The organism is Prevotella sp. P4-119, assembly GCF_002251345.1.
Taxonomy (GTDB): Bacteria; Bacteroidota; Bacteroidia; order Bacteroidales; family Bacteroidaceae; genus Prevotella.
The window spans coordinates 1-41,758 of sequence record NZ_NPJB01000076.1; the positions used below are offsets into that span (position 1 = coordinate 1).

At 46.1% G+C, this 41,758-nt stretch carries 35 protein-coding genes; 18 read left to right on the forward strand and 17 right to left on the reverse strand.

Features of this window, described 5'->3' with window-relative positions; genetic code table 11:
• Positions 1-634: 634 nt before the first annotated feature.
• Positions 635-1,549 (reverse strand): FimB/Mfa2 family fimbrial subunit, encoded by a 915-nt coding sequence (locus CIK89_RS08230; RefSeq protein ID WP_094390905.1) that lies wholly within the window; start codon positions 1,547-1,549, stop codon positions 635-637.
• A 337-nt stretch (positions 1,550-1,886) separates the two neighbouring features.
• A complete protein-coding gene (gene pelA / locus CIK89_RS08235; protein ID WP_094390906.1) occupies positions 1,887-3,731 on the reverse strand; it encodes a pectate lyase in 1,845 nt (614 codons plus the stop codon).
• Between the two features lie 142 nt (positions 3,732-3,873).
• Here pelA and uvrA point away from each other — a divergent pair, with 142 nt between their 5' ends.
• Positions 3,874-6,690 carry an excinuclease ABC subunit UvrA gene (gene uvrA, locus CIK89_RS08240; RefSeq protein ID WP_094390907.1) on the forward strand — a complete coding sequence of 939 codons (2,817 nt, stop codon included), beginning with the start codon at positions 3,874-3,876 and terminating at the stop codon, positions 6,688-6,690.
• Here the strand turns inward: uvrA and CIK89_RS08245 are convergent.
• Both CIK89_RS08245 and CIK89_RS08250 read right to left on the reverse strand, forming a co-directional pair.
• Positions 6,687-7,484: an RNA methyltransferase gene (locus CIK89_RS08245; RefSeq protein WP_094390908.1), complete on the reverse strand. Its 798-nt coding sequence runs from the start codon at positions 7,482-7,484 to the stop codon at positions 6,687-6,689. The two genes, uvrA and CIK89_RS08245, sit on opposite strands and share 4 nt — an antisense overlap.
• A 220-nt stretch (positions 7,485-7,704) precedes the next feature.
• The gene (locus tag CIK89_RS08250) at positions 7,705-10,413 is read right to left on the reverse strand and encodes a valine--tRNA ligase (protein ID WP_094390909.1); all 2,709 of its coding nucleotides are present in this window, start codon (positions 10,411-10,413) and stop codon (positions 7,705-7,707) included.
• A 124-nt stretch (positions 10,414-10,537) separates the two neighbouring features.
• Between CIK89_RS08250 and mazG the strand changes: the two genes are divergently transcribed.
• From mazG to CIK89_RS08290, 8 genes are all read left to right on the forward strand, one after another.
• On the forward strand, positions 10,538-11,386 hold the full coding sequence (gene mazG, locus CIK89_RS08255; RefSeq protein ID WP_094390910.1) for a nucleoside triphosphate pyrophosphohydrolase: 849 nt from the start codon (positions 10,538-10,540) through the stop codon (positions 11,384-11,386).
• A gap of 21 nt (positions 11,387-11,407) precedes the next feature.
• Positions 11,408-12,082, forward strand: coding sequence for a lipocalin family protein (locus CIK89_RS08260; protein WP_094390911.1), 675 nt, complete (start codon positions 11,408-11,410; stop codon positions 12,080-12,082).
• 33 nt (positions 12,083-12,115) lie between these two features.
• Positions 12,116-13,033 carry a ribonuclease Z gene (locus CIK89_RS08265; RefSeq protein ID WP_094390912.1) on the forward strand — a complete coding sequence of 306 codons (918 nt, stop codon included), beginning with the start codon at positions 12,116-12,118 and terminating at the stop codon, positions 13,031-13,033.
• A gap of 85 nt (positions 13,034-13,118) precedes the next feature.
• Positions 13,119-13,427, forward strand: a complete 309-nt coding sequence (locus CIK89_RS08270; protein ID WP_094390913.1) for a T9SS type A sorting domain-containing protein — start codon at positions 13,119-13,121, stop codon at positions 13,425-13,427.
• A gap of 95 nt (positions 13,428-13,522) precedes the next feature.
• Positions 13,523-14,959 carry a L,D-transpeptidase family protein gene (locus CIK89_RS08275; protein WP_094390914.1) on the forward strand — a complete coding sequence of 479 codons (1,437 nt, stop codon included), beginning with the start codon at positions 13,523-13,525 and terminating at the stop codon, positions 14,957-14,959.
• Entirely contained in the window at positions 14,956-15,513 is a 558-nt protein-coding gene (locus CIK89_RS08280) for an RNA polymerase sigma factor (RefSeq protein ID WP_094390915.1), read from the forward strand. The genes CIK89_RS08275 and CIK89_RS08280 overlap by 4 nt, the downstream gene beginning before the upstream one ends.
• Before the next feature lie 40 nt (positions 15,514-15,553).
• Entirely contained in the window at positions 15,554-15,916 is a 363-nt protein-coding gene (locus CIK89_RS08285; RefSeq protein WP_094390916.1) for a hypothetical protein, read from the forward strand.
• Positions 15,917-15,938: 22 nt separating this feature from the next.
• Positions 15,939-16,391: a hypothetical protein gene (locus CIK89_RS08290; protein WP_144007381.1), complete on the forward strand. Its 453-nt coding sequence runs from the start codon at positions 15,939-15,941 to the stop codon at positions 16,389-16,391.
• Positions 16,392-17,031: 640 nt separating this feature from the next.
• Here CIK89_RS08290 and CIK89_RS08295 read toward each other — a convergent pair.
• From CIK89_RS08295 to CIK89_RS08305, 3 genes are all read right to left on the reverse strand, one after another.
• Entirely contained in the window at positions 17,032-18,360 is a 1,329-nt protein-coding gene (locus CIK89_RS08295) for a fimbrillin family protein (protein ID WP_094390918.1), read from the reverse strand.
• Between the two features lie 658 nt (positions 18,361-19,018).
• Positions 19,019-20,287 carry a Y-family DNA polymerase gene (locus tag CIK89_RS08300; RefSeq protein ID WP_094390919.1) on the reverse strand — a complete coding sequence of 423 codons (1,269 nt, stop codon included), beginning with the start codon at positions 20,285-20,287 and terminating at the stop codon, positions 19,019-19,021.
• A gap of 4 nt (positions 20,288-20,291) precedes the next feature.
• Positions 20,292-20,924, reverse strand: coding sequence for a LexA family transcriptional regulator (locus tag CIK89_RS08305; protein WP_094390920.1), 633 nt, complete (start codon positions 20,922-20,924; stop codon positions 20,292-20,294).
• A gap of 825 nt (positions 20,925-21,749) precedes the next feature.
• Here CIK89_RS08305 and CIK89_RS08310 point away from each other — a divergent pair.
• From CIK89_RS08310 to CIK89_RS08320, 3 genes are read left to right on the forward strand one after another with little or no spacing between them, the layout of a single operon-like run.
• Positions 21,750-22,541, forward strand: coding sequence for a TrmH family RNA methyltransferase (locus CIK89_RS08310; RefSeq protein WP_371327185.1), 792 nt, complete (start codon positions 21,750-21,752; stop codon positions 22,539-22,541).
• A gap of 12 nt (positions 22,542-22,553) precedes the next feature.
• A complete protein-coding gene (locus tag CIK89_RS08315; protein WP_094390921.1) occupies positions 22,554-23,252 on the forward strand; it encodes a DUF2461 domain-containing protein in 699 nt (232 codons plus the stop codon).
• Positions 23,245-24,222: an esterase-like activity of phytase family protein gene (locus CIK89_RS08320; protein ID WP_254046651.1), complete on the forward strand. Its 978-nt coding sequence runs from the start codon at positions 23,245-23,247 to the stop codon at positions 24,220-24,222. The genes CIK89_RS08315 and CIK89_RS08320 overlap by 8 nt, the downstream gene beginning before the upstream one ends.
• A gap of 490 nt (positions 24,223-24,712) precedes the next feature.
• Here the strand turns inward: CIK89_RS08320 and CIK89_RS08325 are convergent, their stop codons facing one another.
• The 10 genes from CIK89_RS08325 to CIK89_RS08365 all read right to left on the reverse strand — a co-directional run bounded on the left by CIK89_RS08325 (position 24,713) and on the right by CIK89_RS08365 (position 35,131).
• On the reverse strand, positions 24,713-25,693 hold the full coding sequence (locus tag CIK89_RS08325) for a GNAT family N-acetyltransferase (protein WP_094390922.1): 981 nt from the start codon (positions 25,691-25,693) through the stop codon (positions 24,713-24,715).
• A 677-nt stretch (positions 25,694-26,370) separates the two neighbouring features.
• Positions 26,371-27,201 (reverse strand): orotidine-5'-phosphate decarboxylase, encoded by an 831-nt coding sequence (gene pyrF / locus CIK89_RS08330; RefSeq protein WP_094390923.1) that lies wholly within the window; start codon positions 27,199-27,201, stop codon positions 26,371-26,373.
• A gap of 3 nt (positions 27,202-27,204) precedes the next feature.
• The gene (locus tag CIK89_RS13560) at positions 27,205-27,351 is read right to left on the reverse strand and encodes a hypothetical protein (RefSeq protein ID WP_158215002.1); all 147 of its coding nucleotides are present in this window, start codon (positions 27,349-27,351) and stop codon (positions 27,205-27,207) included.
• A 12-nt stretch (positions 27,352-27,363) separates the two neighbouring features.
• Positions 27,364-28,473 (reverse strand): peptide chain release factor 1, encoded by a 1,110-nt coding sequence (gene prfA, locus CIK89_RS08335; protein WP_094390924.1) that lies wholly within the window; start codon positions 28,471-28,473, stop codon positions 27,364-27,366.
• Positions 28,474-29,637: an AIR synthase-related protein gene (locus CIK89_RS08340; RefSeq protein ID WP_094390925.1), complete on the reverse strand. Its 1,164-nt coding sequence runs from the start codon at positions 29,635-29,637 to the stop codon at positions 28,474-28,476.
• Between the two features lie 27 nt (positions 29,638-29,664).
• Positions 29,665-30,411 (reverse strand): shikimate dehydrogenase, encoded by a 747-nt coding sequence (locus CIK89_RS08345; RefSeq protein WP_094390926.1) that lies wholly within the window; start codon positions 30,409-30,411, stop codon positions 29,665-29,667.
• 16 nt (positions 30,412-30,427) lie between these two features.
• Positions 30,428-31,159, reverse strand: a complete 732-nt coding sequence (gene ubiE, locus CIK89_RS08350) for a bifunctional demethylmenaquinone methyltransferase/2-methoxy-6-polyprenyl-1,4-benzoquinol methylase UbiE (protein WP_094390927.1) — start codon at positions 31,157-31,159, stop codon at positions 30,428-30,430.
• A gap of 3 nt (positions 31,160-31,162) precedes the next feature.
• Positions 31,163-32,110 (reverse strand): phosphoribosylaminoimidazolesuccinocarboxamide synthase, encoded by a 948-nt coding sequence (locus CIK89_RS08355; RefSeq protein ID WP_094390928.1) that lies wholly within the window; start codon positions 32,108-32,110, stop codon positions 31,163-31,165.
• Positions 32,088-33,056 carry a PhoH family protein gene (locus tag CIK89_RS08360; protein ID WP_094390929.1) on the reverse strand — a complete coding sequence of 323 codons (969 nt, stop codon included), beginning with the start codon at positions 33,054-33,056 and terminating at the stop codon, positions 32,088-32,090. The genes CIK89_RS08355 and CIK89_RS08360 overlap by 23 nt, the downstream gene beginning before the upstream one ends.
• 755 nt (positions 33,057-33,811) lie before the next feature.
• The gene (locus CIK89_RS08365; RefSeq protein ID WP_094390930.1) at positions 33,812-35,131 is read right to left on the reverse strand and encodes an ATP-binding protein; all 1,320 of its coding nucleotides are present in this window, start codon (positions 35,129-35,131) and stop codon (positions 33,812-33,814) included.
• A 969-nt stretch (positions 35,132-36,100) separates the two neighbouring features.
• On the opposite strand from CIK89_RS08365, the gene CIK89_RS08370 reads away from it, so the two are divergent.
• The 6 genes from CIK89_RS08370 to CIK89_RS08395 all read left to right on the forward strand — a co-directional run.
• Positions 36,101-36,721, forward strand: a complete 621-nt coding sequence (locus CIK89_RS08370; RefSeq protein ID WP_094390931.1) for an HAD family phosphatase — start codon at positions 36,101-36,103, stop codon at positions 36,719-36,721.
• A 16-nt stretch (positions 36,722-36,737) separates the two neighbouring features.
• Positions 36,738-37,559 (forward strand): 3-methyl-2-oxobutanoate hydroxymethyltransferase, encoded by an 822-nt coding sequence (gene panB / locus CIK89_RS08375; RefSeq protein WP_094390932.1) that lies wholly within the window; start codon positions 36,738-36,740, stop codon positions 37,557-37,559.
• A gap of 15 nt (positions 37,560-37,574) precedes the next feature.
• Positions 37,575-38,759, forward strand: a complete 1,185-nt coding sequence (locus tag CIK89_RS08380; RefSeq protein ID WP_094390933.1) for an MFS transporter — start codon at positions 37,575-37,577, stop codon at positions 38,757-38,759.
• A gap of 331 nt (positions 38,760-39,090) precedes the next feature.
• The gene (locus CIK89_RS08385) at positions 39,091-40,146 is read left to right on the forward strand and encodes a mannose-1-phosphate guanylyltransferase (RefSeq protein WP_094390934.1); all 1,056 of its coding nucleotides are present in this window, start codon (positions 39,091-39,093) and stop codon (positions 40,144-40,146) included.
• A gap of 18 nt (positions 40,147-40,164) precedes the next feature.
• Positions 40,165-41,277 (forward strand): GDP-mannose 4,6-dehydratase, encoded by a 1,113-nt coding sequence (gene gmd, locus CIK89_RS08390; protein ID WP_094390935.1) that lies wholly within the window; start codon positions 40,165-40,167, stop codon positions 41,275-41,277.
• A 102-nt stretch (positions 41,278-41,379) separates the two neighbouring features.
• Positions 41,380-41,758, forward strand: a 379-nt coding sequence (locus CIK89_RS08395; protein WP_144007382.1) for an adenylyltransferase/cytidyltransferase family protein, incomplete at its 3' end; no start/stop codon positions are given.

The window sequence follows — 41,758 nt, forward strand, 5'->3', positions numbered from 1 at the left end:
AACAAACTCATACGTTTGGTCACTGCTATGGTCCGAAATCGCCAAATTTTCTCACCAGAATATAAAATATCAGCATAAATTAAAAATAATGGTCAAAATATTTGGATTTTAACATAGAAAGCGGAAAATAGTTGAAGATTATTTTCACGATTTCGATACACAAGCAAAGGCGGGCTTAAAGCCCAATGGCTTCCACAGCCCAGGACAACGCCCTGAGGACATTATGCAGCATACCCCAACCACGTCTTGTAAGGACAAAACTAAAATCCGTAGCATCTACAACCGTAACCTTGACCTTACATCTCAACTAAAAGCTCAGAAATCAAAATCGCATAGGAAGCTGTCAATGCAATAACTTCGTGACATTCCTTACCATCCGTGTGCGGTTTTCAAAAACCGTTATACTGTTATCTGTAACGCTTTACTGCAAATTATGGAGTAGATTAAACACTCCGTGTCAATCCGGAGTGGTATCTGAGTGCGGTTATATGTTCTGTCGCATGAGAGATAGTAAGGCTTTAAAGAAAGACCACCACTATAATAAATATAGTGATGGTCTTTATCTTAATAATTGCTTTTACTATAGATGTAGTAATGGACGTTCTGAAATGATTAGACCTATAAACAATATTTGTTAGAATGCGTATGATAGCTCCTCATCGTCAGTCGTGTCGAATGTGTATCCATTACTGACAGAATTGGTAAAGAAGTACCCTGTTGCTTTGGTCGTACAATTTTGTTTCAGCGTTACCGCATTAAATGTACGCGTGCGAATCAGTTTGCCAGAACTATCCTTCATATTGACCTTTACATTGACAACTTGTTCTGTTGCTGTCAGAAAACATGAAATCATTGGACCGTCTATGAATGAATTGTTTGGCGTATTTTTCTTGTAGAAATTAGTTGTGTATGATTGTTTTGCAAAACTAAATCCAGTAGATGGATTGAAAGTGTATTGGTTTGGAGTACCTACATTCTGATCTGGGTCGATGATGATTTCCACTTCATCTACTTCTTCAGGGTAGGGGTCTGTTATACGAAGCATGAATGATGCTGTGATGCGTTTGCCAAAGTTCATAGTAACCTCTTTAGGTTCACCTCTGGTAATATCAACAGACATCGTTGTTGCATAGGTACTCTTGTAGAGTATGATATCATTGATGACCGCTTTATCTGGAGATACGATGTTTGCAGCTCCGTTACTTGGAGTTTTAGCCTTGTGTGCCACAGCTACGAAAGTGTATTTTCCAGCTGGAAGCTCGCAATTAATCTGATCGAAGTTTTCGTTTTCTCCTTTTGTTTTGTTTTCAGTATAAAGCTCTTTGTTGTTTTCGTCGAAAACCTTAAATGCGATACATGTCACTTGTGCTTCTGCAGCACTTGCACGTGACGTTGCGAAATTTTGGTCAGGAAGTACTGAAAAATCAAATCCAGAAAAACTGACTTTTACTGAGACAGGTTCTGTCACTACTGTGTTGTTGTCCTCTGATGAACAAGAGAACAGATGTGCTACAAACAAAGGTAGCAATAAAAAAAAGAATTTTTGCATAGACCTTACAAATTATTGCTGCAAAGTTAAAGTTTATTTTCATACGAAGCACGAAAAAACTCTTAAAAAAGTATAAAAGCAGTATTGATATAACGAAAAATGGCTAATTCTGTCCTTTTTATAGCAGTGTCAAAAGGGTTTTTATAAGAAATTATTTGCGAAAAAACGGTAAAACTGTCAGTTTTATATTGCCCCTGATGATTGATTTAGTATTAAGGTGTCTTATTAATAATATGCTTTTCTATTGAAGAAGTAGTTTTAATAAAAAGAAACAAGGTAATTCTTCACAATGAAGATAACCTTGTTCCTTATAAGTTGTATAGAATGTTATAGAGGCTTAAATCTGACGTCCGTTGATGGCATATTTTTTATTGCCCTTCTCAATGATGATTTTACCATTCTTGACGTATTTGCGCGAAGTCTTATTGGGTGTGATAGTAATCTGTTCGATGCCTGTTGCCGATGAACAATAGACATAGATAATCAAGCAACATTGCTTGTTGCCAATAGAGAATGACAGTTTTTTCTCTACAGGTGCCTCAGTAAAACTAAAAGAGTGAGAAACAGTAGTGTATGTATCGTCAACCTTTGCAGGGAATACATAATCTGTGCTGGAATAGTTAACTCCATTGACGTTCTTGATGTAAGCATCAGCATCGTAGTTATCGTATCCTGTAAAGGTGACTTTCACCACTTTTTTCCCTTCTGGAATATTGATATCGTAGGCATTGGCAGAATACTTGATCGTATTGTTTTTTCCAGCACCATAGACTTTGCCTTTCGCATTTGACACGGTAAATCCATTGTTAAAATGGTAGGTGTTTAGACCATCTCCAGTGGATTCTTCTGAGTAGGTGACTGCAGAGAGCTCAAAGGCTTCACCTTCGCCGCCTTGTGTGGCATCGATACGCTTTTTCCAGGCGGGATACTCTTCGCTGATGAGTTTCTGACACCAACTGCCGAGATACTGGTAACTGGCTCTGTTAGTAGCCATCAGCGAGGTAGCCACAGGTACACCCTTGCTATCGATGACCGGGTCGGTATCAGCATAATTATAGAGGAAACGATAGAAGAGGTGAGGGTACTCGTTTTTGTAGATAGAGAAGATGGGTTTGTAGGCATTTTCAGCTTTGTAGCTCGACGTAGCAATTTCGTTTTCGGTGTAGGTATAATCTACGCCGTTGTAGTTATAGGTACGCTTCTTGCCACGCTCTTCCAGTTTTTTGAAAAATTTGTCGTAGATTTTCTTACCACTCTCACCGCCAATCTGTATGAATCGTCCCCAAATAGCGCTACCGCTTTTGTCGATGATACGACGGTCTTGCTCGCCTTTTGCATTTGTGAAATCTTCAATGGCCTTACCCTCTATCTTATGGTTGTCGAGCCAAGTCACAGCCGCTGTAATAGCCTCCTGGAGTTCGGTAGAAGGTTTCTCGACAGTCATCAAGAAGGAGATAAGGTTGGCAGATTCATATCCGCTGACAGAAGGCAGTTCGTGAGGGCGTCCTTCTGCTGGCAGAAAATCGACAGGGTCGTGCTGTGCACACCATGCAGCCTTGACACCATTGTCATCGATTTGGCATTTCAGAATCACGTCGATGGCTTTATTGAAAGATGTCATACACTTAGTGCGTATGGTTTCGTCTGCAATATTGGTGAAATCGCCCTTGTTGTTATTGATGTCACGCAAGAGTTTCATCACATTGGAGACGAGGTCATCGTTGAAGGTGATGTAGTCTTGGTAACTGCCGTTGCCCGACAGCGGCCAGTATTGTGACCATCCGCCGCATGATTTCTCCGAAGTGAAGATCATATCAAGACCTTTAGTGAAGGCTGTACGGTATTTTTCTATCTTTGTGGCTTGCCATACTTTTGCCAAGAATCGCATCTCCTGTGTTGTTGCCGCATTATCGAGACAGGAATGCTCATCGCGACTAGCCTTCAGGTTTGCTAACTGATCGGGAGTGAGTTTGTGTAGTTGATCATTTTTCATCCATCCTCCCGTCGTCTTCTGTACATCGAGCACAATATCGGCGATGGCTTTAGCCTCATCGGTACCATACCATTCGGCTCCCATTTTTCCGTTGCAGACATCAGCCCATGACAACGTGGTTATATCGGTGGCGTTGACACCTGTACATAGTCCTAGCAACGCAATGACTGTGAGTAAATAGTGCTTCATAGAAAATTATGTTTTAGTAAGTTTGTTGTTTCCTAGTTTGGTTGCAAAGTTACAAATAATATTCTTAAATAAAAGAAAAAGTATGATTTTCTTTGTTATTCAGTCTCTTTTCCCTAACTTTGTGGTTCATTTGAATATAAACATGAACGACTATATTGAGATAAAAGGTGCGCGGGTCAACAATCTTAAGAATATCAATGTGAAGATACCCCGCAACAAACTGATTGTGGTGACTGGAGTCAGTGGCAGTGGTAAATCGTCATTGGCATTTGATACCTTGTATGCTGAAGGTCAGCGTCGCTACGTGGAGAGCCTGTCGAGTTATGCTCGTCAGTTTCTAGGACGTATGAACAAGCCCGAATGTGACTTTATCAAAGGTATTCCGCCTGCCATTGCCATCGAACAGCGTGTGATTTCACGCAATCCTCGTTCTACTGTAGGTACTACCACAGAGATTTACGAATACCTCCGACTGCTGTTTGCCCGAATAGGTAGAACCTACTCGCCGGTTAGTGGTCAAGAGGTGAAGAAACATTCCACGGAGGATATCATCGCTTGTACCCAGCAATATGCGGCAGGAACTCGTTTCTTGATTATGGCTCCCGTAGTACTCCCTGAATCGCGTACATTGGGTCAGCAACTTAAAACCTACGTTTATAATGGCTATTCGCGCTTGTTTGCCAAGGGCGAACTCTCGCGCATAGACGATTATCTGCAAGCGCATCCAGAAGCAGAAACAGCAACGACCGCTGAAGGTCTCTACCTTGTGATAGACCGTATGGCGGTAGATGCCGCCAAAGATGCTGTGTCGCGATTGACAGACTCTACAGAGACAGCCTTCTACGAAGGTAATGGAGAATGTCGGTTGGTGTTCATGCCTTCGATGATTTCCTATGATTTCTCTATGCGTTTTGAAGCGGATGGAATCACCTTTGAAGAACCTAACGACAATATGTTCTCGTTCAACTCTCCAGCCGGAGCCTGTCCTGAATGTCAGGGTTTTGGCAATATCATCGGTATCGACGAACACTTGGTGATTCCTGACACGTCACTGTCGGTTTATGACGGTTGTGTGGTATGCTGGCATGGTGAAAAGATGAAAGCATGGAAAGAGGAATTCTGTCGCAGAGCAGCCCTTGACGATTTTCCTATCTTTGAACCCTATTATAATCTGACACAAAAGCAGAAAAACCAACTCTGGCACGGCTTGCCGTCAGACCGCAAACGTGCTAAGGGAGAACGGGTGTCGATAGATGATTTCTTCCGCATGGTTACAGAAAATCAGTATAAGATACAATACCGTGTGATGTTGAGTCGATACCGTGGAAAAACCACTTGTCCGAAGTGTCACGGATCACGACTGAAGCCCGAAGCCAACTACGTGAAAATAGCAGGCAGAAGCATTAGCGACCTTGTGGAAATGCCCATTGTGCGACTGAAAACATGGTTTGACCAACTCGACCTTGAACCGCAAGATGCACAGATAGGTAAACGCCTTCTGACGGAAATCAACTCCCGTTTGCAGTTTATGCTGGACGTAGGTCTCGGATATCTCACCCTCAACCGCATGTCAAACACGCTGTCGGGCGGTGAGAGCCAACGTATCAATCTCACCACCTCGCTCGGCTCATCGCTCGTAGGATCACTCTATATCCTTGACGAACCCAGTATAGGTCTTCATAGTCGTGATACCGACCGTCTCATCCGTGTGCTCCGCCAGTTACAGGCCCTTGGCAATACCGTAGTCGTGGTGGAACATGATGAAGAGATGATGCGTGCTGCCGATTATATCATCGATATAGGTCCTGATGCAGGCCGACTCGGAGGTGAAATTGTGTTTGAAGGGGAGGTTAAGCACATCAGCGAAAAGGAGTTGGAAGAGAATCCCCACAGTCACACGCTCCGCTATCTGTCTGGTAAAGATACCATTGTCGTGCCTTCTACCCGCAGGCCATGGAATCGCAAAATCAATATCAATGGTGCGCGAATGAATAATCTTCGGGGAGTGGATGTGTCCATCCCACTCAATGTAATGACGGTGGTGACGGGAGTCAGTGGAAGTGGAAAATCGAGCCTTATCAAGGGAATCTTTTATCCCGCCCTCAAGCGATTGCTGGGGGATGTATGTGATGCGCCTGGCGAATTTAGCGGTCTTACCGGAGATATTGATGCAGTGAAACGCGTAGAATTTGTAGATCAGAATCCAATAGGGCGATCCACTCGTTCCAATCCAGCCACTTACGTCAAAGCCTATGATGCCATTCGCGAACTCTTTGCTGCCCAGCCATTAGCGCAGCAAATGGGCTTCACTGCGCAGTATTTCTCATTCAACGCAGAAGGCGGACGATGTGAAGAGTGTAAAGGTGCGGGTGTCATCAATGTGGAGATGCAGTTTATGGCAGATCTCGTATTGGAGTGTGAAGCATGTCACGGTCACCGCTTTAAGCGCGATATCTTAGACGTGCGCTTTGAAGGCAAGAATATTGATGAGGTATTGGGAATGACCATTTCAGAGGCCATTCAATTCTTTGGGGAATACAACCAGAAAACTATCGTCAGCCGACTCAAACCGTTGGAGGATGTGGGACTGGGTTACATCAAACTCGGACAAAATTCATCTACGCTATCGGGAGGAGAAAACCAACGTGTGAAATTGGCATACTTCATAGGGCAGGAGAAACAGTCGCCTACGGTGTTCATATTCGACGAACCTACCACTGGTCTTCACTTTCATGACATTAAACGACTGCTCCGTTCTTTCGATGCACTGATCAGTCGAGGCCACAGCGTAGTCATCATCGAACACAACCTTGACGTCATCAAGTGTGCCGACTATATCATAGACCTTGGTCCCGACGGTGGTGACCGTGGTGGTAACCTTGTATGTGCAGGCACACCTGAAGAGGTGGCAACATGTGAAACGAGTGTGACAGGACGTTACCTCAAAGAGAAACTCTAACGCTTGCCCAATTCCCAAAATGCTACAGCCGATGCTGCTGCCACATTGAGTGAATCGACTTGATGGGACATGGGAATACGCACTACGTAATCGGCATCACTCACTACATCGTGGGGGAGGCCGTCTCCCTCTGTTCCCAAAACGATGGCTAGCCGAGGCTCTTCCTTCAGTGTCTCATGGTCTAAAGCTACGGAGTCGTCGGTCAGCGCCATGGCTGCTGTTTTGAATCCATAATCATGAAGTGAACTGATAGGGCCGTCTATCCATGTCCAAGGTACGAGAAACACCGATCCCATTGATACGCGTACCGCTCTGCGGTTGAGCGGGTCACATGAGTTTCTGGTCAACAGCACACCGTCAATGCCCAATGCAGCTGCCGACCGGAATATGGCTCCGATATTAGTGGTATCTACCACGTTATCAATAACAGCCACCCGTCGTGCATCGTGGCAAATGTCTTCCACCTGAGGCATGCTCCATCGCTTCATGGCACACAATACACCTCTTGTCAACGCATAGCCGGTCAGTTCTGTGAGAAGATGGCGTGGTCCCGTATAGACTGGCACATCACCTATTGCAGCGATGATGTCACTGGCGTCACCTGTAATATGCCGCTCTTCACAAAGCAATGCTATCGGTTGACAACCTGCCTGTAATGCTACTCTGATGACTTTCGGACTTTCTGCAATGAAAATGCCTTCTTCTGTCTCTTTAACCTGTCGCAGCTGTGCTTCGGTCAACTTACTGAAAAGTTCGATACCTGGATGTGAGAGTGATGTGATGGGTATAATCATGAGTTAGTAATGTCTTTTTGTATCAGACTGCAAAATTACTACTTTCGTGGGAAATAATCAAGAAAACGAAGCATGAAATCTTACTAAGACCTTAACCGCAAATCCAATTGATTGGTGGTTAAGTTTGATGGGAAACATGGCGAACAGCCTGATTTAGAAAACGAGAAACGGCGCGGTGGACATTCCCCACCGCGCCGTTTCTTAAATATATGAATACAGATTACTGTTGGGCACGAAGTGCTTCCAATGATTCTTTCAGTGCTGCAATCTTCTCCTCTGAATCGCTCTGCTTCTTGCGCTCCAGGGCAACGACAGCCTCAGGAGCATTGGCTACAAAGCGCTCGTTAGAGAGTTTCTTCATGACGCCTGCCAGGAATCCTTCAAGGTGCTTCAACTGAGCCTCTTGCTTTTCTATCTCGGCAGCAATGTCAATCATGTTGCCAAGAGGAATGGCAAACTCATCAGTTCCTACCATGAAGGCAGCAGCGGTAGTGTCTTTCTCTGCCACAGTATCGATCTCGCTGATATTGGCCATCTTCACAATCACATCGGTGTAAGCTTCGTAATGGTTGATGCCCACTACCTGCAGAACGAGTGCCTCTTTCGGAGCGATATTCTTCTGGTTGCGTACCATGCGTACACCCGACACAATCTGCTTCACCAACTCAATGTCGGCGGCAAGAGCCTTCTCCTGATCCGTGGGGGCATCAAGGTGCAGACTCTCACGCATGATGCTTTCGCCGTTCTTGCGCTCGTAGAGAGCCTGCCAAAGTTCTTCTGTGATGAACGGCATGAAGGGGTGAAGCATCTTCAAGAGAATATCGAAGAAATGGAGTGTAGCCTCGTAGGTCTTTTTGTCGATGGGCTGTGCCTCGCCATTGATGTAGGCAGGCTTCACCATTTCCAAGTACCAGCTTGAGAACTCGTCCCAGAAGAGTTTATAGACAGCCATCAGGGCTTCAGAGATGCGGTATTTGGAGAACAGATCCTGCAGTTCCTCGTTGACCTCTTTGAGCTTAGCTTCAAACCATGCTGTTGCAGTCTTGCTGGCCTCGGGTTGTTCAATGTCTGCCACCTGCCATCCTTTTACCAAACGGAAGGCATTCCAGATCTTATTATTGAAATTACGACCCTGTTCGCAGAGAGAGTCATCGAAGAGTATATCATTGCCTGCAGGAGCAGAAAGCATCATTCCCATGCGTACACCGTCAGCACCGTATTTTTCGATGAGTTCGATGGGGTCGGGACTGTTGCCGAGAGATTTCGACATCTTACGCCCCAGCTTATCACGCACGATACCTGTGAAATAAACGTGCTTGAACGGCATCTTCCCTACGTATTCATAGCCAGCCATGATCATGCGGGCAACCCAGAAGAAGATAATGTCCGGACCAGTAACAAGGTCGCTCGTGGGATAATAGTAGTTGATTTCTTCATTGCCGGGATTGTTGATGCCGTCAAAGAGTGAGATGGGCCACAACCATGAGGAGAACCATGTGTCGAGGGCATCTTCATCCTGACGTAGGTCAGCATCGGTTATAGTAGCATCTTTCTCCTTGGCCAACTGCAGGGCTTTCTCGCGGGTTTCTGCCACAACGAAATCACCTTGCTCATTATAATAATACGCAGGAATGCGATGACCCCACCAGAGCTGACGGGAGATACACCAGTCTTGGATATTCTCAAGCCAGTTCTTGTAGGTGTTCTTATATTTCTCAGGATAGAACTTGATGTCGTCGTCCATAACGGGAGGCAACGCAATATCTGCAAAATGCTGCATGCGGAGGAACCACTGGAGAGAGAGACGTGGCTCGATAGCGGTGTCTGGGTTGCGCTCAGAGTAGCCCACCTTGTTGGTGTAGTCCTCAATACGCTCCATCAGTCCTGCCTTTTTGAGGTCTTCTGCTATCTTCTTGCGGCAGTCGAAGCGGTCCATACCTACATAGAGTGGAGACTGCTCGGAAATCGTTCCGTCGGCATTGAAGATATCGATAGTCTCAAGATTGTGGGTCTTGCCAAGCATATAGTCGTTGGTGTCGTGGGCAGGAGTAACCTTCAAGCATCCTGTACCAAACTCAATATCCACATATCGGTCTTCGATGACAGGAATCACACGACCTACAAGGGGGACGATGACCTTACGGCCCTTGAGCCATTGGTTCTTCGGGTCTTTCGGGTTGATACACATAGCGGTGTCACCCATGATGGTTTCTGGACGTGTGGTGGCCACAACAGCATAATAGCCTTTGGCATCCTTATGAATGATGTTGCCTTCTGCCAGCAGGGCTTCTTCATTGTCCAGTGAGGTGAGTCCGTCAACATAGTATTTAAGATGGAAGAGATGGCTTTTCTCTTCACGGTAGATAACCTCCTCGGTAGAAAGTGCTGTCAGGGCTTTTGGATCCCAGTTCACCATGCGTAAACCACGATAGATGAGTCCCTTGTTGAAGAGATCCACAAAAACCTTGATGACGCTCTCCGAACGTTTCTCGTCCATGGTGAATGAAGTGCGGTCCCAATCACATGAAGCTCCCAGTCGGCGCAACTGCTTGAGGATGATGCCTCCATGCTCGTCGGTCCATTCCCATGCGTGTTTGAGAAACTCGTCTCGACTCAAATCGTGCTTCTTGATTCCCTGTTCTGCAAGTTTCTTCACCACCTTGGCTTCGGTAGCGATAGAAGCATGGTCGGTTCCAGGAACCCAACATGCATTTTTGCCTTCCATACGAGCACGTCGTACAAGAATATCCTGAATGGTATTGTTCAACATGTGGCCCATGTGCAACACGCCAGTGACATTGGGGGGCGGGATGACAACAGTGTAGGGTTCACGTCCGTCTGGTTTTGAGGCAAACAGCTTGTTGTCCAACCAGTATTGGTACCATTTCGATTCAACCTCTTTTGGGTCGTATTTACTTGCTAATTCCATATTAAATATAATAAATCTTCTTTAATAATGTGCAAAGGTACTAATAAGCAAGGAAAATGCCAAATAAAATTTTGGTTTTTCGCTTGGTTCTTAGTACCTTTGCACTATTGTAATTATAATGACAATGCATACAAGAGAAGAAAAAATGGAAGCTTTCGGGCGTATGCTCGATGTTCTCGACACACTTCGGGAAAAATGCCCGTGGGACAAAAAACAGACCAATGAAAGCCTGCGTCCCAATACGATAGAGGAAACTTATGAGTTGTGTGATGCACTCATCAAGGATGATGTGAAAGAGATCTGCAAGGAGCTCGGAGATGTGTTGCTCCATGTGGGTTTCTATGCCAGAATGGGAGAAGAAAAGCAACAATTTGATATAGCCGATGTCTGTAACCATTTGGTTGATAAACTGATATTCCGTCATCCTCATGTCTATCACCCTTCGCAGGTGGGAGCCTCTCATCCCCTGCCATTGCCTTATGGCGAGAATGGTGAAGCCAGCGAATATCAGAAGGCTGACAGTGTAGAAAAGGTGTTGGACAACTGGGAGCAAATCAAACAGAAAGAAAAGGACGGCAACAAAACCGTACTGTCTGGTGTACCAGCCTCGCTGCCTTCCATCATCAAGGCTTATCGCATCCAGGACAAAGCACGCCATGTGGGATTCGACTGGGAAGACCGGCAGGATGTGTGGGCAAAGGTGCGTGAAGAACTTACCGAACTGGAAACAGAACTCAAGAAAGAGGATAAACAGCGGTCGGAAGAGGAATTGGGAGACTTCATCTTCTCTGTCATCAATGCTGCCCGACTTTATCATCTCAATCCGGATAATGCCTTGGAACTGACCAACCAGAAATTCATCCGACGCTTCAATTATATTGAGCAACACAGCCTCAAAGTGGGTAAACCGCTCACTGAGATGACGCTGGAGGAAATGGACCAACTTTGGAACGAAGCAAAAGCACAGGAATAATCAACCCAAAAATTTAATAAAATGATGATGTTAACCAAAAGAAATTTGATTCCATTTGCCGTGGTAGCCATGGCAATTGTGACTATCTGCAGTTGCGGAGGAAAAGAAAAACGTGTACCTTTTGACAGTGGCGACTCAACAAGTAACGTACTTCAAGACAAGACAGTATATGGTGTCTGTGGAGACGGAACTGCCATGCATACCTTGCAAATCATTACTGACCTCGGAGATACCGTGACCTTTGATATTGCAGCGGCTGTGGATAATAATAAAGTGTTTGGAGGACTCCAGGCGGGCGACAGAATTGCCGTAGTGCCGGGAACTGACAAAAATACAGCGGTCTGTGTCATCAACCAAACCTCATTGCTCGGAAATTGGGTGATGCCCAATCCGCTTGACGGAAGTGATGAAGTGGGCTTCAGCATCAAAGAAGGTGGTGTGGTGGAAGGTATTGAACAGAGTTCCATCATCTACAAAACCTGGCGTTTGTTGAACGGACAACTTGAAGTGGTGAGCGAACGCGAAAGCGGTGGAGGCATCGAAGATATTGCCTTGTATAATATCATCAAACTGACTGCCGACTCTCTCATCATCAAGGATGCTGAGGATACCTTTGAATATGGTCGTCAACAAACTAAGAAAGAACACTCGGATATCAAACTTGAAGAGGCTTCGAGTGAAGACTTTAAAATATAATTGCTGTTCGAAATACTAACCGACTGTTCTCACATGGAACCATTTCGTGTGCATATACTTGGGTGCGGAAGCGCACTGCCTACACTCCGCCACTTTGCCTCATCGCAAGTGGTGGAGATGAGGGGAAAACTGTTTATGGTAGATTGTGGAGAGGGTACTCAGATGCAACTGAGACGCTCACGTATCCGGTTTACCAAAATTTCTGCTGTGTTTATCAGCCATCTCCATGGTGACCATTGCTTCGGACTTATTGGCATGCTGAGCACATTCGGACTCCTGGGACGTACGGCAAGACTCGATGTCTATGGACCTGCACCACTGGGAGATGTGATGCGGCAACAGATGAAGATCTTCTGCCATGATTTCGACTATGAGGTTGTGTTTCATGATGTTGATACCCGACAGCAACAAGTGGTCTATGAAGATCGTTCACTGACCGTGGAGACTGTTCCCCTCGAACATAGAATGCCGTGCTGTGGCTACCTCTTCCGCGAAAAACCGACCTTGCCGCATATCCGACGCGACGTGCTGGATGCCTACCATATTCCCGTGTCTCAAATCAATAATATCAAGGCGGGAGCTGACTGGGTGAGTGAAGATGGTGAACGGGTGAGCAATAGCCTGCTCGTTGAACCTGCCGATCCTCCTCGTAGCTATGCGTATTGCAGCGACACACGCTATATTCCGAACCTTGCATCGAGAATCAAAGGGGTGAGCGTGCTCTACCATGAGAGCACCTACACAGAGGAATATGTGGCTCTGGCAGAGAAATACATGCACTCCACAGCTCAACAGGCTGCCATGGTGGCACGTGATGCTGAGGCTGGAAAATTGGTGTTGGGACATTATTCGTCAAGGTGTGAAGACGAAAAAATACTGCTTGACGAGGCCAAACAGATTTTCCCTGATTCCATGCTTGCCAACGAGGGATTGACTATTGATGTGGAATAAATCGGTGAAAACAAGAGTGAAAATTTTGATATTTCAAAGAATATTCTTATTTTTGCAACAAATTATAAATAAATAACCGTATCACATGAGGAGATTGCTATTGTTGATAGCACTTTTTGCAACTGCAATGTTGACGCTGCCTGTTCAGGCTGCGAATAGCGACATGGTGTCTGTTGCGCGTGAGGCTGGCAACGAAGAAATCCATATTTCTGTAGCGAAAAATGCTGTTCATGTGATGGGCGCACAAGGCAAGATATTGGAGGTCATTTCATTGATCGGACGCCATGTGATGACAGTTAGAATAGATAGTCCTGCGCAGAAAATCGAACTTAATCTTCCAAAAGGGTGTTACATTATCAAGGTTGGCAAAGTGACAAGAAAAGTCATTCTCTGATTTTCGCAATTCTTTCTCTTGTCATCCTGTTTGCAGCATGTAACGGTCACCATGAGAAACAAGATGTTGAGACAATAAAGAATGTCATCGGAGAAATGAAGTCCGAACAATATGTCATGGATGCGCAAAGCATCAGGAAATATATTGTGGAATCATGCCGGCAATATGCGTCAAGCCGATATAAATTCATGGCACAATACTATGAAAACAATGGGGCGTTACTATGGACTGACCGCTATGGACTGCGACCGCAAGCGGATTCTCTCATTGCCCGATTGCACCAAATAGATGAATATGGCTTTTCTCCACAGGCTTTTCAAATCGATGAAATAGAAGCGGATGCACAACGTGTACGTAACTTGGATTTCGATCAATCACATCCTGCTGGAAAAATATGTGCGAGTCTGGAATATAGACTTTCTAAGGCTTATCTCCGACTTGTCACAGGACAGCGGTATGGCTTCGTCAACCCACACAAGGCTTATGTCTTTCAAACGGCTAAGGCGGATACCACAGGGACAATGAGAGGGAAGATGACATTACTCTACGACTTACCTGTTGAATACCCTTCCGCTGAGTTCTATCAACAGGCATTCAATGAGGTCCTTGCCAATAGGGTGGGTGAGGAGATGGATAGAAACGAACCGACTGATCCACTCTATAAAGAACTCAAAAGGAGACTCCACGATGCGAAAGGACCTGACCGGCGCCGTATCTTGGTCAATATGGAGCGTTGCAGATGGCGCAAAGCACACGAAGTTTCTCTGAGCGGACGTCGTGTGGTGGTAAACATACCGGCATTCGAACTTTATGCTTACCAAGAGAACCAATGCCTCTCCATGCGCATAGGCTGTGGAACAAGCGAAACACGTACACCTCTGCTTTCTAGCGAAATCACCTATTTCCAAGTCAACCCCGAATGGGGCATCCCGCAAAGCATCATCAATAAGGATGTGGCACGACACGCAGGAGATAGTAGCTATTTTGCAAAACATAGATACCACATCATCGAACGGGCTACAGGAAAACATATAGATGCCCGATTCGTGACCCGACAGATGCTGACCAATGGTATATGTCGCGTTGCACAGGAGGGTGGACCTGGCAATGCCATGGGACGTATCGTATTCCGATTTAAAAATAACTATTCGGTCTATCTGCACGACACGTCATCACCGGGCTTCTTTGCCAATGCCGTCAGAATGGTGTCACACGGATGTGTGAGGATACAGAAACCATTTGAGTTCGCGCAATACCTGCTCGAAGATGCTGATGAATGGACGCTGGAACGCATACGTATCTCTATGGGAATCCGACCCGAGACACAACGTGGACGTGACTACATCCGGAAACACCCGTTGCTGGAGGAGAAAACCTATCGCCTGGTGTCTGCCATGCGACTGCCACACCCCGTACCTATATATATTGTGTATTATACAATCTACCCCGATGCAGAGGGACAGCTTCAATACTATCCTGACGTCTATGCTTATGATGATGCGATCTGGAATGAAATAAAAACGATATCATGAGTCAGGAGAAATTCAACGAAAAACAACTCGTAGAACTTCTCAAACGACCTGAAACAAGACGTAAGGCTTTTGAGATTGTGGTACGCCAATATAGCGAAACGCTCTATTGGAAGGTGAGACGTATGGTCCTCACACATGATGATGCTGACGATGTGATGCAGAACGTGATGCTTAAAGCATGGACAAATATCGACTCTTTCCAACAACAGTCACTCCTTTCTACATGGCTTTACCGTATTGCCATCAACGAGAGTCTTAACTTCATCAGAAGCCAACGCAATAAAGCGGTGAATATCGATGCTGACAAACAAGCAGAACTGGCTGACAGACTCATGGCTGACCCTTATTTCGATGGGGACGAAACAGCTGCGCAACTCCAACAGGCTATAGCCTCGCTCCCTGATGTGCAACGCACCGTTTTCAACCTGCGCTATTATGACAATATGAAATATAGCGAGATGAGCCAGCTCCTCGATACAACAGAAGGGGCGCTGAAAGCGTCTTATCATATTGCAGTGAAGAAGATCACTGAGTTTTTCAATCAGAAGGATTAAACCTTTTGCGCCATTATACGTCAAACAAAAAAAAGAAACAATGAACGAAGAGAAATATATACACCAGCAAATGAAAGGAAAACAACCTTTCAAAGTGCCAGAAGGATATTTCGACGATTTGGCAATGAGAATCATGACAAATCTACCCGATGCTGAACAACATGGTGCTACACCTACTGTTGCTGTTCATAAACATCGGACGGTAAGATTATGGATATCGGCTGCTGCGGCTTGTCTCGCTGTCATGGTAGTAGCTACCGCTCTCCTTTTCCAACAGGATTCTCCACAACAAGTCTATAAGGTGCAAGCTGCAGAAATGCCTGGCGATAGATTTGTTGATGAGGCTGCCGACTATGCCATGATTGACAATACTGACATCTATGCCTATCTTGAAGATAATTGATGACCCACAAAATCCTGCAACAATGAAGACTAAGTTTCACACCATACTGTTAATGATCGTCATGGCTATGATGACGTCAGTAGCCTGGGCTCAAAACAACCAAAAGTTCTCTCCAAAACAATTCGATGCAGAACTCACGGCATACGTGATAAAGAAAGCGCACCTCACACCGCAAGAGGCTGATAGACTCATCCCTTTGATGAAACAGATGCACAGCCGCCAACGAACGGTGTATGTAAGAATAAGAAATACGCACAAGACGCTACGCGAACACCCTAACGACAACGAGGCTTGCCGTAAGGCTTTGATAGAGCGCGACAAACTGAATATTGAACTCAAAACCATCGAACAGAAATTCCATAACAAGATGATGCGGGTGGTTCCTGCCAGCAAAGTCCTTGCTGCCGTTGAGGCTGAAGACCGCTTCTTCCGTCATGCCATGAAACAATGGAAAAATCGTCCACCAAAGAAATAACGCTTCACCGTCACACGGATTTTTTTTATTCCCACCATGTCCGCTTCCTTTTAACGTCACACAGATATTCTGGAACAGTGAGAGCAGAGGAAAAGCTCGGTTTTATGGCACCTTTTCTCGCCATGGCAGAGTTTAAGTGAACTTAATTCTGCTCATTTGGCTTAACGAAAACGTTCGGTTTCACTTTGCCGAGTCGTGACAGAATAAGCCAAAGGCAAATCACAGAAACGTTGGTGCTCCGGAAAAAAATCCACGGAACACACTCTAATAATCCACGGAACACACGGAGTACACGGATGTTAGTTAAAGATTTTCTTTAAGATTCTAGTTTAGATGTCGAGCCGTAAGGCGATCCCCAATAAATCCCTTCCCAAAAGCGAGGTATTCGAGCGCATTTTGTTTAGGATTTTAGTTAAAGATTTTGTTTATGGAGGCAGAGTGATAGAATTATTTCTTGCGTAAGCAACATCTAAACAAAGATTTCCCCCAAAGATTTCTTGCCTTTAGGCAACTAAAAAAAATCCGTGTCCTCCGTGTGCTCCGTGGATAAATCCCGATGATCCGATGATTGATTTCTGTGACAACATAAAAGATGCGCCCAAGTATATCACCCGGACGCATCATCATTATTCTCAAATTATTATTTTGTAAACCGTACAACAGCAACAGGACGGAGAATTGCTTTATTAGTAGTTAGACTTAAATCTCTCTTAACTTTAGAGCTGAGTAGATACCCTCTAATCGTTCCGTTGTCATCATAAAAATAATCATCTGTCAACAATTTAGGTTTCGGAATTTTTAGATTTATCGCAGCAAATCCTATCGAATAAACAGCATCCATTTCTGCTTCATTAGGCAAGTGCCAACCAGTTATTTCATTTTCTGATGCGATTTCCGACAATTTAGAATTGATGGAATTACGAGCTTCTTCTTGACTCATCGTACCATTACATACATCAGAATACTGATTCGGATGCAACAACAACACCTTGATAGCATTACTTTCTTCGGTGCGACTCAATACATAACACCCTTTATAAAGAGTACCAACCTCAGGAGCTGTTTCATTGATAGTAGGACCAGAACCTCCATCCTGAGTATTGGTCTCATCGAAGTTAAAGACGATATCCTCAGTACCCTGCCATGTAGCCCCCGTGATAGTACCCGTCACATGAAAATTTTGTTTCTCAGTATAGGTAGCATTAATATGATATAGATAGTTGCTTTTCCATTTATCGGTCAACTGATAGGTATAACCTTTAGCATTTCCATTCGTTGTCATACTAATCTTCACAGAGGCAGATGCAGCAACATCAAACAACACGTGTCTTGGAGTTTTCAACTCCCATGTACCCGATTCCGTACCAGATTTTTCCAGTGTGATCACTTCAATATTCACATCTTTCATTGTACCGTCAAAAGCCATACTCTTACACGTCTTCGACAGCGTCACACTCACAGCAGTGACATCGTCAGGAACCTGTTTGATGACGATAGATTCAATCTTCGACACACAGCGATTCATCAACAGGTTGATAGTGTTAGCTTCCCCTTTCGTCGTAGTCACCGAACTTTTAGCCATCATCAAGTCCCCATGCTCTTGTCCGTCTTGCAAGGTAATCACAGACGCAAGTGTAGCCTCATTCACACTGGGCAACGTATATTTTCCCTCTGCCACACCTCCGAAGGCATACACATCATACACACCTTCTACCAAGTCATAGACAACACTCGCGTCAGCAGATTCGATACGCCGAAAGTCAATACACGCCTTGTTGGCATCAAACAGATAAACAGCCACAGGATACGCCACTTCTTCAGCCCCACTCTCCGAGCGAGTGGTAACAGTCAAACTACTTTCTGGGTTAACCGGGGTTACCTCAGAGAATTCTTTTTCACAGGATGTCAAGAGGGTCATTGACACCACAGTCATGACAATACTCACGACCAATTTGATGTTCTTTTTCATTGTTTAGTTTTATGTTTTGTTGTTATTGGTTCTTCATCGCTTTTTTTTATTAATCAGACAAAAGTACAAAAAATCACAGAAACAAAGAAAGAAAATTAAAGGAAAATCAAAAAAATCCACGGATCACACGGAGAACACGGAGTGTTTAGTGGTTATAGGTTAGTGTTTAGAGTTTAAAGGTTATGGGTTAAAGGTTAGAGGTTAGTGGTTATAGGTTAGTGGTTAGTGGTTAGAGGTTATAGGTTAAAGTTTAGAGATTCTAGTTAAAGATTATTCTAAAGATTTTATTTAAGATTTCGAGCATCTCCGATGCGATCCCCAAAAAATCCCTCCATAAAGCGAGGAACTCGAGCGCATTTTGTTTAGGATTTTAGTTGAAGATTATATTTATGGAGGCAGAGTGGTAGATTATTTCTGGCCTCCGGCCATATTTTAACAAAGATTTCCTCCAAAGATTTCTAGCCTTCAGGCTATAAAAAACATCCGTTTAAATTCCGTTTAAATTGGCTATGCCTTTGTTTTCTCGCCACGGCATAATTAAAGCGAGCTTTATTCTGCTCATGGCTTAACGAAAACAATCCGATGATCCGTGTCCTCCGTGTGCTCCGTGGATAAAAATTCCGTGTCCTCCGTGGATAAAAACAATCCGTGTGACATTTCAGATGCGGATAGTAAGGAGTTGAGTGATGTCAGTGAGATAGTTAGGACTACGGTGATCAGATTTCACCATCCAGGCTTGCCGTTCCGTACCTTCCACTGCCAATCGAATGGTTTTCAATCCATAACGGTGGTTAAGGCGGTCTGTCGTATTCATCAGACTGTTGCGCTCTTGCCGATTATGAATCGTATCAAAAAGGTCGGTCTGCATAGGAGTCGCTGACACAATATCACTGATGATAACACCAGCCTTCTTGTAAAGGATATTGGGATGATAGATGGCTGAAAGCACGCGTAGAGCTGCTTGAGTCAGTTCCATGGTGTCCGATGTGGGGAGTAACAAAGACACCGATGCAGTATTGTTGTATTGCGGAAGATCTTCACGAAACCTGTTGCTATAAAGAAATACACTCACCGTCTTGCCTGCAGATCCGTCTGCACGCAGCTTATTGGCGCAACTGGCGGAAAAAGAGGCTACTGCTGCCTTTAAGGAAGCAAGGTCGCTGACCATATCACCAAAGCTACGACTGGTGCAGATGGTCTTTCTGCGCACAACCTCTGACGTATCGATAACAGGAATACCATTGAGTTCAAGCCATGTCTGTACTCCTGGCTTGTGTAAATGTGACTTCACCCATGCCTCACTCTTGTCTGCAAACTCCAATGGTGTACTGATGCCGTGATAGTTGAGGCACTCAAGGGTATGACGCCCTATGCCCCAAACATCAGAAAGGTCGAACATCGACAGGGCCTTACGACGCTGTGCGGTACTCTCAATGAGACATACCCCTTTGTAACCACGATATTGCTTGGCAAACTTACTACCCATCTTGGCCAATGTTTTAGTAGGGGCAATGCCAATACTGACAGGAATATCTGTCCATAGTTGAATCTTATGTCCTATGTCGCGCATCATACCGACAAGGTCGAAATGACCTCCGTAGCCTGTTAGATTACAGAAACTCTCGTCGATACTGTAGTTCTCCACCTGATGGATGGAATGGCGTAAGATACTGGTGATACGCTTGCTCATGGCGGCATAGAGATACATATTACCTGAAAACACTTCTACATGATGGGCCTTCACAATGTCTTCCACCTGGAATATCGGGTCACCACGATGAAGACCAATGGCTTTGGCTTCAGGGGTGAGCGCCACAATACAGCCATCGTTGCTCGACAAGACCACCAGGGGCTTGTGGCGCAAACCAGCATGGAATACACGCTCTACCGAACAAAAAAAACTGTTGCAATCTACCAGGGCATACATGGTCTCAATGGGGCTTGTGGATGATATAGGTGACGGTACCCCAAATACTGAATGAATCATTGGGGGTGATCTCTATCTCTGGATAGTCGGGATTGGCAGGAATCAGCCAACCGGTATCACCACGGCGTTCAAAACGCTTGAGGGTGTATTCCCCATTCAGTTCACATACTGCAACTTCCGAAGGAGACGGGTTACGGTTGCTCTTATCCACAATGACAATATCGCCATCCATAATACCGGCATCAATCATCGAACGCCCTTTGACACGAATCAGATAACAGGCCTCTGGATTGGCACACAACATCTTCAGCAGGTCAATGTCCTGACTGCGCTCGTCGTTGTCAAGGGGTAGGGGAAACCCTGCCACAATACGTACATCGAAGAAAGGCACGTGCATCTCTTTGAGACGAGTAGCGGGATATACGTTACCCCACGACAAGGTATTAGCGGATGCCTCGTCTCCCTGTATGCTTCTGATGATGCAACGCTTGATAAACTCTGTTTTATTCTCCTGTGAATCAATGATATGTGCTACATCGCCTGGTACACGGAAAGTAAATGATTTACTGTCTGTTGGTGGCCGCCCTGCACCTTTCCGGCGCCCTCCCCATTGCTTGTCTTGCTGTTGTTCTGTCATGAGTCTTGGAATTGATACTGCAAAGTTAAGAAATAATTTTGATTTCCGTCATACACTTTTCAAAGTTTAACACTATACTGTATAACCTTAACGCTAACCCCAAAAAATCCACGGAGCACACGGAGGACACGGAGTGTTTATTGTTTATAGGTTATAGGTTAAAGATTTTTGTTAAGATTTTTGTTTAGATTTCGAGTATCTCCGATGCGATCCCCAAAAAATCCCTCCATAAAGCGAGGTACTCGAGCGTATTTTGGTCAAATATTTTTGTTAAAGATTTTTGATATCAGCCTATCTAGGTAAATACTTTTGTCCTTACAGGACGTAGGTGTATATGTTACATCAAGTCCGCAGGGTGTTACCCTGGGCTAAGGAAGCCATTGGGCCTTCAGCCCGTTGTTGCTTGTATATCAAATCTTGCGAAGAATCCAAAAAAACATCCGTTTAAATTCCGATGATTGCTTAGAGTGTGCTCCGTGGATAAAAATTCCGTTTAAATTCCGTTTAAATTCCGTCTAAATTCCGATGATCCGATGATTCATTTCTTGCGAAGCAACATCTTAAAGAAGATTTCCCCCAAAGATTTCTAGCCGTAGGCTACCCAAAATATCCGTGTCATCCGTGTGCTCCGTGGATAAAAAATCCGTGTCCTCCGTGCCCTCCGTGGATTATTTAGAGTGTCCTCCGTGGATTATTTAGAGTGCCCTCCGTGGATAAATTTCCGGTGATCCGTGCGATATTTGTCGAAGAAAGTCGTAACTTTGCAAATCAAAACCCATTCAGTGCGATGATGCACCACAAACAGCATCAAAACAAAGAATAAATATGATGAACGAAACAGTAATATCAAGTCTTCAGAACCCACAGGTCAAACGACTGGTTCTCCTACAACAGAAATCATCAGAGCGCCGCAAACAAGGCGTCTTCGTCGTTGAGGGACTCCGCGAACTACAACACTGTCAGGAGGCTGGCTATCAGATAGAGTCCGTCTTCCTGTGCCCTGAGTTAGCAAAAGACACCAGACCGTCTGCACCACACCTCTTCACCGTGACACCTAAGGTCTATGAGAAAATCGCATACCGAGGATCTACAGAGGGAGTCGTTGCCGTGGTCTTCGACAAACCACTGACGCTGAACGAACTGAAACTGTCTTCATCACCATTACTCGTCATCTTAGAACGCGTAGAGAAGCCTGGCAACCTCGGAGCGGTACTCCGTTCTGCTGATGCTGCACAGGCTGACGCGGTGATCGTCTGCGATCCACTGACAGACCTCCACAACCCTAATCTGATACGCAGCAGTATCGGGGCAATCTTCACCGTACCGACCGTTGCCTGCTCGTCAGAGGAATGTATCCAGTTCTTGAAAGATAGAAACATACAGATTCTGACAGCACAACTGCAGGATTCCCACCTCTATTATGATGTCGATATGCAACAGCCTACTGCTATCGTCATGGGAACTGAAGCCACAGGACTCACCCAACAGTGGCGGGAGGCGGCATCAGCACATATCCGCATCCCTATGTTGGGACGCCTCGACTCCCTTAACGTCAGCGTCTCTGCGGCCATCCTCCTCTTCGAGGCTGTACGGCAGCGACAGATTGCAGCACTATAAAAATGACTTTCTATGAATACTACCCTCATATACGACTTCCTCAAGGCTATTGCTGCCAATAACAACAGACAGTGGTTTCAAGAACATAAAAATGAGTATCAGACTGCACGACAGGAGTTTGAAACGGAGGCTACACAACTGATACGACAGATTGCTTCCTTCGATCCTACCGTAGCACACCTCTCTGTGAAAGACTGCGTCTATCGTTTCAATCGCGATACGCGCTTCTCACCTGATAAGTCTCCCTATAAGCGCCATTTCTGCGTGTATATCTCTGCACATGGCAAGAAATCTCTCCATGGCGGCTATTATGTGCATATAGAACCGGGACAGTGTATATTGGCAGTAGGCACCTATTGGCTACCTACCAATATCCTGACGGCATGTCGCAATGAAATCATGGCCAATGAAGAGGAGTGGCTGCGCTGTGTGGAGAATCCCGACTTCCTACATCTCTTTGGTTCTCCCGATTCTGCTACTTGGGAGGATGCGCAAGGGTTTGGTATGACGCATCTGAAAACATGTCCTGTGGGATTTCCACGCGACTATGCCTACCTGCGCTACCTGCGTCAGAAAGACTATTGTTGCTGGCGACGTGTTGATGATGATTTCTTTGCTCAACCCGACTGGATGCAACGCGCCATCGAAATCTTCAAAGTGGCGAAACCCATGATGGATTTCATCAATAGTGTGGTCGATGACTATGAATAAACGGTTGCTGGTCATCGCTGTGCTCCTGATGGTCGTCATACATCAGGTAACAGCACAGATATTGCCTGATACAACAATCCTGGTTGAAGGCTTACCGCAACATCATTTCCCTTCATCTGTACCACCGGGTAACTATAGTGGGATAACACCATTGGGCAACAACCGATATGCTGTGGTTGACGATAAGGCTGCTACCAGTGGCTTTCATGTCTTTACTATGATGGTTGACTCTGTTTCTGGTGAACTCACGGATGTCCGTCATGAGGGCTTCCGTTCTTCTGCCATTCCCAACCGTGATGAAGAGGGCATTGCGTTGTTCACTCCCGATAGCACCCTGTTCATCAGTGGTGAACACGATAATGCGGTTCTGGAATATTCCCTTGCAGGAGAGTTGACTGGACGTCGCCTCGATATCCCCGCCGTAATCCGTCAGGCACATGCCAACCAAGGTCTGGAGGCGCTGACCTATCACTCTGCCTCTCACCATTTCTGGACGGTTACAGAAGCGCCTCTCGCTGGTGAGACCTCACAACGCCTGTTGCAGTTTTCTGACAGTCTTACCTGTTCTGGGCAATGGCGCTATGTGATGGATGCCCCACAAAGCAATAAACGCAGAGGTACCGATGTCTATGGGGTGTCTGCACTGACAGCGCTTCCCGATGGTCGTTTATTGGTATTGGAACGTGAGTTCTTTGTGGCTCAACACTATATCGGCTCTTTTGTGACCTGTCGCCTGTTTCTGATTGATCCCCTTCATACAGCGGAAGACGCGGTGCTCCCCAAACAGTTACTCTACTCTTGGACCACGCGGTTGAACCTCACCACCCAGCATATTGCGAACTACGAGGGTATGTGTCTTGGGCCACGCCTCCCTGACGGTCGTCAGGTCCTTATCCTGGTCGCCGATTCCCAGAATCAGTATAAAGGGGTATTGAAAGATTGGTTCAAAACCTTACTGTTGTCTTACTAACTTTATCCACGGAACACACTCTAATAATCCACGGAACACACTCTAATAATCCACGGAACACACTCTAATAATCCACGGAACACACGGAAGACACGGATGTTAGTTAAAGATTATTCTAAAGATTTTATTTAAGATTTCGAGCATCTCCGATGCGATCCATAATAAATCCCTCCTGCAAAGCAACGTACTGTTGCGCATTTTAGTAAAGATTTTAGTTAAAGATTTTTGATATCAGCCTATCTAGGTAAATACTTTTGTCCTTACAGGACGTAGGTGTATATGTTACATCAAGTCCACAGGGTGTTACCCTGGGCTAAGGAAGCCATTGGGCCTTCAGCCCGTCGTTGCTTGTGTATCCAAAATCATATTCTTAAAGATTATATTTATGGAGGCTGAATGATAGATTATTTCTTGCGAAGCAACATCTTAAAAAAGATTTCCTCCAAAGATTTCTTGCGAAGCAACTCAATAAAATCCGTATAAATTCCGTTTAAATTCCGATGCCACGCCAAAGCCACGTAAAGAAATGATTCACCCATTTGATGGGAGTCAGAAACCACCGGTAGGTGCTACATTCCTTGCCACCGAACCGAAGGATGAAGTCACGATAGGGATTCCTACGAAACGGCATACCTACGTTGAGGAAACGCACATGGTCATAACCCGCCTCGTGGGCATCCGTCATCGCCTTCCATAACGTCACAGAGAGAGGATGCAGTGGTGCCATCGATTTCCGACGCGCAGCAGAATACCAGAGATACACATCGTTTTCAGAATAGATACATACCGCAGCACCGATCACATGTCCATGAAACAAGGTGATGAAGATCTGACAGTGACCGTCATCCATCAGAGAACGGAAGAAGGATGCTGGTGGTTGATAGTGGTAGGGTTTCAACCAGTTGTACTGACTGAGGAGTTTGAAGAAGGCATCGAATTCCTCGTCATTCTCCACCTTCTTGGTCACCGCACCTCGCGCGATACCGTTCTCTATACGGTGTAGCAGGCGTTCTGAGATACGGTCCTGTGGTGAGGCAGAGTGGAGGGAGTTATGCACAGACATCCATTTCACGGGGAAGAAATCCATGCGCCGCAAGGCACCATAGCCAAACATCTTCTGCTCGAAACCTAACAGTTCAAAATACAACACCTGGTGTTGCAGTTTGTTCTTGAGTGCACTGACCATCATGTCAAACACCTCCTCCCGGTTGTTGACACCGCGTTCATATTCCCCTTCTCCTATGATCCATGCGTGTTGCATGAGGAACGGTGGTATCCAGAGTCTGTGTTGGCGCACCACCGCAAGTAGGTGGGCGACAACCTGTTCGTCATCGTCGCTCACCACGACCATATAGGGTTTCTGTCGTTGTGCGTCTTCGTAGATCTGCATCAATTGCCTGCTATGGAAATACTTCCTGCAGGGGAAATCGGGCAACTCTACCACATGCTCATAGATTCTCGTTCTCATCATCTCTTCCTTTTATATCACACAGCTCCCACCGATCTTTTTTAATCCACGGACCACACGGAGGACACGGAAAAAGATTCTAGTTAAAGATTCTTTTTAAGATTTTGTTTTAGATGTCGAGCCGTAAGGCGATCCCCAATAAATCCCTCCATAAAGCGAGGAACTCGAGCGCATTCTGGTAAGGATTTTGTTTAAAGATTTTGTTTTCATCCTACGAGGTTCTTACTCATAATAATTTCTGGCCATAGGCCATCTTTTTATTAAAGATTTCCCCCAAAGATTTCTTGCCGTAGGCAACTAAATAATCCACGGAACACACGGAGAACACGGAAAAAGATTCTAGTTAAAGATTATTTTCAAGATTTTCGTTTAGATTTCGAGCATCTCCGATGCGATCCCCAACAAACCCCTCCCAAAAGCGAGGTATTCGAGCGCATTTTGGTCAATGATTTTCGTTAAAGATTTTATTTGGAGATAAACTGCGAATCCACAATATTTCTTGCGAAGCAACATCTTAAAGAAGATTTCCTCCAAGATTTCTTGCGCTCGCGCAACCCAAAAATATCCGTGTCATCCGTGTGCTCCGTGGATTTATTCAGAGTGTGCTCCGTGGATTTATTCAGAGTGTCCTCCGTGGATTATTCAGAGTGCCCTCCGTGGATTATTCAGAGTGTAAGATTTCAGATGACTCCGGCAGATTGCAGCTGTACAGCCATTTGCTCTTGGAGCTCCTTGGCCTTTTGGCCAGCAACCTCAGCGAAGTCGCTACCCGTTGAGGCATAGATGATGCCACGTGACGAGTTCACCAACAAGCCACAGTCGCTGTTCATACCATAGCGACAAACCTCTTCCAGACTACCGCCCTGAGCACCAACACCGGGAACCAACAGGAAATGCTCCGGCGCCAGTTTTCTGATGTCTTCAAACATACGACCCTGGGTGGCACCCACCACATACATCATATTGTCCTTCGTGCCCCACTGCTGACTCTTCTTCAATACCTTCTCAAACAAACGCTCACCCTGTTCGTCGGTCGTCATTTGGAAATCGAGAGAACCCTTGTTGGAGGTCAGCGCCAACAGGATAACCCAGTGACCCTCATAACCGAGGAAGGGAGTCACACTGTCTTCACCCATGTAGGGAGCCACCGTCAGCGAGTCGATGTCATACTCCTCAAAGAAGGTACGTGCATACATCGCAGAGGTGTTGCCGATATCACCACGCTTCGCATCAGCGATGATGAAATGATGGGGGTAGTTCTCCTTGAGGTATTTCACGGTCTTCTCAAACGATATCAAACCCTTCACACCAAAAGCCTCGTAGAAGGCCAGGTTGGGCTTGTATGACACACAGTAGGGGGCTGTGGCATCGATGATGGCTTTGTTGAACGCGAAGATAGGATCTTCCTCATTAAGAATATGTTGTGGCACTTTCTTCAAGTCTGTGTCGAGACCTACACAGAGGAAAGACTTCTTCGTCTTGATCTGTTCGATGAGTTGCTGTCTGTTCATAATCTATTTTTTTGTTTCTGTTTTTGGAGGTTCTTTTTGCTGGTCTGTCGTACGTTTCATAGAGGTTATGAGGTTCACGAATTCCTCGGCGGCAACAGTCTTCTTGTTGTCATCCTTCTCGTCGTTTCGCCTGGTATAAAACTGTCCCATGCTATTATTGATTTAGAGTTCGTTCTCCTTCATGCGCTCGGCATTCTCTGCCACGGTGAGGGCATCGATCATGGCCTGGATGTCACCGCCGAGGAATCCCTGCAGGTCGTGTGTCGTATAACCGATACGGTGGTCGGTGACACGACCCTGTGGGAAGTTATACGTACGGATCTTGGCAGAACGGTCTCCGGTAGAGACAAGCGATTTTCTACGTGATGAGATGTCATCCACATATTTCTGATGCTCCTTGTCGTAGATGAAGGTATAGAGGCGCGACAACGCACGCTCTTTGTTCTTAGGCTGGTCACGGGTCTCCGTACACTCGATGAGGATCTCTTCGGTCTCACCGGTATTCGGATTCTTCCACATATAACGCAGACGCACTCCCGATTCTACCTTGTTCACATTCTGTCCTCCTGCACCGGAACTGCGGAAGGTGTCCCATTTGATCTCTCCTTCGTTGATATGTACTTCAAACTTATCGGCTTCGGGGAGTACGGCAACAGTGGCGGCACTGGTATGCATACGACCCTGGGTCTCGGTAGCTGGTACACGTTGCACGCGGTGTACGCCTGATTCGTATTTCAGCGTACCATAGACATCAGCACCGCTCACGGCAAAGTCTATTTCCTTAAAACCGCCTACTGCACCTTCCGATACCGAGGTGATGGAAAGGTTCCATCCCTTCGAGTCGCAATAGCTCTTGTACATCTTAAAGAGGTCACCGGCAAAGAGGGCTGCCTCATCACCTCCTGTTCCTGCGCGGATCTCCATCTGCACATTCTTGGCATCTTCCGGATCTTTCGGGATGAGGGCGATCTTGATCTCTTCTTCCAACTGGGGTTGGAGGCGCTCGTTCTCCGAGAGTTCCTCACGTGCCATTTCCTTCATCTCCGCATCGTCCTCATTGGCAAGGATATCCTTGGCTTCCTTGATACTGTTCAGACAGGCGATATAACGCTTGCGGGCATCCATGATATCTCCCAAGTCTTTGTATTCCTTGGTGAGCTTGACAAAACGGTTCTGGTCGGCAATGACAGAAGGGTCGGTGATGAGTGTTGACACTTCCTCAAAACGTGCCTCTAGTCCGTCGAGTTTCTGTAATATGCTGTTACTTTCCATTTAGTAGTTGAATGTTCCGAATTCTGATTGTATAGTAAGACTCTTCTGACCTTCTTCGATATGGCCCACGACCTGTGCGTCGATGTTAAACGACTTACTGATGGCGATGACGCGTTCTGCCACTTCTGGACGTACGTAGATCTCCATACGGTGTCCCATATTGAATACCTGGTACATCTCACGCCAGTCGGTGCCTGAACATTCGTGGATGGCATGGAACAATGGGGGAACGGGGAACATATTGTCTTTCACTACACGACAGTTGTCGCTCACGAAATGCAATACCTTGGTCTGGGCTCCACCGGTGCAGTGTACCATGCCGTGTATCTCTGGGCGCAACTCATCAAGGAGCTTCTTGATGACAGGAGCATAGGTGCGGGTGGGGGAGAGCACGAGCTGTCCGGCATCCACAGGGGATCCCTCTACAGCGTCGGTCAGTTGGTATTTACCGCTATAGACGAGTTCGTCGGGGACGGCATGGTCGAAACTCTCTGGGTATTTCTCTGCCAGGTATTTGGCAAACATATCATGGCGTGCTGACGTCAGTCCGTTACTGCCCATACCGCCGTTGTAACGCTTCTCGTAGGTGGCTTGGCCTGTTGACGACAGTCCTACGATGACATCACCGGGACGGATATTGGCATTGTCGATGACATCGCTGCGCTTCATGCGGCAGGTGACGGTAGAGTCCACGATGATGGTGCGCACCAGGTCGCCTACATCGGCTGTCTCACCACCTGTGGGATAGATGCCGATTCCCATCTCACGCAACTCTCCCAAGAGTTCGTCGGTGCCGTTGATGATGGCGGAGATGACCTCACCGGGAACGAGTTTCTTGTTGCGTCCGATGGTCGAACTCACCAGGATGTTGTCAACGGCTCCTACGCAGAGCAGGTCGTCGGTATTCATCACGATGGCATCCTGTGCGATACCCTTCCATACACTGAGGTCACCAGTCTCCTTCCAATAGAGGTAGGCGAGTGATGACTTCGTTCCTGCACCGTCTGCGTGCATGATATTACAGTATTCGGGATCCCCTCCTAATATATCGGGGATGATTTTACAGAAAGCCTGTGGGAAGACTCCTTTGTCGATGTTCTTAATGGCGTTGTGAACATCTTCTTTGGCGGCACTGACACCGCGCATCATATATCTGTTGTCCATAATCTAATATTTAAATAGGTGGTTGTCTTATTTCTCGTGCCAGAACTCCCAACTGGCAAAAGCTTGCAGCAGGAGCATCTCCAGGCCGTTCTTCACATTGGCTCCGCGCGCTGCTCCTTTCTTCATGAAGAGGGTCTCGTCGGGATTGTAGATGAGGTCATAGAGGATGGTGTGGCTGTCCATCGCGTCATAGGGCAGCATCGGACAGGCCTCGGTCTTGGGATACATGCCCACAGGGGTGCAGTTGACGATCACATTATATTCCTTGATGACATCAGGGGTGATGCGTTCATACTGTATCGTGTCGGGGCGCTCGTATCTGCTGACAAACACGGTCTCAAGTCCAAGGTTATGCAATCCGTAGTTGACGGCCTTCGACGCTCCTCCTGTACCGAGGATAAGGGCTTTCTTATGCCATTTCTTGTCGAGCATGGGTTCTATACTCTTCGTGAATCCTATCACGTCTGAGTTATAACCCTTCAGCGTGATCTCTTTTCCCGTGTGTGTCACCCGTATCACGTTGACGGCTCCGATGGCGCGTGCCTCTGGAGAGATGGTGTCCAGAAAGGGGATGACCTTCTCTTTATAGGGGATGGTCACATTGAGTCCTTTGAGGTTCGGGTTGGAGTCGAGTACTTCGGGAAGTGAGTCGATGGTCGGAATTTCAAAGTTCTCATAAACTGCATCGATGCTTTCATCAGCAAATTTCTGATTGAAATAGCTGATGGAGAAGGAGTGGCCAAGGGGATAGCCGATGAGTCCGTATTTATCCATTTGTCTATGTATTGTTCTATTTCGTTGCTTGATACATGGTGCAGATGCCGAAGGTCAGTCGTCGGAAGGAGGCTTCGGCAAATCCTGCTTTCTTTAGTATTCCTACCATCTGTTCTCCCTGTGGGAATGCCTCGATTGTACGGGTGAGGTACGAATAGGCGGAACTGTCTTTAGAGATGAGTCTGCCATAGAGGGGGAGCACGGTATGGGAGTAGAGGTGGAAGAGTTGGCGCATGGGGAATGCCACGGGAGTGGTGAGTTCCACGATACTCAGATGGCCTCCGGGTTTCAATACCCTGCAGATCTCTCGGAGTCCTTGGTCGAGGTCTGCGAAGTTACGGATGCCGAAGGCTGCCGTCACAGCATCGAAGGTATCGCTGTCGTAGGAGAGGTGCAGACAGTCTTCTTTGTGAAACGAGATGATGTCCTGCAGGCCTTCCTGCTCCACTTTCTGACGTCCGATCTCCATCATGCCCTCACTGATGTCTGCCCCTATGAGTGTGGTGGGCTTCAACAGCTTGGCGGCTAAGATGGCGAAATCGCCTGTTCCTGTGGCAATATCGAGGATGGCCTGTGGCTGATAGGGGGCCAGTTGACCGATGGCTTTCTTCCGCCATCCCCGGTCTATGTCCCACGAGAGACGATGGTTTAGGGTATCGTAGGTGGGAGCGATGTTGTCAAACATCTGCTCCACCTGCGTTGTCTTCTCGCCCTCGTGATAGGGCTTGATCGTCTCTTGCTGATACATCCTTTATCTTGTCTTCAGATAGTTGGCAACATTCTTCTCTATGCGTGCAGCGATATCGTCGTTGTCGCTGGCCTTGATAAATTTCTCTCCGGTGATATGCTCATAGAGCTCGATATAGCGCTCGCTGACGCTCTCTGCATAGGCATCGGTGATCTCTGGCATGGTCTGGCCGGGCTCGTTCATGAAGTTATGTTCGATGAGCCACTGGCGTACAAACTCCTTCGACAACTGCTTCTGGGGCTCTCCCTTCTCAAATTTCTCTTCGTAGCCGTCAGCATAGAAGTAACGTGAGGAGTCGGGGGTGTGGATCTCGTCGATGAGATATACCTTTCCATCGCGCTTTCCAAATTCGTATTTGGTATCTACGAGGATGAGGCCCTGCTTGGCGGCAATCTCCTGTCCGCGTGCAAAGAGGCGACGGGTGTAGTCTTCCATCACAGCATAGTCTTCTGCTGATACGATACCCTGTGCGATGATTTCCTCGCGTGAGATATTCAGGTCGTGACCCTCATCAGCCTTTGTTGTCGGGGTGATGATAGGCTCTGGGAAACGCTGGTTCTCCTTCATGCCTTCGGGCAGTTTCACACCGCAGATCTCTCTGCATCCGTTCTTGTAGTCTCTCCATGCCGAACCGGTGAGAATGCCTCTGATGATCATCTCCACGCGAAAACCTTCACATTTCAGACCGACAGTCACCATGGGGTCTGGTGTGGCGAGTTTCCAGTTGGGGCAGATGTCACTGGTGGCATCGAGGAATCTCGCTGCAATCTGGTTGAGCACCTGTCCCTTGAAGGGAATACCTTTAGGCAGGATTACGTCAAAGGCCGAGATACGGTCTGTGGCAACCATGACCATCAGGTCGTCGTTGATGTTGTAAACGTCGCGTACCTTTCCGTGGTACACACTCTGTTGTCCTTCAAAGTTGAAGTCAGTCCTTGTTAATGCTTTCATCTTTATTTGGTTTTTTATCAAACTTCTCGTAGGCGTTGACGATACGTGTCACGAGTTTATGGCGCACGATATCTTTTCTGTTGAGTTCCACCACGCCTATTCCTTCGATGCCTCGCAGGATGGAGAGCGCCTCTTTCAGTCCGCTCTTCTGTTCGTGTGGCAGGTCTATCTGTGTCATATCACCCGTGATGATCATCTTGGTGTTCCATCCCATGCGTGTCAGAAACATACGTATCTGCTGGGGGGTGGTGTTCTGTGCTTCATCCAGTATGACGACCGCATCAGACAGGGTGCGTCCGCGCATAAACGCCAATGGCGCAATCTGTATGATGTGCTTCTCCATCATATCCTGCAGTTTCACCTGTGGCAACATATCCTCCAGGGCGTCATAGAGTGGTTGCAGGTATGGGTCTATCTTATCTTTCATATCACCGGGAAGGAATCCCAGTTTCTCGCCGGCTTCTACGGCAGGTCGTGACAGAATGATTTTCTTCGCCGTCTTCTCTTTCAGTGCTTTCACCGCCAGGGCGATAGAGAGGTATGTCTTTCCCGTTCCTGCCGGTCCCACGGCAAACACCATATCGTTATCGTTATAGGCATCTATCAATGCCTGTTGGTTCTCCGACCGTGCCTTGATAGGTCTTCCTGCCATAGAATAGCAGACGACACCGTCCGGTACTTCGTCCTTGGTACGGTGTCCTTTCACGATATCGAGGATGTCCTCTGCTTGCAGTGCATTGAATTGCAGCACGTGTTGTCTTATTTTCTCGGCACTCTCTTCAAATGCCGCCATTTGTTCCTCATCGCCAAGCACTCTGATCACATTGTCTCGTGCCACAATGCGAAGTTTAGGAAACAGCGCCCTCATCATCTGCAGATGTGCGTTCCCTGCTCCATAGAACACCACAGGATCAATATCCTCTAATACTATATGTTTCTCTATCAAAATCTTCCTTTTTTCAATTTCGTTGCAAAGGTACGAATAAGTGAGCGGAATACAAAAAGAAAACTCGGTTTTCTTTTTTATTCCCGAACGAGAGTACCTTCGCCCTCAGGTCAAAGGTAGTGCAAATCGAGTGAAATACAAAATAAACCCCGGTTTATTTTTATTTCCGAGATGCCGCCTACCTTGGAGCTTCCGCTCAAAGGTACGAATAAGTGAGCGGAATACAAAAAGAAAACTCGGTTTTCTTTTTTATTCCCGAACGAGAGTACCTTCGATCTCAGGTCAAAGGTACGAATAAGTGAGTGAAATACAAAATAAACCTCCGTTTCCTTTTTTTATTGTGCTCCAGTAAAAAATCCACGGAACACACGGAGTACACGGAGTTTTTAGTGGTTAGAGGTTAAAGGTTATAGTTTATAGGGTAAAGTTTAGTGGTTAGCGTTAAGGTTATAGTTTAAAGTTTAGAGATTCTAGTTAAAGATTATTCTAAAGATTTTCGTTAAGATTTCGAGCATCTCCGATGCGATCCCCATAAAAATCCTTCCCAGAAGCGAGGTACTCGAGCGTATTCTAGTCAAAGATTTTAGTTAAAGATTATAGTTATGGAGGCTAATTGAATTGAATTATTTCTGGCCGCAGGCCATATTTTAATAAAGATTTCCTCCAAAGATTTCTTGCGCTCGCGCAACCAAAAAAATAATTCCGTTTAACATCCGTCTAAATTCCGATGATCCGATGATCCGATGATCCGTGGATTACATATCCTCCATCGACAAACCTTGGTATTCAATCTTGAATTTCTTGAATTTACCTGTAGTCTGAAAGAAATGCTCAGCTTTATCTTTTAAGATACCGAGGTTGATATCCTGGGCTTGGCGTTTTACCTCATAAAAAATAACTTTCTTTTCCAGTTCATCGGCAACGATAATATCAATTTCGTTCTCGCCTTTTCTGTCCCACCAGGAAGCAATCTGAGTATATTCTTCACTTTCTATCATCTTTGCCGTAAAATATCTTTCCAGAACCTTACCGGTGTATGTGGTGTAGTTCTTGTCAATAACCATCTTTAGTTTTTTATTGGCGCCAACCTCTATCATATATCCATATTTATAGATGTAGCGAAACCAAACGCGAAGGAAGTTGTCTTCTATCTGATAACGTATGTTTCGATTGGTCTTTTGAAACATCGGGGTATAACGGGATATCAAGCAATAGTCATTCTCCAGTTTGGTGAGATAGCCCGCAAGTTCTGTTTTCATGATACTTTCAATTTCACTACGAGTCGTGTGACCAGAAGCGATAAGTTGTAATATCTCGAAATAACGGGCATAGTCTTTGCCAAATTCTTCTATCAGCATATTTTTCCCTTCGTATATGAAATAAGAGTTTTTGGCAACAAACCTCTCTGTCATCTCTTCCTTGGTCGTGGCTCCTGTATCCATCATCATTTCAACATATTCTGCCACACCGCCAGTGTAACTGTATAGTGCCAGTAAATCTTCGTTGGAGTAGGATGGATTATATGTAGAGATGATTTCCTTGATAACAGAAGGGGGAAATGGAGTGACTTTTATTTCTCCAGTCTGCCTGCCGTAGAGAGGTTGTTTGTTGTTTTTAAAGATGATGTTCATCAACGAATAAACAGAACCGCAGACCACGAGATTGATATGAGCTTCCTGTTTGTTGAGATCCCAAATCTTTTGCATGTCTGAAAAGATTGAGGGATTAACCCGCTTGAAATCTTGAAACTCATCAATGACGAGTGTGATAGGACGAGTCTTGGACAGTTGCAGCAGATATTTAAAAATGTCTGCAAAACGTGTAACCTCGCCGAGAATAGGAAACTGTAGCTTGCTTGTCATCTCTTCGATAAAATCTCTGCAGAGCTCTGCTTCTGATTTTCTTGCAACAAAAAAATACAGCATATCCTGCACATCCTCGTATGCTTTTATCAACAAGGACGTCTTTCCGCTACGTCTGCGTCCTGTCACGATAGTGAAACGAGCCGTTTGCAAAGACAGGTTTCTTGTTTCTTGCAACTCTTTTATTTCGTTATGTCTTCCAAAAAATTTCATAATACTACATATTTAGAACTTCTTTTTCGATAAAAATTTTTCCGAAACCGCCATTTCTGAAACAGCGGTTTCGAATGCAAAGATAATAAAATTACTTGAATATCAACCTGTTTATTCGTCGTTTTAAGTTTTTTTATTTATTCCCTTCATGTGTACACCGGTAAAAAATCCACGGAACACACGGAGAACACGGAAAAAGATTCTAGTTAAAGATTCTATTAAAGATTCTAGTTTAGATGTCGAGCCTGTAAGGCGATCCCCATAAAAATTCCTCCATAAAGCGAGGAACTCGAGCGCATTCTAGTCAAAGATTTTAGTTAAAGATTATATTTATGGAGGCTGAGTGATAGATTATTTCTGGCCCTCGGCCATATTTTAACAAAGATTTCCTCCAAAGATTTCTAGCCGTAGGCTAAAAAAAACACGGAATACATAGAAGACGGATGTTAGTTAATTTTTGCTATCTCCCTACTAGGTAATTACTTTTGTCCTTACAGGACGTAGGTGTATATATTGCATCAAGTCCTCAGGGTGTTACCCTGGGCTAAGGAAACCATTGGGCTTTCAGCCCGTTGTTGCTTGTGTATCAAAAATCATATGTCTTCGCTACTCCAAAACATCTTGCGAAGCAACCCAAAAAAATAATTCCGTATAACATCCGTTTAAATTCCGATGATCCGTGCCCTCCGTGTGCTCCGTGGATCCATAACATTTCTGGCCATAGGCCATATTTTTATTAAAGATTTCCTCCAAGATTTCTTGCGCTCGCGCAACCAAAAAAATAATTCCGTCTAAATTCCGTCTAAATTCCGATGATTGCTTAGAGTGCCCTCCGTGGATTATTCAGAGTGCCCTCCGTGGATTATTCAGAGTGCTCTCCGTGAGACATAATAATTTAAAGTGAGAGATTTTCTTGGTTGTTGCTTATAAAATATGTACCTTTGCAGCCGATTTTAAGATAACAACAACATGAAAGCAGCATTATTCGACTTGGATGGAGTCGTCTTCGATACAGAACCCCAATACACAATCTTCTGGGGACAACAGTGCAGAGAGTTCCATCCAGAACACCCCGGACTGGAACACGAAATAAAAGGCCAGACACTCGACCAAATCTATGACGCATGGTTCGATGGACCCCTGAAAGACAAACGAACCCTCATCACAGAACGCCTCAATAAATATGAAGAGGAGATGGACTATCTCTATGTGAAGGGCTTCGAACAAACCATCAAACTACTGCGTAGCCATGGCGTGAAGACCGCTGTCGTCACCAGTTCCAACCAAGCCAAGATGGAGAATGTCTATCGCCGACATCCTGAGTTCAAAACCTATTTCGATGCCATCCTCACTTCCGAGGACTTCGAATACTCTAAACCGCATCCTGACTGCTACCTGAAGGCAGCAGCACGCTTTGGGGTTAACCCCACCGACTGCGTGGTCTTCGAAGATAGCTTCAACGGACTGCGCTCCGGACGTGCCGCAGGCATGACTGTCGTGGCACTGGCTACAACCAATGCACCGGAACAGATTGCACCACTCAGCGATGAGGTTATCAAAGACTTTAGTGAATACATCCCAAAACTCTAATAATTAATAAGATATAATGGCAGGATATTTGGTTAGTGACACCCGAAAAGTCACATCATGTCGATTAAAGGAAATGAAACAAAAAGGTGAGAAGATTGCCATGCTCACCTCTTACGATTTTACGATGGCAGGTATTGTCGATGGGGCTGGCGTTGATGCCATCCTCGTTGGCGATTCCGCTTCTAATGTCATGGCTGGCAATGCCACTACACTCCCCATCACCGTCGATGAGATGATTGTCTATGCTCGTTCGGTGGTAAGAGCTGTCAAACGTGCCTTTGTGGTCTGCGATATGCCCTTCGGTAGCTATCAGGTGACTGCCGATGATGGTGTACGCAATGCAGTACGCATCATGAAAGAGACAGGTTGCGATGGCGTGAAGATAGAGGGTGGGGCAGAGATTGCCGATATGATACGCCGCATCGTCGGTGCGGGCATCCCCGTAGTGGGTCACCTCGGTCTCACCCCACAGTCTGTGAATGTCTTCGGCGGCTATGGACTGCGTGCGAAAGAGGAGGCTGAGGCTGCCAAACTCCTGGCTGATGCCCATGCCCTTGAAGAGGCTGGCTGTTGTGCTGTCACCCTGGAGAAGGTTCCTGCTGCACTTGCCACACAGGTGTCTAGCGAACTCACCGTTCCTACCATCGGTATCGGTGCAGGTAATGGCTGCGACGGACAGGTCCTCGTGGTACACGATATGCTGGGCATGAACAAGGGCTTCAAACCGAAGTTCCTCCGCCATTACGCCCAACTCTATGATACCATCACCGATGCTGTAGGACAGTATGTGGGTGATGTGAAAACAGGCGATTTCCCCAACGATAACGAGTCTTACTAATCGCACTATATCCCGATGAACGCACAGAACACCCCTGTTCATATCCGCCTTTGGCATAGAGAGTTCTGGCAGATGGCTTTAGCAAACCTGCTGTTGTCTATGTCGGTCTATATCCTCTATCCGCTGCTGCCGCAATGCTTGGAGGATAACGGACATTTCACGGCGGTAGAAACAGGGGGCTCTATGGCGGTCTTCGCCTTGGGCTTGTTCCTCTTCGGTCCCTTCTGTTCGTTCCTTGTGCAACACTATCGGCGCAACAAGGTATGCCTCTGGTCTATCGTCATCATGACGGCATGTCTTGGTGTCCTATGGTATCTCTTTGACGGTGGGTGGCCCTCTGCCACCTTCCCCCTCGTCATGCTGTTGCGATTGGTACAGGGTGCCACCTTCGGTTTGGCACAGATGATACTCTCCAGCACCCTTGTCATCGACACCTGTGAGTCATACCTCCGTACCGAGGCAAACCACAGCATGTCGTGGTTCGGACGTTTCGCCCTGTCCCTCGGTCCATTGGCAGGTCTTTGTGCCACCCGCCATTTCCACATGCCTGTTCCTGATGCGTTATGGATGGCGGTAGGCTGTGCCTTATTCGCTTTCTTGTTGATCCGCATGGTGAAATTCCCGTTCCGTGCTCCTTCCGATCATGTTACTCTGTTCAGCACCGACCGTTTCTGGTTAGGCAGTGGCTTCATCCTTTTCGTCAACCTGCTCCTCATCTCCGTGGCAGTAGGTATGGTCCTGGCATTAGCCACCACCATCGATTTCTATGCCGGTATCATGGTTGGCTACCTCTTCGCCCTGTTAGCCTGTCGTTTCGTCTTCCGTGATGCAGAACTCAAGAGTGAGGTTGTCAGTGGCCTCATCCTGTTCTTGGCAGCCCTCCTCCTGTTGATGGTACGTCCCACAGCATCCTCCGACTTCATCGCTGCCGCCCTGATAGGCATCGCCATCGGCCTCATCGGTTCCCGTTTCCTCCTGTTCTTCATCAAACTCAGTCGCCATTGTCAGCGTGGTACCTCCCAGAGCACCTATATGCTGGCATGGGAGAGTGGCATCGCCCTCGGCGTCGGCATCACCTACGCCCTCCCTGCCTCCCGCTACACCACCTCCCTGACCACCTCCCTGATCCTCGTCTCCCTCGCCATGCTCATCTACAACCTCTACACCCACCGCTGGTTCGAACACCACAAAAACCGGTAAAATATCCACGGAATATAATCCACGGAGCACACGGAGGACACGGAATTTTATACAAACACAGGCGGAAATCTTAAAAAAAAAATCCGTGTCCTCCGTGTGCTCCGTGGATCTTTTAGATTGCCCTCAGTGGATAAAAAACAGATATAAATTTTGCAGTGTCAATATAATATATTATCTTTGCAAAATAAAGATAAAGAGGATAAATGTGTTAGTTGTATGCTTACTATGCAAGACGTTGATAATGAAGATATGACAGCGTTCTGCGACTAAAAACCTCACATCTTTGAAATGATAAAAATAACCAAAAAGGGGTGTGCCCCATGAACCTTGAATGATGAAACATAATCACGTAGTTATAATGGCAGGTGGTATAGGATCTCGCTTCTGGCCACTCTCCACGCCGGAATACCCAAAACAGTTCATCGACATCCTTGGATGTGGAAGAACACTCATCCAACTCACCGTTGATCGTTTCTTAGGGGTGTGTCCTGATACTAACTTTTGGGTTGTAACCAATTGTAAGTATGTGGATATTGTCAAGCAACAGTTGCCGATGATACCTGAGAGTCATATTCTCGCTGAACCAGCAGCACGGAATACCGCTCCTTGCATCGCATGGGCATGTTGGGAAATCAAAAAGGTCGATAGCAAGGCTAATATCGTCGTAACACCGTCTGATGCTGTGGTGATGAACCCTCAAGAGTTTCAAAGGGTCATTGCCAATGCACTTGCATTTACAGCATATCAGGACAATACTCCACAACAGAACCACAGGATTGTCACCATCGGCATTAAACCCTCCCGTCCTGAAACAGGGTATGGTTACGTCGAAACATCTGATGCTGTTGATGGGGGAATCTATCGTGTCAAGGAGTTTAAGGAGAAACCAGATCTTCCTACCGCTCAACGGTATCTTGAAAAAGGTAACTACTTGTGGAATGCTGGAATCTTCGTTTGGAATGCTGATACTATTACGCAATGTCTGGAAGACTACAAACCGAATATTGCCGCAGACATGGATAAAATCGTGGAAACAGGTGATGTGGAACACATCTTCCCACAATGTGAGAAGATATCTATCGACTTTGCTGTCATGGAACCTGCGTCAAAGGATGGTAAGGTCTTCACGCATCCTGCCGACTTTGGATGGAGTGACCTTGGCAACTGGGCATCATTACATGATAAACTTGAGAAAGATGAAAATCAGAATGGAGCAGTTGGCAATGTCCACCTCGTTGAATGTTCCAACTGTGTCGTTCATGCCGAAAATGCGAAGAAGGTCATTCTGCAAGGTCTCGACGGTTATGTCTTCTCAGAGAAAAATGGACAAATCCTTGTTTGTAAACGTACTGAAGAACAACGTATCAAAGAATGGAGTGAGAAATAACAAACAATTATATATTTTATGAGTAAACAGAATATTGCCCTTATTACGGGCGTTACAGGACAAGATGGTTCATATCTGGCAGAATTGCTATTGGAAAAGGGATATGATGTACATGGCATCATCCGTCGATCATCTGTTGATTATCGTGAACGAATCGCTCACTTGGAAGGTAAACCACATTTCCATCTTCACTATGCTGACCTTGGTGACTCTATGTCTATCGTAGGTGTTGTGGCAGAAGTAAGACCTACCGAAATCTATAACCTTGCTGCACAGTCTCATGTGCAGGTGTCGTTCGACTCGCCGGAATTTACTGCGGATGTTGATGCAGTGGGTGTCCTTCGTATCATTGAAGCGGTACGAAAACTGGGACTTACCAATAGTTGTAAGATATATCAGGCTTCTACTTCAGAACTCTACGGTAAGGTGGAGGAGGTTCCTCAGAACGAGAATACGCCGTTCCACCCCTTCTCTCCTTATGCTGTCGCTAAGCAATATGGCTTTTGGATTATGAAGGAATACCGAGATGCCTATGGTATGTTCTGTTGCAATGGCATTCTCTTTAATCACGAATCAGAACGCCGTGGAGAAACTTTTGTAACTCGCAAGATAACACTTGCTGCAGCGCGTATCGCTCAGGGACTGCAAGACAAACTCTATCTTGGTAACCTCGACTCACTCCGTGACTGGGGATATGCCAAGGACTATGTGGAGTGTATGTGGCTAATCCTTCAGGCTCCTAAACCCGATGATTTCGTTATTGCTACTGGTGTGCAACATTCGGTACGTGAATTCGCACAACTGGCATTCCATTATGTGGGCATCGAACTGAAATGGGAAGGAAAGGATGAAAGTGAAAAGGGTATCTGCGTCAGCGGTCCTGAAGACCTCGTGGGCAAGACTCTTGTTGAGGTTAGCCCTGATTTCTACCGTCCTACTGATGTTGTCAATCTCTGGGGGGATCCTACCAAGGCCAAAGCTAAACTAGGCTGGAATCCTAACACCACTTCATTCGAGGACCTTGTTAAGATTATGGTCGATCACGATATGGCAAAAGTAGCCTCAGAAGGAGCTGCAGCAAAAGTCAGAATGAATTTGGCTGAATATCTCGAAAAGGGTATCGTGAAGTAACTGTCTATTTCTGTATATTTCAGCAATACGGACTTCCGTCAGCACAGGTGGAGTTTAACTCGCAGTTCGATACTGCCTGACGGAACACTAATTGATTAGATTATGAAGAAAAAAGTATTTGTAAGCGGCTGTTACGACCTACTACATTCCGGACATGTGGAGTTCTTTCAGCAAGCAGCACAATATGGCGACCTGTATGTGGGCATCGGGTCGGATGCTACCTATATGGAATATAAGCATCGACAGCCTATGTTTCCGCAAGAAGAACGCCTCTTCATGGTGAAGAATGTGAAGGCGGTGAAAGAAGCCTATATCAACCAAGGAAGTGGAGTGATTGACTTTCTGCCCACGCTCGACTTGGTGAAGCCCGACGTCTTTGTGGTCAATGCAGAAGGTGGTTCTGACGAGAAACGTAAACTCTGCAAAGAAAGAGGTATAGAATATGTGGAATTGCAACGCACACCACACGAAGGACTCCAAG

Bases quoted from the DNA above. Each gene is read 5' to 3' on its own strand.
- CIK89_RS08340 (WP_094390925.1), bottom strand. From the start codon at position 29,637: ATGGACAACAGATATATGATGCGCGGTGTCAGTGCCGCCAAAGAAGAT.
- CIK89_RS08305 (WP_094390920.1), bottom strand. From the start codon at position 20,924: ATGACAGAACAACAGCAAGACAAGCAATGGGGAGGGCGCCGGAAAGGT.
- pyrF (WP_094390923.1), bottom strand. From the start codon at position 27,201: ATGAACAGACAGCAACTCATCGAACAGATCAAGACGAAGAAGTCTTTC.
- CIK89_RS08345 (WP_094390926.1), bottom strand. From the start codon at position 30,411: ATGGATAAATACGGACTCATCGGCTATCCCCTTGGCCACTCCTTCTCC.
- CIK89_RS08325 (WP_094390922.1), bottom strand. From the start codon at position 25,693: ATGATGAGAACGAGAATCTATGAGCATGTGGTAGAGTTGCCCGATTTC.
- CIK89_RS08355 (WP_094390928.1), bottom strand. From the start codon at position 32,110: ATGAAAGCATTAACAAGGACTGACTTCAACTTTGAAGGACAACAGAGT.
- CIK89_RS08300 (WP_094390919.1), bottom strand. From the start codon at position 20,287: ATGTATGCCCTGGTAGATTGCAACAGTTTTTTTTGTTCGGTAGAGCGT.
- prfA (WP_094390924.1), bottom strand. From the start codon at position 28,473: ATGGAAAGTAACAGCATATTACAGAAACTCGACGGACTAGAGGCACGT.
- CIK89_RS08290 (WP_144007381.1), top strand. From the start codon at position 15,939: ATGAAGACTAAGTTTCACACCATACTGTTAATGATCGTCATGGCTATG.
- CIK89_RS08245 (WP_094390908.1), bottom strand. From the start codon at position 7,484: ATGATTATACCCATCACATCACTCTCACATCCAGGTATCGAACTTTTC.
- CIK89_RS08320 (WP_254046651.1), top strand. From the start codon at position 23,245: ATGAATAAACGGTTGCTGGTCATCGCTGTGCTCCTGATGGTCGTCATA.
- CIK89_RS08270 (WP_094390913.1), top strand. From the start codon at position 13,119: ATGAGGAGATTGCTATTGTTGATAGCACTTTTTGCAACTGCAATGTTG.
- CIK89_RS08265 (WP_094390912.1), top strand. From the start codon at position 12,116: ATGGAACCATTTCGTGTGCATATACTTGGGTGCGGAAGCGCACTGCCT.
- CIK89_RS08315 (WP_094390921.1), top strand. From the start codon at position 22,554: ATGAATACTACCCTCATATACGACTTCCTCAAGGCTATTGCTGCCAAT.
- ubiE (WP_094390927.1), bottom strand. From the start codon at position 31,159: ATGTATCAGCAAGAGACGATCAAGCCCTATCACGAGGGCGAGAAGACA.
- CIK89_RS08370 (WP_094390931.1), top strand. From the start codon at position 36,101: ATGAAAGCAGCATTATTCGACTTGGATGGAGTCGTCTTCGATACAGAA.
- mazG (WP_094390910.1), top strand. From the start codon at position 10,538: ATGCATACAAGAGAAGAAAAAATGGAAGCTTTCGGGCGTATGCTCGAT.
- CIK89_RS08285 (WP_094390916.1), top strand. From the start codon at position 15,554: ATGAACGAAGAGAAATATATACACCAGCAAATGAAAGGAAAACAACCT.
- CIK89_RS13560 (WP_158215002.1), bottom strand. From the start codon at position 27,351: ATGGGACAGTTTTATACCAGGCGAAACGACGAGAAGGATGACAACAAG.
- panB (WP_094390932.1), top strand. From the start codon at position 36,738: ATGGCAGGATATTTGGTTAGTGACACCCGAAAAGTCACATCATGTCGA.
- CIK89_RS08310 (WP_371327185.1), top strand. From the start codon at position 21,750: ATGATGAACGAAACAGTAATATCAAGTCTTCAGAACCCACAGGTCAAA.
- CIK89_RS08385 (WP_094390934.1), top strand. From the start codon at position 39,091: ATGATGAAACATAATCACGTAGTTATAATGGCAGGTGGTATAGGATCT.
- CIK89_RS08280 (WP_094390915.1), top strand. From the start codon at position 14,956: ATGAGTCAGGAGAAATTCAACGAAAAACAACTCGTAGAACTTCTCAAA.
- pelA (WP_094390906.1), bottom strand. From the start codon at position 3,731: ATGAAGCACTATTTACTCACAGTCATTGCGTTGCTAGGACTATGTACA.
- uvrA (WP_094390907.1), top strand. From the start codon at position 3,874: ATGAACGACTATATTGAGATAAAAGGTGCGCGGGTCAACAATCTTAAG.
- CIK89_RS08295 (WP_094390918.1), bottom strand. From the start codon at position 18,360: ATGAAAAAGAACATCAAATTGGTCGTGAGTATTGTCATGACTGTGGTG.
- CIK89_RS08260 (WP_094390911.1), top strand. From the start codon at position 11,408: ATGATGATGTTAACCAAAAGAAATTTGATTCCATTTGCCGTGGTAGCC.
- CIK89_RS08230 (WP_094390905.1), bottom strand. From the start codon at position 1,549: ATGCAAAAATTCTTTTTTTTATTGCTACCTTTGTTTGTAGCACATCTG.
- gmd (WP_094390935.1), top strand. From the start codon at position 40,165: ATGAGTAAACAGAATATTGCCCTTATTACGGGCGTTACAGGACAAGAT.
- CIK89_RS08250 (WP_094390909.1), bottom strand. From the start codon at position 10,413: ATGGAATTAGCAAGTAAATACGACCCAAAAGAGGTTGAATCGAAATGG.
- CIK89_RS08365 (WP_094390930.1), bottom strand. From the start codon at position 35,131: ATGAAATTTTTTGGAAGACATAACGAAATAAAAGAGTTGCAAGAAACA.
- CIK89_RS08380 (WP_094390933.1), top strand. From the start codon at position 37,575: ATGAACGCACAGAACACCCCTGTTCATATCCGCCTTTGGCATAGAGAG.
- CIK89_RS08275 (WP_094390914.1), top strand. From the start codon at position 13,523: ATGAAGTCCGAACAATATGTCATGGATGCGCAAAGCATCAGGAAATAT.